The organism is Micromonospora sp. NPDC049275, from assembly GCF_043197115.1.
Lineage (GTDB): Bacteria > Actinomycetota > Actinomycetes > Mycobacteriales > Micromonosporaceae > Micromonospora.
This window is the reverse complement of record NZ_JBICSN010000004.1, coordinates 1-57,047: the sequence shown is the minus strand read 5'-3', so window position 1 is coordinate 57,047 and position 57,047 is coordinate 1. Positions and strand designations below refer to the sequence as shown.

Here is a 57,047-nt window from a genome sequence, read left to right as displayed (position 1 = left end):
ACAACCGTGACTCATGCCCCATAGCTGGGGCAGCTCTACAGCGGACGGGGGATGGTCGGACCTCACCCGCGGAGGCAGCGAGAGGGACCGCGCGGGTGGGGCGCTCAGACGTAGAGCGAGGTGAACGGCGCCCAGGGCAGGTTGCGCAGCACCGAGAACGCCAGCCACGCGCCCAGGAACCCGACGATGACCTTGGAGCTGATCCGCAGCTCCGGCAGCCGCCAGCCGAACGCCTGGTTGGCCGCCCAGGCGACGAAGAGGTACGCCAGGAAGGGCAGCGCGAAGACGAAGAGGAAGTGGTGACGGGCCGCGGCCGGGAGGTCGGCGTGCAGCACGTACCAGAGCGCACGGGTGCCGCCGCAGCCTGGGCAGTCCAGCCCGGTGGTCAGCTTGAGCAGGCAGGTCGGCGCGGCGTCCGGGTCGGCCTCGGTCGGGTTGCTCAGCAGCGCGTAGGCCATGCCGAGGCCCACGCAGCCGACCGCGGCGAGCGGCACCGCCCAGCGCGGCGAACGCTCGTAGAGCCGCAGCACGACCCGGGTGAGCCGGTCGGGCTCGGGCGCCGGGTAGCCGTAACCACCCGCCGGACTCGCCGGCCAACCGGTCGGCGCAACGTCCGCCGCGCCAGCGGGGACCGCGGTGCCGACCGCGGTGCCGACCGCGTCGTCGGGCACCGTGTGGACCGCGCCGGCGGTGGGCTGCGGCTGGTCGACCGGTCCGGGAACGCTCGTCACGCGCTCACGGTACACCGGACACGCCGGCCAACGCGGCGGTGAGCGGACCGGCCAGGTCGCCGGCCGCGGGGGGCGCCACCGCGTCCAGCCCGAGCCAGCCGGCGAGCCGGTACAGCTCGGCGGCGAGGGCGACCGCCGTCTCCCCCGGATCGGCGCCGGGCTCGATCCAGGCGGCCGGCACCAGCAGCACTCCGGCCTTGCGGTCGGCCTTCAGGTCGACCCGGGCGGTGAACCGATCGCCCTGCAGGAACGGCAGCACGTAGTAGCCGTACACCCGCTGCGGCGCCGGGACGTAGATCTCGATCCGGTAGCTGAAGTCGAACAGTCGTTCGGTGCGGGCACGTTCCCAGATCAGCGGGTCGAACGGGCTGACCAGCGTGTTGCCGCGAACCCACCGGGGCAGTCGGGCGGACGCGTGCAGCCAGGCGGGCTGCCGCCAGCCCGCCACGGTGACCGGCACCAGTTCGCCGGCCTCGGCCAGCTCCGCGACGGCCTGCCGGGCGCCGGCCAGTGGCAGCCGGAAGTAGTCGCGCAGCTCCGGCTCGGCGGCCACCCCGAGCGACCGTGCCGCCAGGGCCACCAGAGCGCGGTACGCCTCGGCGTCGGTCGGGGTGGGCGCGGCCAGCACGGCCGGCGGGAGCACCCGCTCGGGCAGGTCGTAGCGGCGGGCGAAGGAGGTGCTGCGCTCGGCGGCGGTCACCTCGCCGGCCCAGAACAGGAACTCCAGCGCCCGCTTCACCGCCGACCAGTTCCACCCCCAGTTGCCGGTCTCCCGGGGGGCGTCGTGCTCGATCTCGGCGGCGGTCAACGGGCCCCGCGCGGCCACCTCGTCCCGGACCCAGGCGACCAGCTCCGGCTGCTCCTGGGCGATGCGCCGCATGCCGCCCCAGGATTCGCTGTGCGCGCGGGCCATCCGCCAGCGCAGCAGCGGGTGCAGCCCCACCGGCACCAGGGACGCCTCGTGACCCCAGTACTCGAACAGCTCGCGGGGACGCCGGTAGGCGGCCTGGTCGAGCAGGGTGGTGGGGTACGGACCGAGCCGGCTGTAGAGCGGCAGGTAGTGCGCGCGCTGCAGCACGTTCACCGAGTCCATCTGGATCAGCCCGACCCGGTCGAGGACCCGGCGCAGGTGTCGACGCGTGGGCACCCCGACCGGCGGCGGGTCGGCGAAGCCCTGGGCGGCGAGCGCCACCCGGCGGGCCTGGGCGAGCGAGAGTGATTCCGGTGCGGCCATCGTCGGCGACGATAAATCATCGGTACGACGTCGGTGCGGGAAGCTGGACTCGGACCGCCACGGGGGCATAGAACGGTGCAATGCTGACCATCCGCCGGGAGGAGCCGGACGACGCCGAGGCGGTCGCCCGGGTGCACGTGCACGGCTGGCAGTCGGGGTACGCCGGTGTCATGCCGGACGAGGTGCTCGGGCGACTCAACGTGGGGGCCTGGGCGCAGCGCCGCCGTGACGTGGGCACCGCCGACCCGGAGCACCCGTTCAGCACCCTGCTCGGTGAGGTGGACGGGCTGGTCGTCGGCTTCACCACGTTCGGGCCGTACCGCCGCAACCAGGACCGCGACGACCTGGACGCGACTGTCGGCGAGGTGCTGGCGCTCTACGTCGAGCCGGCGTTCTGGGGCGACGGGACGGCCACCGCGCTGCTCGCGGCCGCCCGCGCCGGGCTCAGCGAGCGGGGCTGGACCGGCTACCGGCTGTGGGTGCTGGCGGACAACGGGCGGGCCCGCCGGTTCTACGAGCGGGCCGGGCTGTCAGCGGACGGTGAGCAGTCGACCTACCAGGTGCCGCTCGCCGGCGGGCGCGGGCCGGTCGGGCTTGTCGAGCTGCGGTACGCCGGCCGTCTCGACGACTGACCCGCCGGGTGCCAGCCACCGGCGGACCGGCAGGAAGGCCAGCAGGGCCAGGCTGATCCAGACGTACGCGTTGCTGCCGAGGAAGCCGTCGACGCCTGTGAAGTCCTTCTCCCAGAACCAGACGGTTCGGCTGATCAGCAGCACGTACCCGATAGTCGCGGCGGTCAGCAGGACGCGGCGACGACGACCGGCCGGCGCGGCCATCGCGTTGTCGACGAGCAGGATCAGCCCGGGCAGCAGCCAGACCAGGTGATGGACCCAGGTGACCGGGCTGACCAGGCACATCACCGCGCCGGTGAGCGCCAGGCCGGTCGCCTCGTCGCCGGCCGCGACGGCGGCCCGGGACCGCCAGGCCCAGAGCGCCAGGGCGCCGAGCACGAGCAGCAGCCAGAGCAGTGTGCTCGGGTGCTGCGGGTCGAGCCGGGCGACCACCCCGCGCAGTGACTGGTTGGAGACGAACGCCAGCTCGCCGACGCGCCCGGTGTTCCACAGCGCCTCGGTCCAGAATTCCCGGGAGGCGTCCGGGAAGAGCGCGCCGGCCAGCAGCGACACCCCGGCGGCCGCGGCGCTGGCGGTGAGCGCCGCCCGCCACCGCCCGGTGACCAGCAGATAGACGATGAAGATGCCGGGGGTCAGCTTGATCGCGGTGGCCAGGCCGATGCCCACCCCGGCCCACCGGTTGCCGGCCGGCAGCAGCCGCAGCAGGTCCACCGCCACCAGGAAGAGCAGCAGCGTGTTGACCTGGCCGAAGTTCACCGTCTCCCGCATCGGCTCGAACGCGGCGGCCAGGCAGAGCGCGACGGCGAGCGCGAACCAGCGGGTCCAGCCGGCCCGGCGGGCGATCGGGTCGACAAGCCACCAGATCAACACCGTGGTGGTGGCCACGCTGGCGAGCACGCTCACCACGATCGCGGCCGACCACGGCAGGTACGCCATCGGCAGCATGACAAGCGCCGCGAACGGCGGGTACGTGAAGCCGTACTGGGTGCCCGGTTTGAGGTAGTCGTAGATCTCCCCGCCGTCGTGCACCCACCACGTCAACGCGCCGTAGTAGACCTTCAGGTCGAAGAAACCGTGCCGGACGGCAGCGACGGCGAGGAACGCGGTGACCGCCGCGGCGAGCACCACCACCCCGACGACCTGCGCGGTCGTCCTGTTGGCACCCTGCGCCACCGCCGCCTCCCTCGCCCTGCGTAGGCTTCCGTCCCATGGCTCTCGGGTACGTCCGCCCGGCGCGTCCCGAGGACGCCGGCGAGATCGCACGCATCCAGCTCGCGACCTGGCGCGTCGCGTACCGCCGCATTCTGCCTCGGCACGTGCTCGACAACCTGGACGAGGGGTTCCTCGCCCGGCGGTGGAGCGCCGCGGTGCTGGAGCCGCCCTCGGGCGCGCACCGGGTGCTGGTCGCCGTCGAACAGGCCGAGCAATCGTATCTGGTGGGGTTCGCCGCCTCCGGCCCGGCCGACGGCGAGGCGCTCGCCCCGGGTGAGCCGGCCGACGCGCTCGGGCCGGACGTGGCCGCCGTGACCGACCTGCTGGTGGAGCCGCGCTGGGGCCGGCGGGGGCACGGCAGTCGCCTGCTCGCCGCGACCGTCGACCTGTGGCGGGAAGACGGGCTGAGTCGAGCGGTGGCCTGGGCGTTCGACGGTGACGAGGCGACCCGGAAGTTCCTCACCAGCACCGGCTGGGAGCCCGACGGCGCGGCCCGGGCGCTGGACGTCGACGACATGCTGGTGCCCCAGGTACGCCTGCACGTGGCCGTCCCGACCGAGAAGGTACCGGCCGAGTGACCGACAGTGGCGGCCTGGACGCGGAGCCGCCACTGTCGGTCCGGGGTCAGCCCTTGTCCGAGCCGTCGTTGGCGTCGCGGACGAAGTAGCGCTGGAACACCACGAAGATGATCGCCACCGGGATGGTGGCGAGCAGCGCCGCTCCCAGCTTGAGCGGGTACTGGGTGCCGCTGCCGAGCGAGCCGCTGACCAGGTCGGCGAGGCCGCGCGGCAGGGTGAACAGGTCGGGGTCCTGCACCGACACGAGGCTGTGCGGGAACTCGTTCCAGGAGCCCTGGAACGACAGGATGGTGAGGGTGATCAGCGCCGGCTTCGCCATCGGCAGCACCACCGACCAGAAGGTGCGAAAGACGCTCGCCCCGTCGATGCGGGCGGCCTCCTCGACGCTCACCGGGATCGACTCGAAGAACTGCTTCATGATGAACACGCCTGCCGCGTCGGCCAGCAGCGGCACCACCAGGCCGGCGTAGCTGTTGTAGATGCCGAGTTGGTTGAGCACCAGGAATTTCGGGATCAGCAGTACCACGCCGGGCACCGCCATGACCGCGATGACTGCGGCGAACAGTCCGCCGCGACCGGCGAACCGCAGCCGGGCGAGGGCGTAGCCGGCGAGCGAGTCGAAGAACACCCGGCCGAGGGTCACCAGCACTGTCACCAGCAGCGAGTTGCCCAGCCAGAGTGGGAAATTGGTGCCCGCGAAGATCCGCTCGAAGCCCGCCAGGGTGAGCGGGTCCGGGATCGGGGAGAGCGGGTTCGCCGCCGCGTCGGGCTCGGTCTTGAACGAGCTGGAGATCTGGATGACGAACGGGTAGAGGAACACCAACCCGAAGAAGACAAGCGTTGCGTACCCCAGGAAGCGGGTGGCCAGGGTGCGACCCGCGCGCTGGTCGCCGCGCGCGGGCGCGGCCGCCGGGCGGTCGGTGAGCACGGCCATGTCAGGACCTCTCCGGTACGCGTCGACGCCACCAGCCGCGGCGCGGCCGGTCGGTGTCCCGCTCGGCGAGCGCCCGGCGCTGGATCAGGGTGAGCACGATGATGATGAGGAACAGCACGAAGGAGATCGCCGCGCCGGAGCCGTAGTCGAAGTCCCGGAAGGCGGTCCGGTACGACAGGTAGGCCGGGGTGAGGGTGGTCTTGGCCGGGTCGCCCTGGCTCATGACGTACACCTGGTCGAAGACCTGCCAGGAGCCGATCGTGCCGAGGGTGAGCACCAGGAAGGTGGTCGGCCTGATCATCGGCAGGGTGACGTAGCGGAAGCGCTGCCAGCGGGAGGCGCCGTCGAGGGTGCTGGCCTCGTCCAGCGTCACGGGCACGTTCTGCAGGCCGGCGAGGAACATCAGCATGAACGTGCCGGAGGTGGTCCAGACGACAAGCGTGATGATCGAGATCATCGCCACGCTGGGGCCGGACAGCCAGTCCCACCAGGTCAGCCCGAACGGGCCACCGTCGGTGAGCGCCGCCGGGGGTGTGTCGACACCGAGCGCGCCGAAGAGGAGGTGCAGCACGCCACGGGAGTCGGCGAACCACTCCGGTCCGTCGATACCGAGGAGGCTGAGCAGCGCGTTCACCGCGCCGGAGTTGGCGAACAGGAACAGGAACACCACGCTGATCGCGACCGAGCTGGTGACCGAGGGGAAGTAGAACGCGCTGCGGAAGAAGCTCTTGCCCTTGAGCATCCGGTTGTTGACGACGAGCGCCAGCCCGAGCGCCAGCACGGTCTGCGCCGGCACCACTATCGCCACGTAGTAGATGTTGTTGCGGATGCTCGTCATGAAGTCGCGGCGGGCCAGCCCGTCCTCGGTGAACAACTGCGTGTAGTTGTGCGCGCCGACGAACGGGACGTCGCCGGTGAACGGGCTGCCCTGCCCGTTCCAGTCGGTCAGGCTGACCCAGAGCGCCATCAGGATCGGCAGCAGCAGGAACAGCCCCAGGATGACGATCACCGGCGTGACGAAGAGCCAGCCGGCGAGGTTCTCGTTGCCGCGCACGCCACCACGGCGTCGCCGAGGGCTCGCCTCGGGCGCGGTGGGCGCGGCGGTCAGTGTCTCGGTTGTCATATCCCCTCCTCCCCTCTCTCGGGCCGGAGGCGCGGACAGGGGCCCCGCCTGTCGCCGGGCCCCTGTCGGTCGCCTCAGCTGCCGCCGAGCGCCGCCTTGGCGTTCTTGTCGAAGTTCTGCAGCACGGTCTTCGGGTCGCCGTTGGTCAGGCTCTGGAGTCCGGTGTCCAGGTCCTTGAGGACGCTGTCCATCTTCGGGGCGTTCACCGGGCCCTGGGCGTACGCGACGCCGTCGACGAACACCTTGTCCGCCGGGAAGGCGGCCGTGTACTGGTCGCGCACCGACTGCCGGGACGGCATGACGCCGAACGCCTTCGCGAAGGTCATCTGCTGCTCGCCGCTCGTCATCGCCTCGACGAACTTGATCGCCTGATCCTTGTACTTCGACTTCGCCGCGACGCCCCAGCACTGGGTGAAGGAGAGCGTGCCCTGACCCTTCGGGCCGGCCGGCAGTGCCACCACCTTGTACTTCACGTTGGGGAAGTCGTTCTGCAGAGCACCCTTGATCCAGTTGCCCTCGATGGTCATCACGGCCTTGTCCTTGCCGAACGCCTCACCGGACCAGCCCGCGTCGAGCTGCTTCGGGTACTTGGCCAGGCCGGAGGTGAGCAGGGTCTTGACGTACTGGAGGGCGGCCAGGTTCTCCGGGGTGTCGGCGGTCGGCTGCTTGCCGTCCTTGCTCAGCAGCCAGCCGCCGTTCTGCACCAGGAAGGCGCCGATCCGGTCCCGGGTGTCGCCGAGCGCCAGGGCGACCTGCCCCTTCGCCTTGATCTTCTGGGCGGTCGCGGTGAGCTGGTCCCAGGTGGTCGGCACGTCGGCGTCGGCCAGGCCGGCCTTCGCCCACAGGTCCGTGTTGATCTGCAGGGCCAGGGTGGAGAAGTCCTTGGGCGCGCAGTAGAGCTTGCCGTCGTAGGTGAACGTGGTGCGCAGGCTCTCGTAGAAGTCGCCCGAGTTGCTGATCTTGTCGCCGTACGGCTCCAGGGCGCCGACGCTGGCGTAGTCGGCGAACCGGGACGCGTCCACGTAGAAGACGTCCGGCGGCGTGCCGCCGGCCAGGCCTTGGCCGAGCTGCTGGGTGAGGTCCTGCGCCGGGGTGACAGTCGCGGTGTTGCCGGAACTCGTGGCCCACTTCGCGGCTGCGTCCTGCACGGCCTTGGTCTCGGCCTCGCCGGAGGATCCGATCAGGATCTGCAGGTTGGCCGGGCCGCTGGACTGCTTGGCGTCGCCGGACGAGTCGTCGAAGCCGCTGCCGCAGGCCGCCGACCCGAGAAGGGCGACGGCGGCGAGGCCGGCCACCGCGGCCCGGGTAAGGGTTCTGGGTGCCATTTTCTCTCCTGGTGGGGGATGGGACTACGCGGTGTGCCGCAGTGCCAGCGAGGGCTGGAGCAGCACGTGGGTGGGGGTCTCGTGGTTGCCGTCGAGGACCCCGGTGAGCAGGTCCACGCAGCGGGCGGCGGCCTCGCCCAGCGGTTGGCTGACGCTGGCCAGCCCCACCGCGGCGGCGACCGGCGTGTCGTCGAAGCCGATCACCGACACCGGCGGGTCGGTGCCCCGGATCGCCTGGAGCGCTCCGAGGGCGAGCGAGTCGCTGGCACAGAGCACGGCGGTCGGCGCCACGGCGGCGAGCAGGTCACGTGTCAGCCGTTCGCCCTCGGCGATGCCGTCCTCGGTCTCGCGGTGCAGCCCGGTCGGGTCGACACCGGCGTTGCGCAGCGCGTCGTGCCAACCGGCCCGCCTGTCGTCGCCGACACCGGACCCGAGTGGCCATCCGATGAACGCGATCCGTCGGTGCCCGGCTGCCAGCAGGTGGCGGGTGGCCGCGCCGGTGCCGGCCGCGCCGTCCACGTCGACCCAGGGGTGTGCGTCGAGCGCGTCCCACGGGCGGCCGAAGGTCACGAACGGCACGTCCCGGTCGGCGAGCCAGGCGGTACGCGGGTCGCCGTACTTGGTGCCGACGAGCACGAAGGCGTCGAGCTCGTACGTGCCGAGCAGGTCGTCGTAGGTGGCGATCTCCCGCTCGTCGTCGGTGGCGGTGTAGAGCAGCACCCGGTAGCCGGCGGCGTCGGCGGTCTCGGTGAGGCCGTGCAGGAAGCGGTCGAGCACGGAGCCGTTGACGCCGTCGCGGGTCGGTTCGATCCGGGCGGCGATGAGTCGGGACCGACCGGTACGCATCTGTCGGGCCGCCTGGTTGGCCCGGTAACCGAGTGCGGCGATGGCGTCCTCGACCCGCTGGCGGGTCTCCTGCCGCACGATGTGTGGGGCGTTGAGCACGTTGGAAACCGTCTGCCGGCTCACTCGGGCGTGCCGGGCCACCGTCGCAATGGTTACCTTATCGGGCACTTAATCCCTCTCGCCGTCTTGAACGATCCAATTCGGATAGTGCAGGATTAGATCGTTCAAGTTTCTGGAATGTTTCGCACTTTGCACCGCCAGGGGCGCGTTGTCAAGATGACCGCCCCGCACCCCGAGGATCTGGAGCCGCACCGTGATCGAACGCCAGCTGCAACCCCTCCTGCACGAGTTGGTGGGGGTGGTGCTCGCCCCGACCAGTGCGCTGGGGGACGCGACCGGGCAGATCCGCCCGACGGGTGTCCAGGGCGTCTTCCACGCCGACGCCCGGGTGGTCTCCCGGGCCGAGCTGCGGGTCGACGACCAGGAGCTGGAGGGGCTGACCCGCGGCGACGACGGCCCGCACGGCGCACACTTCGTGGGCCTGGCCCGCTGGCTCGGTGACCCCACGCCCGACCCCACCGTCCGCGTCGACCGGCTCCGGCGGGCCACCCGCGACGGCCTCACCGAGGAGCTGCGGATCGTCTCCACCGCCACGGTCGGCGTACGGGCCACAGTCACCGTCGACCTCGGCTGCGACCTGGCACCCATCGAGGTCGTCAAGTCCGGCGGCGCCACCGACGCGCTGGCGGCCACGACCGACCAGGCGGGCACGCTCAGCTGGTCGGGCAGCGGGATCACCGTCACCGTCACCGCGCCGGGCGCCGACGTGCTCGCCGAGGGTGAGCGGGCCACCGCGCCCCGGCTGGCCTGGCCGATCGACCTGCCCGCCGGAGGCGAGACGGTGCTGCGCTGGCAGGTGAGGGTCGAGGACCCGCGCGCCGTGGTGGTCGGACCGACCGGGGAGCCGGAGTGGTCCCGTCCCGAGGTGACGGCGGACGACAGGCGGCTGGTCCGACTGCTCGACCGCAGCCTGGACGACCTGCGCGGCCTGCGACTTGCCGAGACCGGCGCACCCGCGGACGTGTTCCTCGGTGCCGGGGTGCCCTGGTTCCTCACCCTGTTCGGCCGGGACAGCCTCTGGGCGGCCCGGATGATGCTGCCGCTGGGCACCGACCTGGCCGCCGGCACCCTGCGCGTGCTCGCCCGTCGACAGGGCACCCGCGTCGACCCGGCCACCGGGGAATCCCCCGGCAAGATCCTGCACGAGCTGCGCCGGCACGAGGTCGCGCTGCCCGGGAACGGGCTGCGCCTCCCGCCGGCGTACTACGGCACCGTCGACGCCACCATGCTCTGGGTCAACCTGCTGCACGACGCGTGGCGGTGGGGAATGCCCACCGAGCAGATCGAGCCCCTGCTGCCGCACCTGGAGGCCGCACTGGGCTGGCTGGGCGAGCACGCCGACCCGGACGGCGACGGCCTGGTCGAGTACGTCGACACCACCGGCCACGGGCTGTCCAATCAGGGCTGGAAGGACTCCGGCGACGCCGTCCGGTTCCGCGACGGCTCACTGGCCACCGCGCCGATCGTGCTGGCCGAGGTGCAGGGGTACGCCCACGAGGCCGCGGTGAACGGCGCCGCCCTGCTGGACGCCTTCGGCCGCCCCGGCGGCGACCGCTGGCGCGAGCACGCCGCCACGCTGGCCCGCCGGTTCCGGGAGAGCTTCTGGGTCGACGGCCGGTACGGCCCGCAGCCCGCCCTGGCCCTCGACCGGGACAAGCGGCCCGTCGACTCGCTGACCAGCAACATCGGCCACCTGCTCGGCACCGGCCTGCTCGACCGGGACGAGGAGGCCCAGGTCGCACACCTGCTCATCACCGACACGATGGCCGCAGGGTTCGGGCTACGCACCATGTCCAGCGACGACGCCGGCTTCAGCCCGCTGTCGTACCACTGTGGCTCGATCTGGACCCACGACACCGCGATCGTGCTCGGTGGGCTGGCCCGCGCCGGGCACCGCGAGGCCGCGCTCGGCCTGGCCGAGGGGCTGCTCAGCGCGGCCGAGGCGTTCGACTACCGGCTTCCGGAGCTGTACGGCGGCGACGCCCGTTCAGTGGTCAACCGCCCGGTGCCCTACCCGGCCTCCTGCCGGCCGCAGGCGTGGGCGGCGGCGGGCGCGGTGCTCCTACTGCAGGCGGCGACCGGCCTCTACCCGGACGTCCCGGGCGGCACGATCCGGGTGGCACCCCTGGCTGGCCCCGAGCTGGGCGCCCTCACGGTCACCAACCTCCGCGTGGCCGACAACCCGGTGACGGTCGAGGTCGACCGCACCGGCGAAGCCACAGTCACCGGCCTCCCCACCCCGCTGACCCCAACCCCAGCCGTCCCCACCCAACGCAACCCCACCACCCCGTCCCTCCCCCGCTGAACGTGAAGATCTTGGACAGTTTCCGTTCGGCGCGGACGGAAACTGTCCAAGATCTGCGGTGTGCATGAGAGTCAGTCGAGGAGGGGGTCCAGTCCTACCGTCAGGCCGGGACGGTTGCGCACCGCGCGGACGGCCAGCAGGACGCCCGGCATGAACGACACCCGGTCGTACGAGTCGTGCCGGATGGTAAGCGTCTCCCCGGTGCCGCCGAACAGCACCTCCTGATGGGCGACCAGACCGGTGGCGCGCACCGCGTGCACGCGTACCCCGTCGATCTCGGCGCCCCGCGCGCCCGGCACCTCGTCCTTGGTGGCGTCCGGGACCGGGCCGAGGCCTGCCTCGGCGCGGGCCCGGGCGATCTGCCGGGCGGTGTGGGTGGCGGTGCCGCTCGGGGCGTCCAGCTTGCGCGGGTGGTGCTGCTCGATGATCTCGACGGACTCGAAGTGTCGGGCGGCACGCGCGGCGAACTGCATCATCAGCACCGCGCCGATGCCGAAATTCGGGGCGATGACAACGCCCACCTCGGGCTTGTCGGCCAGCCAACCGCGCACCTGCTCCAGCCGCTGCTCGGTGAAGCCGGTCGTGCCGACCACAGCGCTGATGCCCTGCTCGATGCACCACTGGAGGTTGTCCATGACGACGTCCGGCGTGGTGAAGTCGACGACCACCTCGGCGGTGGAGACGGCGGAGCGGCTGTCGCCCTGGTCGATCGACGCCACCAGCTCAAGGTCGTCGGCGGCGTCGACCGCCTTGCAGACCTCGATGCCCATCCGACCCCGGGCACCGAACACGCCAACCCGGGTCTTCCCCTGCTCGTCAGTCACGGGGCACAACCTATCCCAATCGGGATGCGCTCTCCTCGCCGGAACCGGTCCGCTCCACCGGCCGGGACACGCCCCAGCCCGCGCGGACCACGGGCACTCAGGCGGAGAAGTCGCCCTCGCCGAACGGGCCGACGACAGCCAACGACATTGGCCGGCCGAGCAGCTCGGCGGCGAGAGTGTTCACGTCCGCGACGCTCACCTCGTCGACCCGGCGGAGCAGCTCGTCGACCGGCATCAGGTCGCCGTAGAGCAGCTCACCCTTGGCCAGCCTGCTCATCCGGGAACCGGTGTCCTCCAGGCCGAGCACGAACGAGCCCTTGCTCATCCCCTTGCCCCGGGCCACCTCGGCCTCGGTCAACCCGTCGGCGGCCACCCGGGCCAGCTCGGCGCGGGTCAGGGCCAGCACCTCGTCCACCTTGCCGGGCGCGCAGCCGGCGTAGACGGCGAACAGGCCGCTGTCGGCGTACTGGCTGGCGTAGGAGTAGACCGAGTACGCCAGGCCGCGCTGCTCGCGGATCTCCTGGAACAGGCGGCTGGACATGCCGCCGCCGAGGACGTTGTTGAGCACCCCGAGGGCGAAGCGCCTGTCGTCGGTGCGATCGATGCCCGGGCAGCCCAGCAGGACGTGCGCCTGCTCGGTCTCCTTCGGCTCGACAAGGGTGGCGGCCGGCTTGGTGCGTACCGCCGGGGTGGCCGCGCGGTGCGCGGCCGGCGCGGCCGGGTCGCTGTCCAGTGGCGTGCCGCGCACGGCCTGCCGGACCAGCTTGACCACCGCGGCGTGGTCGAGGTTACCGGCGGCGGCGATGACGATCTGCGGCGCGATGTAGCGGTTCCGGTAGAACGTCTGGATCTGCCTGCGGGTCATCGACGTGACGGTCTGCTCGGTGCCGGAGATCAGTCGACCCAGCGGGTGGTCACCGTAGACGGCCCGGGCGAAGAGATCGTGCACCTCGTCACCGGGTTCGTCGTCGTGCATGGCGATCTCCTCCAGGATCACGCCACGCTCGGTCTCCACGTCGGCCGGCTCCAGCAGCGAGTCGGCGACCAGGTCGCACATCACGTCGATCGCCAGCGGCAGGTCCTCGTCCAGCACGCGGGCGTAGTAGCAGGTGTATTCCTTCGTGGTGAAGGCGTTCGTCTCGCCACCCACCGCCTCGATCTGCGAGGAGATCTCCAGCGCGGTGCGCTTGTGGGTGCCCTTGAAGAGCAGGTGCTCCAGGAAGTGCGCGGCACCTGCCTGCGGACGGGTCTCGTCCCGCGAGCCCACCGCCACCCAGACGCCGAAGGACACGCTGCGCATCGCCGGGATCGCCTCGGTGAGCACGCGCAGGCCGCTGGGCAGCACGGTACGTCGTACCGTGCCGCCCAGCGGATCGTCGCTGAGCGTCCGGGTCACCGCGCGGGCGGCGCCGCCGGAGCGGCCCGCCCCGGTGTCCCGAGACGGAGCCACCCCCCGTCGATCCGGTGGAAACGGCGCACTGAAGGCCCGACTCACGTGTTGCTCCCGGTTCGACGAGGGGTGGGTGTAGCAGGTGCTGGTGGTCAGCTGTGCCGGGTCCGGCGGCGCGGACGCTCGCCGCCCTCGCCACCACCCTCGCCGCCGCCGTTGCCACCCTCGCCACCGGTGCCGCGCTCCGGACCACGCCCGCCCCGGTCGCCGCCACGCTCGCGGTCGCCCCGGTCACGCGGACCCCGGTCGCCCCGGTCCCGACCGGACGGACGGTCGCCGCCGGCCGCCTCACCGGCGGCCGGCGCCTCGGCGCCCTCCGGACGGACCTTGTCCAGGTAGATCTTGCCGCGGGCGTCGATGTCCGCGATCTCGACCTCGACCCGGTCACCGACGTTGAGGAAGTCCTCAACGCGCTCGACCCGCTTGCCGTCGCCCACCTTGGAGATGTGCAGCAGACCGTCGCGGCCCGGCAGCAGCGAGATGAACGCGCCGAACGCGGCGGTCTTGACCACCGTGCCCAGGAAGCGCTCGCCCTGCTTGGGCAGCGTCGGGTTGGCGATCCCGTTGATCCGGTCGACGGCCGCCTGGGCCGACGGGCCGTTGGTGGCGCCGACGTAGATCGTGCCGTCGTCCTCGATGGAGATCTCGGCGCCGGTCTCGTCCTGGATCGCGTTGATGGTCTGACCCTTCGGGCCGATCACCATGCCGATCTTGTCCACCGGGATCTTGACCGTGGTGACCCGCGGCGCGTAGTCGGACATCTCGGCCGGAGCCTCGATCGCCGCCTTCATGACACCGAGGATGACCTGTCGGGCCTCGTTGGCCTGCTGCAGCGCGGCAGCCAGCACGTCCGACGGGATGCCGTTGAGCTTGGTGTCGAGCTGCAGCGCGGTGACGAACTCCGGCGTGCCGGCGACCTTGAAGTCCATGTCACCGAACGCGTCCTCGGCACCGAGGATGTCGGTGAGCGTCACGTACTGGGTCTTGCCGTCCACCTCGTCGGAGATGAGCCCCATGGCGATGCCGGCGACCGGCGCCTTCAGCGGCACACCCGCGGAGAGCAGGCCCAGCGTCGAGGCGCAGACCGAACCCATCGAGGTGGAGCCGTTGGAGCCGAGCGCCTCGGAGACCTGCCGGATGGCGTACGGGAACTCCTCGCGCGACGGCAGCACCGGAATCAGCGCCCGCTCGGCGAGCGCGCCGTGGCCGATCTCGCGCCGCTTCGGCGAGCCGACCCGGCCGGTCTCACCAGTCGAGTACGGCGGGAAGTTGTAGTTGTGCATGTAGCGCTTGCGGTTCTCCGGGGACAGCGTGTCCACCATCTGCTCCATGCGGAGCATGTTCAGCGTGGTGACACCCAGGATCTGGGTCTCGCCGCGCTCGAACAGCGCCGAACCGTGCACCCGGGGCAGGACGCCGACCTCGGCGGTCAGCGGCCGGATGTCACGCGGGCCACGGCCGTCCATGCGGACCTGCTCGCGCAGCACGCGGTTGCGCACCTCGGACTTGGTGAGCGACCGGAAGGCTGCGCTGAGCTCCTTCTCGCGACCCTCGAACCGAGCGCCCAACTCCTCGGCGACCCGGGCCTTGACCCGGTCCAGGGCCTCCTCGCGGTCGGCCTTGCCGGCGATGGTGATCGCTTCGGCCACCTCGGTGCGGGCCAGCTCGGAGACGGCGTCGTAGACGTCGTCCTGGTAGTCCAGGAAGACCGGGAACTCGGTGACCGGCTTGGCGGCGACCTCGGCCAGCTCGCTCTGCGCGCGGCACAGCTCACGGATCGCCGGCTTGGCGGCCTCCAGGCCGCTGGCGACGATCTCCTCGGTCGGGGCGGTGGCGCCGGCCGAGATGAGGGTCACGGCGTTCGGGGTGGCCTCGGCCTCGACCATCATGATCGCGACGTCGCCGTCGTCGAGGGTGCGGCCGGCCACGACCATGTCGAAGGTGGCGCGAGCCAGCTCCTCCAGGGTCGGGAACGCGACCCACTGGCCGTCGATGTGGGCGACCCGGGTCGCGCCGATCGGGCCGGAGAACGGCAGACCGGACAGCTTCGTCGACATCGAGGCGGCGTTGATGGCCACCACGTCGTACGGGTGCTGCGGGTCGAGCGCCAGGATCGTCTCGACGACCTGGACCTCGTTGCGCAGGCCCTTGACGAAGGACGGGCGCAGCGGCCGGTCGATCAGGCGACAGGTGAGGATCGCGTCCTCGCTGGGCCGACCCTCACGGCGGAAGAACGAGCCGGGGATGCGGCCCGCGGCGTACATCCGCTCCTCGACGTCGACGGTCAGCGGGAAGAAGTCGAACTGCTCCTTCGGGTGCTTACCGGCGGTCGTGGCGGAGAGAACCACCGTCTCGCCCAGCTGGGCGATGACGGAACCGGCGGCCTGGCGAGCCAGCCGACCGGTGGAGAAGGTGATCTCGCGGGTGCCGAAGGACCCGTTGTCGATCACGGCGGTGCGGGATTCGGTGCCGAGTTTGGTCTCGGTCATGTGCTGTCGTGCTCCTTCGCGTCGTGGGCCCGCGACGTCGGGGAGCTGCTCAGCCGGCCGGTCTTCGATCGAAGCGCCCGGGTGGCCGGCGTACTGCCGGGTTCCCGGGGGCCACTACCGGAGACCGGTACGCTGACCGGCTCCCTCTCGGGTTGGTCGCGCGGCCCGTGTTCTTCAGGTGGGACGCCGATCGGGGGAGCAGCCGTACGGCCGCTCCCCCGTCACGTCACCGGCGCAGGCCGAGCCGCTCGATGAGCGTCCGGTAGCGGGCAATGTCCTTCTTCTGGACGTAGTTGAGCAGCCGACGGCGACGGCCGACCAGCAGCAGCAGCCCACGGCGGCTGTGGTGGTCGTGCTTGTGCACCTTCAGGTGCTCGGTCAGCTCGGCGATCCGCTTGGTGAGGACCGCGACCTGGACCTCCGGCGAACCGGTGTCGCCCTCGGCGGTCGCGTACTCCGCGCGGATGCTGGCCTTGGCTTCCTGGTCGAGCGCCATGTTCTCCCTGTTTCGATGGGTTGATCAAGTAGGTGTCCGTCGTCCCGATGGACCGGGAACGGACCGGTACCTCGCACCCGCGGCGTCGAGCAGGCACGCGAGGCCCCACGCCGGTCACCCGACGTCCCCGCAAGACTACCAGCACCCACGGGTAACACCCGGCCAAGGGCCTGCGCGGCCCATTGGATGATCAGCTCAGGGCGCTCCGGGTGCGTGCGACGTCCTGTTCGATCTGGGCGATCAACGGCTCGATCGAGTCGTAGCGGACCTGACCGCGTAGGTGCGCCACGAAGTCCAGGGCCAGCCGCTCACCGTAGAGGTCGCCGTCGAAGTCCAGCGCGTACGCCTCCACCCGCCGCTCCCGGCCGGAGAAGGTCGGGTTGGTGCCCACCGACACCGCGGACATCAGCGGCTCGGGCTGGCCACGGCGGATCAGCCGGGCGGCGTACACCCCGTCGGCGGGCACCGCCGCGTACCGGTGGCAGAGCAGGTTCGCGGTGGGGAACCCCAGCACCCGGCCACGCTGGTCACCGCGGACCACCACGCCCTCCACCCGGTGCGGGCGGCCCAGCGCGGCCGCCGCGGCGCCCACGTCGCCCGCGTCGACGCAGGAGCGGATGTACGTGGAGGAGAAGACGGTGCCGTCCCCGGCGACCAGCGGGGCGCCCTCCACCCCGAAGCCGAAGGTCTTGCCGAGCCGCTCCAGCAGCGCGACGTCGCCCGCCGCCCGGTGCCCGAAGCGGAAGTTGCCGCCGACCACCACGAGCGCCGCGTGCAGGTGCTCGACCAGGATGTCGTGCACGAACTGCTCGGGTGACAGCCGGGAGAACTCCGGGGTGAACGGCACCACGCAGAGCACGTCCACGCCGAGCGCCTCGATCAGTTCGGCCTTGCGAGCCGGCTCGGTGAGCACGGCCGGGTGCGAACCGGGACGGACCACCTCGGCCGGGTGCGGGTCGAACGTGACCACCACCGACTGCACGCCCAGCTCCCGTGCCCGGGCCACGGCGTGCCCGATGGTCGCCTGGTGCCCCTTGTGCACGCCGTCGAAGACGCCGATGGTGACGACCGAGCGCCCCCAGCCACCGGGCGCCGCGTCGTACCCCCGCCACCGCTGCATGCCGTTCCTCTCCTGCCTGCTGTCCCGCCGGTCGGCGGGTCGACACCGCCGGCGGCGAAGCCGGCGGACCTGCGTCCCGCCGTCAGGCGGGGGCAAGCACGATCTCCGCGCGGGCCCGCCCGTCCCGCTCGCTGACGATAGCGATCAGGCCGCCGGTCGGGCCGAAGACGGCGTACGGCCCGGCGATGCCGGCCGGATCCAGCGGACCGCCGTGGCCGAGCACCTTCGCCTCGTCGGGTGTCGCCTCCCGGCGCGGAAAGAACCGGTCGGCCGCCGTGTCCAGCGGCAGGTTGACCACGGCCGGCGCGCGCTGCTCCAGCTCGTCGAGCGTGGCCGCCTCGGCGAGGGTGAAGCCACCCACCGCGGTGCGGCGCAGCGCGGTGAGGTGCCCACCGACACCGAGGGCCAGGCCCGCGTCCCGGGCGATGGCCCGGATGTACGTCCCCGAGGAGCAGGTGACGTCCACGTCCACGTCCACCACGTCCGGCGCGGTGCGGCGGATCGCCAGCACCTCCAGCCGGGAGATGGTGACCCGCCGGGCCGGAAGCTCGACGCTCTCGCCGTCGCGCACCCGCTTGTACGCGCGCTGCCCGTCGATCTTGATGGCGCTGACCGCGCTCGGCACCTGGTCCACCTCGCCGCTCAACGCGCTCAACGCCGAGCGGATCGCGTCGTCGGTGACCTGACCGGCCGGGGTGCTGGCGATCACGTCGCCCTCGGCGTCGTCGGTGACGGTCGCCTGGCCGAGCCGGATGGTGCCGGTGTAGCTCTTGCCCGCGCCGATGACGTAGGTCAGCAGTCGGGTGGCCCGCCCCACACCGATCACCAGCACTCCGGTGGCCATCGGGTCGAGGGTGCCGCCGTGCCCGACCCGTCGGGTCTTCGCCAGTCGGCGGATCCGCGCCACCACGTCGTGCGACGTCATGCCGCCGGGCTTGTCGACCACGATCAGACCATCGGTGCTCACGTCGCCCAAGCCTGCCAGATGCGGGTGCCGGTCAGCGGACGGCCCCGACCACCGCCCAGCCGCCGTTGCGCAGCCGCAGCAGCAGCGCCACGAGGCGGATCGCCACGAAGAGGGTGAGCCCGGCCCAGATGCCGCCCAACCCCAGGTCGAGCCCGTACGCCAGCCAGATGGCCGGCAGGAAACCGCCGAGCGCCGCCACGATGGTGAGGTTGCGCAGGTAACGCACGTCACCGGCGCCGATCAGCACGCCGTCGAGCGCGAACACCACCCCGGCCAGTGGCTGCATGGCGACGAACCACGGCCAGGCGATCATGGCCTGCTCGCGTACCTGCTCGTCGGAGCTGAACCAGGACGGCACGACGCCGGCGCCGGCGGCGATGAGCAGCGCGAAGGCGACACCGCAGACGCCGCCGAGCAGACCGATCCGGCGGGCCAGCGCGCGGGCGTCCGCCGCGTCGCCGGCCCCGAGCGCCGCACCGACCAGGGACTGCGCGGCGATGGCGAGGGCATCGAGCACCAGTGCCGTGAAGAACCAGAGTTGCAGGGCGATCTGGTGCGCGCCGACGGCGGCGGCGCCGAAGCGGGCCGCGACGGCCGTCGCGGAGAGGAAGCTGGCCTGGAACGCCACGCCCCGGATCAGCAGGTCCCGGCTGAGCACGAGTTGCTGGCGGATCACCCGGGGTCGGGGCCGCAGCGACACCCGTTCGGCGACCAGCGCCGCGGCGAAGAGCACCCCGCAGAGCGTCTGCGCGACGACGTTCGCCACCGCCGAGCCGACCAGGCCGAGCCCGCCGGGATAGACCAGCAGCGGGCAGAGCAGCGCGGACAGCAGGTTGGGGCCGAGCACGAAGAACAACGGTCGGCGAGTGTCCTGCACACCGCGTAGCCAGCCGTTGCCGGCGGCAGCGAGCAGCAGGCCGGGGGCGCCGAGGGCCGCGATGCGCAGCCAGTGCGCGGCGGCGTCGGCCACGTCGCCGCCACCCCCGGCGAGGGTACGCGCGAGCGCGCCGCCGCCGAACTGCATGCCGACCGCGATCAGCAGACCGACGCCGAACGCCAGCCAGGACGACTGGACTCCCTCGGCCACCGCGGCTGCTCGCTCACCCGCTCCGAAGCGACGGGCCGCGCGCCCGGTGGTGCCGTACGCGACCACCGTGCCGACCCAGGCGGTGAGCGTCAGCACCGTCCCGCCGACGGCGAGCGCGGCGAGCGGCACCCGACCGAGGTGGCCGACCACCGCCGTGTCGACAAGCACGTAGAGCGGTTCGGCGGCGAGGACGACGAGGGCCGGTAGGGCGAGGCCGGCGATCCGCCGAGGCGAGGCGGATCGGTGGCTGGTGGTGGCGGTCTGGCTCATCGCCGCCGATCCTGGCACGGCGACGGTAAGGATCGCAATCCCGTCGAGGACTTACTCCACCGGTGGCGTCACCGCTGGGCGGGTCGGCTCACTGCGGGTCGGCTCACTGACGGGTGTCCATCGACGTCTGCAGCGCGCGGCGGGCCTGCTCGCGGGCGTCGTCGGTGACGGTCTCGGGCTTGGGCTTGTTCGGCATGGTGGCGCTCCTTCCAGGGTGCGAGCCACCGGCACGCGGCGGCCCTCACGGGCGGTCGTGCTGAGCGCCCCACGGCGGTCCGGGGTTACCGGAGCAGCCGGTCGGGCAGCGTGAGCCCGGGTCGGTCCGACCCTGGAGGGAGGCAGCGCGAGGTGTGGCACCACCGCCCACGACCTGCGCCACGACGTGGCGCGGGCCACTTCCCAAGTTATCGTTCAGGTCCACATGCTGCTTCCCGTTCCCGCCATTTGGACGGTCGGGCACCCGCCTCAACGGGCCAGGAAGTGCCACCCCAGCCACCACCAGAACCCGAACAGACCGATCCTGCCCACGGGCACCCAACCCACCTCGTAGCGCATCACGTACGCGCAGACCTCGCCCAACGTCGGGATGCGGGAACCCTCCCGGCGGGCCAGCCACTCGACCCCGGCGAACAGGACCAGCGCGGTGAGGAAACCGCCGATCGCGAGTGCCCGCATCATCGCCGTACCAACCCCCAGAACGCGGCCAGCCAGGCGAACCAGGCCGCCGACCGGGTCAGATGATCCTCCAGCAGGGGGTCGGCCAGCCGGGAGAAGGTGGGGAAGTCGTCGCCCACCGCCAGCACGAAGGTCGCACCCTCGAAGACCCCGAAGACCACCACCGGCAGCGCCCACCACGCGGCTCCCGCGCCCAGTCGGCGCGGCGCGGGGCGTCGGGGCACCCGGTTGCTCAGACCGAGCCAGATCAACACGCCGCCGGTGCCCAGCGTGTAGAGATTCGCCTCGGTGGAGAAGGACGCGAACCGGCCACCGACGAGGGACAGGCAGAGGAGAACCGGAACGGAGACGGCGGGCCGGTCCCAGGCTCGGGGGGCCTCCACGGTGAGATCGTGCGGCTGCTCCATCCCGCAATTCTTCCCGTTCTCACCGAGCGCGGGAAGACCGACACTCCCCGGAGCTGACCCTGAACTTCGCGCCGGTCGGCGCCGCAGGTAAGCCGGGCGGCCCGCAGGCGGTCAGGCGTCGCCGGTGAGCAGCGCCCCGGCCAGCTCGCCGCGGATGGCCTCGACGACCTGCTCGGCCGTCCCCCGGCCGGTGAACCCGGCCGCGAACGTGTGGCCGCCCCCGCCCAGCGCCACCGCCACGAGGCTGACGTTCACCGCGCCCTTGCTCCGCATCGACACGGCCCACTCGTCGGAGGCGGTCTGCTTCAACACGCAGCTCACGTCCGCCTCAGCGGTGCAGCGTACCGAGTCGATGAGCGCCTCCAGCACGTACGGGCGCTGGTCGTGGCGGGCCAGGTCGTCGAGGGTGGCGAAGGTCCACACCAGCCCTCGACCGTCGGCGGCGGCCGGCTCCAGCCGGGCACGGCCGAGCACCTCCCCGAAGAGGCGGACCGCGCCGAAGGGTCGGGTGTCGAACACCCGCCGGGAGATGTCGCCGGGCGAGATGCCGGTGGCCAGCAGTCGGGCCGCCAGCTGGTGCACCGCCGGAGTGGTGGCCTCGAACCGGAACGAGCCGGTGTCCGTGGTCAGGGCCACGTACAGGCACTCGGCGATGGCCCGATCCAGTGGTACGCCCAGTCGCGCCAACAACCGCTCGGCCACCACCGACGTGGCGGCGGCCCGCGGGTCGACCAGGTTGACGGTGCCGAAGCCCGGGTTCGAGGCGTGGTGGTCGAGCACCAGGGCGGCAGGCGCCGCCGACAACCGACCGGCCAGTTCACCGAGGCGCGACTCGCTGGCCGCGTCGAAGCAGATCACCAGATCCGGAGCCGGGTCGGCGGCGCTCGCCGGGACCAGCAGCTCCAGGCCGGGCAGCCCGCGGAACGGGTCGGGCACCTCCGGCGGCCCGGGAAAGGTCGCTTGCAGCCGGTGCAGGCCGAACTGGCGCAGGCCCAGAGCGAAGCCGAGCATGCTGCCCAGCGCGTCGCCGTCCGGGTTGACGTGACAGATCAACAGCACCCGGCTGGTCGACGGGAGGGCGCGAATCAGCGCCTCCGCCGCGACCCAGTCCGCCTCGGCCGGGCCGGCGTCGACCGCCGCGGCGAGTTGGGCACCGGCGGCGGCCGTCACCGCGCTGCCCCACCCCTGGGGTTCTCCGTGACGTCGGCGGCCACATCGGCGTCGTCGGTCTCGTCGTCGTCGGTCTCGTCCTCGTCGACCCGGTACGGCTGCGCCTCGCCCGCGTACTCCGCTCGGGCGGCGAGCCGCTGCACCTCGGCGTCGGCGTTGCGGGCGGCGGCGAGCAGATCGTCGATGTGCTTGACCTGGTCCTGCACGTCGTCCAGGACGAAGGCGAGCGTCGGCGAGTGCCGCAGCCCGAGGGCCTTGCCGACAGTGCTGCGCAGCAGGCCCTTGGCGCTCTCCAGAGCCGCCGCGGTGTCCGCCTGGGCCACCGCGTCGCCGAGCACCGTGTAGAAGACCGTCGCTTCCCGCAGATCGGCGGTGATCCGGGCGTCGGTGATGGTGATCATGCCGAGCCGCGGGTCCTTGATCTGGCTCCGCACCACCGACGCGACCAGCTCACGCACCCGTTCCGCGTGCCGGCGTACCTTGGCCGGATCAGACATCTCGCCACCTCCACGGCGTCCCGCTCCCGGCCGACCCGGCGACCCGGGGGCCGCCGGCCGACCGGCCAACATCTCGAACACTACCTGCGCGGCGGCACCGGTCGCCCGGCACCGCCGGCACCCTGGGTCAGTCGTCGTTCCCGCCGTACAGCCGGCGCCGGACCGACAACAACTCGACCTCGGGGCGCGCGGCCACCAGGTGCTCGCAGGAGTCGAGCACCTCACGAACGTGCGCCGCCTCGGCGGCCACCACGGCCACCGCCAGCTCCGCTCGACCGTGCAGGTCGAGCGCACCCACCTCGGCGGCCGAAACCTCGAAGCGGCGCAGCGCCGCCACGATCGGCCGTACATATGATCTCTTGGCTTTGAGCGACCGGGAGTCACCCGGCAGCAGCAGGTCGAAGACCGCGGTTCCGGTAAACATCGCCCCGGACGATACCGCCAACCCACCTCGCATGATCAAGGGGTTTACGCCGGTCGGCGTAAACCCCTTGATCAGCGTGTCACTGCCGGATCAGGCGCGAGCCTTCTCCCGCATCTCGAAGGTCTCGATGACGTCGCCGACCTGGACGTTGTTGTAACCACCCAGGGTCAGACCACACTCGAAGCCCTCGCGGACCTCGGTGGCGTCGTCCTTGAACCGCTTGAGCGAGGTGATCGTGAGGTTGTCCGCCACGACCGCCCCGTCCCGCAGCAGCCGAGCCTTCGCGTTGCGTCGGATGATGCCCGACCGGACGATACAACCGGAGATGTTGCCGATCTTGGACGAGCGGAAGACGTCGCGGATCTCCGCGCTGCCCAGCTCGACCTCCTCGTACTCCGGCTTGAGCAGGCCCTTGAGCGCTGCCTCGATCTCCTCGATGGCCTGGTAGATGATCGTGTAGTACCGAATCTCCACGCCCTCGCGGTCGGCCATCTCGCGGACCTTGTTCGAGGCCCGCACGTTGAAGCCGATGATCGTGACCGGCTCCGACGACGCACTCGCGAGCATGACGTTGCTCTCGGTGATCGCGCCGACGCCCCGGTCGAGGACCTTGAGCTGAACTTCCTCGGGGATGTCGAGGTTGAACAGCGCGTCCTCCAGAGCCTCCACCGAACCGGAGACATCGCCCTTGAGGATGAGGTTGAGCGAGGTCTTCTCGCCCTCCTTGAGCTGCTCCATGAGCGTCTCGAGGGTGGCCCGACCGCGGGAGTTGGCGAAGGACGCCGCCCGCCGCCGTGCCTGCCGCTGCTCGGCGATCTGCCGCACCGTACGGTCGTCCGCCGCGGCGAGGAACGTGTCGCCCGCGCCGGGCGGCGCGGTCAGACCCAGCACCATGACCGGACGCGCCGGACCAGCCTCGGTGAGCTGGTTGCCGTTCTCGTCGAGCATGGCCCGGACCCGGCCGTGCGCCCCACCGGCGACGATCGAGTCGCCCGCCCGCAGGGTGCCCTTCTGCACCAGCACCGTCGCCACCGCACCGCGACCCTTGTCCAGGTGCGCCTCGATGGCCACACCCTGCGCCGGCCCGTCGATCGGAGCGGTCAGCTCCAGCGACGCGTCGGCGGTCAGCAGGACAGCCTCGAGCAGTTCCTCGATGCCGATGCCCGGCTTCGCGGCCACGTTGACGAACATGGTGTCGCCGCCGTACTCCTCGGCGACCAGGCCGTACTCGGTCAGCTGCTGGCGGACCTTGTCCGGGTTGGCCTCCGGCTTGTCGACCTTGTTGACCGCGACCACGATCGGCACGTCAGCCGCCTTGGCGTGGTTCAACGCCTCGATGGTCTGCGGCATCACGCCGTCGTCGGCCGCGACGACCAGGATCACGACGTCCGTCACCTGGGCACCACGAGCACGCATGGCGGTGAACGCCTCGTGACCCGGGGTGTCGATGAACGTGACCGCGCGGTCCTCGCCCTCGTGCGGGACGTGCACCTGGTAGGCACCGATGTGCTGGGTGATGCCACCCGCCTCACCAGCCACGACGTTCGCCTTACGAATGGCGTCGAGCAGCTTGGTCTTACCGTGGTCGACGTGACCCATGACGGTCACGACCGGCGCACGACTGACCAGACGCTCCGCGGCCACCTCCGCGTCGAGGTCGATGTTGAACTGCGCGAGCAGCTCGCGGTCCTCGTCCTCCGGGCTGACGATCTGCACCTCGAAGCCGAGGTGCTCACCCAGCAGCTGCAGGGTGTCGTCAGAGCAGGACTGGGTCGCGGTGACCATCTCGCCCAGGTTGAACATCTCCTGGACCAGCGAACCCGGGTTGGCGTTGATCTTGTCGGCGAAGTCCGACAGCGAGGCGCCACGGGAGAGCCGGACGACCTGACCCTGACCCCGGGGAGCACCCGAGCTCATGGTCGGAGCCGACAGGTTGTCGAACTCCTGTCTGCGCTGCTTCTTGGACTTGCGGCCACGCGTCGGCCGGCCACCCGGACGCCCGAAGGCACCCGCGGCGCCACCGCCACGGCCACGACCACCGGCACCCGGACGACCGCCGCCACCGGAGGGAGCACCCGGACGGAAACCGCCACCGGGAGCACCGCCACCGCCGCCGGGACCGCCACGGTAGCCACCGCCACCGCCGGCACCCGCGCCGCCACCGGGGCCGCCGCGGTAACCGCCGCCACCACCGGCGCCGCCGCCGGGACCACCACGGAAGCCGCCGCCACCGCCACCGGGACGACCTGCGCCACCACCGGGACGGCCTGCGCCACCCGGGCCGGGACGACCGGCAGCCGGACGCTGACTCGGCATGGACGCCGGGCTGGGCCGCGGCGGCATGGAGTTCGGGCTCGGCCGCGGCGGCATGCCCGCCGGGCTGTTGGGCCGGGGGCCACCCGCACCCGCGGCCGGCGGCCGCTGCTGCTGGCCACCCTGGATACCGAACGGGTTGTTACCGGCGCCGCGCGCCGGCGGACGACCGCCCGGTCGGGCACCGGGACCCGGCGCCGGCGTGCTCGGCCGAGCGGCCGGCGAACCGGGACGGGGCGGCATCGCTGCCGGACCCGGCCGAGGACCGGGGCGGTTGCCGTCGGCCGGAGGCTCCCGGCGAACGGGGTTGTCACGCTGCTGCTGACGGGCGGCCTGCGCGGCCTTGACCGCGGCCTCCTGCTCAGCCTTCAGCGCGGCGGCACGCGCCTCCGCGGCCGCCACCTCGATGTCGTGGGCACTCGCCGGCTTGGCGACCGGGGCCGCCGACTGCGGCGCACCGGGCACCGGACCCTTGGGCTTCGGACCGGGTGCCGGCGCGGCCGGCCGCCGAGGCGGCATCGGCTTCGCCGAGACCCGGGGGGCGCCCGGGGTCGGGGTTGGTGTCGGGGTCGGCGTCGAAGCCGCCATCGGCGCGGGCGCCGACGGCGCGGCCGGCGCCGGAGCACCGGAGGACGCGACGAATGCGTTCCGCAGCCGTCGGGCGACGGGCGCCTCGACGGTGCTGGACGCGGACTTGACGAACTCGCCCATTTCCTTCAGCTTGGCGAGAACGGTCTTACTCTCGACCCCGAGCTCTTTTGCAAGCTCGTGTACGCGGGCCTTGCCTGCCACTGCACTCCTCACTCCGAGGTCGTGCGGGCAGCACCCGCAGCGACCTCACTCGTGCACTTGAAGCCTGGTCATTTCAGGGACTTCATCGTGTGCTCATGTCGGTCGTCCTACCCTGCTAGCGACCCTCGCCCGGTCGGGATGACCGGACGTAGTGGTTGGCGCATCGACGTGCTCTGCCAGCACACCGTGGTCGAGGACCTCGGTGATGCGCAACGCTCGCCCGAAGGCTCGGCGCCGCACCGCCAGCGCGAAGCAGGCCGGATCCGGGTGCATGTTCGCTCCCCGACCCGGCAGCCTGCGGCGCGGATCAGGCCGGAGGCTGTGACCAGCCTCGTCTCCGATCGCGACGACCCGCAGCAATTCGCTGGCCGGCGCACGTTGCCGGCAACCCACACAGGTGCGTTCCGGCGTTGTGCGTCGTACCACTGGAGGAAGTCTACCCCTAGCTGCCCGAGATCGCTCCGCCCGGCTCCCGCACAGGCTCTGCCGCGCCGCGCGCGGCCGGTGCGGTCTGCTCCGCGTCGGACCGGATGTCGATCCGCCAACCGGTCAACCGGGCAGCGAGCCGGGCATTCTGCCCCTCGCGCCCGATGGCGAGCGAGAGCTGGAAATCCGGGACGGTCACCCGGGCGGCCCGACCGGCCAGGTCGACCACCTCGACGCGCAGCGCCTTGGCCGGCGACAACGCGTTGCCGACGAAGGTGCCCGGGTCGTCCGACCAGTCGATGATGTCGATCTTTTCACCGTGCAGCTCGCTCATCACGGCCCGCACCCGCTGACCCATCGGGCCGATGCAGGCGCCCTTGGCGTTCACGCCGGGAGTGGTGGAGCGGACGGCGATCTTCGTACGGTGACCTGCCTCACGGGCGATCGCGCCGATCTCCACCGTGCCGTCGGCGATCTCCGGGACCTCCAGCGCGAACAGCTTCTTGACCAGCGCCGGATGCGACCGGGACAGGGTGATCTGCGGCCCGCGCATGCCCTTGGCCACGTGCACCACCACGCAGCGGATCCGCTCGCCGTGCGCGTACCGCTCGCCGGGCACCTGCTCGGACTGCGGCAGCACGCCCTCCAGCTTGCCGAGGTCGACGCTGACGATGCCCTTCTCGGTACGGGTCTCGTGCGCCTGCACCACGCCGGTGACCAGGTCACCCTCGCGGCCCACGTACTCGCCGAAGTGCACCTCGTCGGTGGCCTCCCGCAGACGCTGGAGGATCACCTGCTTGGCGGTCATGGCGGCGATCCGGCCGAAGTCGTGCGGCGTGTCGTCCCACTCGCGCACCAGGGAACCGTCGTCGTCCATCTCCTGCGCGTACACCAGGGCCGCGCCGGACTTGCGGTCGATCTCCACCCGGGCGTGCGGCTCGGCGCCGTCGGTGTGCCGGTAGGCGGTCAGCAACGCGGTCTCGATCGCCGCGAGAATCGTGTCGAACGGGATCTCCCGCTCGCGCTCGAGTGCGCGCAGCGCCGCGAGGTCGATGTTCACCTCTCCTCGTCCTCCACATCATCTTCGTCGTCGATGTCGTCTGAATCGTCGTGCTCGTCGGTGTCGTCCGCGTCGTCGAACTCGTCCGGCTCACCCAGCTCGGCGAGGCGGGTGAACTCGACCTGCACCCGGCCCGGGCCCAGTTGGTCGTACGTCCACAGGGTCTGACCGTCGTCGGTCTCCAGCCGGACGCCCTCGTCGTCGGCCCCGACCACCCGGCCGGTCAGCTGGCGGTCCCCGGAGGGCTGCTCGCCGCGCTGGCCCGGCAGCGCGGCCGCGCCCCGGACGGTGACCTTTACCAACCGGCCCACGTTGCGCCGCCAGTGCCGGGGCAGGGTGAGCGGCCGGTCCACACCCGGTGAGCTGACCTCGAGCTGGTATTCCCCGGCGAGAATGTCGCCGTCGGTCTCCTCGGCGGCGTCCAGGGCGTTGGAGACCGCGCGGGAGACGTCGGCGACGGCGTCCAGGTCGATCCCGCCGTCGCGGTCCACGATCACCCGCACCACGTGCCGGCGGCCGGCACGGGAGACCGACAGGTCCTCCAGGTCGTAGCCCACGCCGTTGACCACCGGCTCGATCACGCCCCGTAGCCGGGTACGCCGTGCCGCGAGATCACCGCCGCCGCCACGCGGACCGGCGCCGTCGCGCGGAGCGCGGGAACTCGCGCCGTCGCGGGGTCGACCCGTCGACCTGGTGGCACGGCCACGCTGCGTCATCTGCGCACCCTTTCCCTGGTCGACCGGGACGCTCGTCCCGCCATGCCGGCACGCCACCGGGGCGGACGCGCCGGTGGCTGCGCAGAGCGTAACGCGCCTGCCCGTCGGCGGGCCGGGCGGCGCACCGACGGCGGTGGCCCCCGGACCGGCGCGGATGGTGTTCACTTGCCCGGTGGGGATCGGCAGAACGACACCGCGTGACCAGGTATCCGGGCATACCCGGCGAAAGCTCCTACGCACCGGAGCGCTGCTGGCGCTCGGCGGTGCGGCGGCGCCGCTGACCGGCTGTGATCTTTTCGACCGCGACGTCGAGCCGGCGCCACCGCCGGACCCGCTGCGCCCGATGCTCGACGAGGCGCTGGGCCTGGCAGCCGCGTACCGGACGAACGCCACCGCCCACCCGGAGCTGGCCGAACGCCTCGGGCCCATCGCCGAGACACACACCGCGCACGCCACCGAACTCGCCCGGGTCATCGGCGTCGCTCTCCCGTCCGCACCCGCCGCCGACCCGAGCGCCACCGCGGCGACCGAGCCGGCCGGCGCGCTCGCCGCCCTGCGCGCGCGGGAAAAGACCGCACAGCGGTCCGCCACCGCCGCCTGCGCCGCCGCGCCCGCCGAGCGGGCGGCGCTGCTCGGGTCGATCGCCGCCGCGCGGGCCACCCATCAGGAGGCACTCAAGTGAGGCAGCCGACCGCCGGGGAGGCGCTCGCCGCCGTCCTCTCCGCCGAGTACGCGGCCATCTACGCCTACGGGCGCATCGGCGTCCGACTCACCGGGGCGGCGCGCGAATCCGCACACCAGGCGGAGGCCGCGCACCGACGCCGGCGCGACGCGTTGGTGGTGCAGCTCAGCACCACGGGAGGCACCGTTCCGCCGGGCCGGGCCGGGTACGCGCTGCCGTTTCCCGTCACCGACCGGGCGAGCGCGTTGCGGCTGGCCGTCGAGGTGGAGGAGCGCACCGCGGCGCACTGGCGGGCCGCGCTGGCATCCACCACCGGCCCCGATCGCGACCAGGCGCTGGCCGCCCTTGTCGAGTACGCCGTGCGGGCCACCCGGTGGCGCAAGACCGCCGGGGTGACACCGCCGACTGTCGCATTTCCCGGCCGCCCGAGCTGAACCGCTCAGCAGCGGTTGCGGAGCGCATACCAGGTATGCATACTCCGTTGCCATGTCCATCCGTCACGGGCTGCTCGCCCTCCTCGAGCGCGGCCAGATGTACGGCTACCAGCTGCGCGCCGCATTCGAGGAGTCGACCGGCTCGACCTGGCCGCTGAACATCGGGCAGGTCTACACCACGCTGTCCCGCCTGGAACGGGACGGTCTGGTGCGCCCGCTGCCGGAGAGCGAGGCCGGCCAGCGCCCGTACGAGATCACCGACGCCGGCCGGGCGGACCTCGCGCTGTGGTTCGCCACCCCGATCAGCCGGGCCGACCGGCCCCGCGACGAGCTGGCGATCAAACTGGCCCTGGCGCTCACCACCCCCGGCGTGGACGTCCGCTCGGTGGTGCAGGCACAGCGCAGCGCGACCATGCGTACGTTGCAGGAGTTGACCCGGTTGAAGTACGGCAGCGATCGCCCGGAGGACCTGCCGTGGCGGCTGGTGCTGGACTCGATGGTGTTCCAGGCCGAGGCCGAGGTGCGGTGGCTCGACCACTGCGAGAGCAGTCTGGTCCGGCATCAGCCCAACGGGCCGATGCCGACCCCGCCCCGGCCGCCCACCGGTGGGGCCTCCGACGTCGCGCGGTGGGCCGACGAGGAGGCGCGACGGTGAGCGGACCGGACGACGCGGTGCTGGAGCTGCGCGCCGTCCACCGCACCCACGGGGCCGGTCCGGCGGTGGTGCACGCGCTGCGCGGTGTCAGCCTGGTCGTCCGGCCGGGCGAGCTGGTCGCCGTGATGGGCCCGTCCGGCTCGGGCAAGTCGACCCTGCTGGCCCTCGCCGGCGGGCTGGACCGCCCGACCCGCGGTGACGTCCGGGTCGAGGGCCAACCGCTCGGGGCGCTGGATCGCCGCGGGCTTGCCCAGCTGCGCCGCCGCCGCATCGGTTACATCTTCCAGCAGCTCAACCTGCTGGGCAGCCTGAGCGCGGTGGAGAACGTGGCGCTCCCGCTGGAGCTCGACGGTGTCGGTGGCCGGCGGGCCCGTGCGGCGGCACTGGCCGCGCTGACCGAGGTGGGCCTGCCGGCGCTGGGCGACCGCTTCCCGGACCAGCTCTCCGGTGGTCAGCAGCAGCGGGTGGCGATCGCCCGCGCGCTTGTCGGCGAGCGGCGGCTGGTGCTCGCCGACGAACCCACCGGCGCGCTGGACTCGCAGACCGGCGAGGCCGTGCTGCACCTGCTGCGCCGCCGGGTCGACGCGGGGGCCGCCGGCATTCTCGTCACCCACGAGGCGCGGTACGCGGGCTGGGCCGATCGGGTGGTGTTCCTTCGCGACGGGGTGCTTGTCGACACGACGGCTCCGCTGGGCAGCGTCGAGCAGCTGCTGTCCGGAAGCGACCGTTGACCCTCCTTCGGACGTTGCGGGCACGCGGCCGCCTGGGCGCCCCGGTGGACCGTCCGAATGCGCCGCCCACCCCGCCCGGCCGGCGCCGGTTCGCCGAACTGGCCGGTTCCTGGCGGGCGGCGCTGCGAATCGCCCGACGGGAGTCGCGCCGGGCGCCGAGGCGTACGGCGCTGGTGCTCGCGATGATCGCCCTGCCGGTGCTGGTGCTGGCCTTCCTGGCCGCGAGCTACGACATGGCCGAGCTGACCCCGCAGGAGCGTGTCGACCGCCGCCTCGGCGTCGCCGACGCGGAGCTGCGGTGGATCGCCGAGACCCCGATCGTCCAGGACGAGTGGGGCGACAGCTGGTATTCCCGGGACGGCAGCCAGTCGGCGGCCGGCCGCCCGGCCACCGCCGACGAGGTGAGCACTCTGCTCGGCCCCGGCAGCCGGGCCACCGAGATCCGCGCCGCAAGCCCGGTGATGCTGCGGGGGCCGGGAGGAGACGAGACCCTCCAGGGGCGGGTTCTCGACCTCAGCGACCCGCTGGCCCGGAGCCTGGTGCGGTTCCGGTCGGGGCGGGCGCCGCGGCAACCCGGCGAGGTCGCGGTGAGCCCGGCAGCGCTGCGCCGCCTGGACGTACGCCTGGGCGAGGCCGTGGCCACCGCCGACGGGACGAGGGCGTACACGGTGGTCGGGGTGGTCGAGTTCCCCGACGACCTCGGCCCGGTGGTGGCGCTGCACCCGGCGGCCGTCGGGCGGGCCGATCCACAGACGGACAGCCGCTGGCTGGTCGACGTGCCCGGCGTCGTCGACGCGGCGATGATGTCGCGGCTCAACGACCACGGGGTGCTGGTCGCGCCCCGCCAGCTGCCCGCGTCAGCGCCGTCCCCGACCCGACTCGGCTACGCCGACCCCAGCGACCTGAGCACCGGGGTGCTGATCGCCGGCCTGGGTTTGCTGGAGGTCGTGCTGCTCGTCGGGCCGGCGTTCGCGGTGGGGGTCCGCCGTCGACGCCGGGACCTGGCGCTTGTCGCGGTGGCCGGCGGGGACCCCGCCCAACTGCGTCGGGTCGTGCTCGCCGACGGTGTCGTGCTGGGCGTGCTCGGGGCCGCCGTCGGCCTCCTGGCCGGTGTCGGCGCGGCGTTCGCCGGTCGTCCACTCGTGGAGCAGTACGTCTTCGGCGCGCGCTTCGGCGGGTACCGCTGCTGGCCCTTGGCCCTGGTCGTGCTCGGCGGGGTCGCGGTGCTGGCCGGGGTGCTGGCCGCGCTGGCGCCGGCCTGGACGGCCGCCCGCCAGGACGTCCTCGCCGGACTCGCCGGGCGACGGACCCCGCCCCCGCCCCGGGCCCGCGCCCTGACCCTCGGGTTGACGCTTGTGGTCGGTGGGGCGGCGCTCGCGGCGTTCGGGGCCAACCGGACGTCGCCGGCGGTGATCCTGACCGGCCTGATCCTCGGCGAGCTGGGCCTGGTCTGTTGCACACCCACGTTGATCGGCGCACTCGCCCGGCTCGGCCGGATCCTGCCGCTGGCGCCCCGGATCGCGCTGCGTGACGCCAGCCGCAACCGGGCCGCCGCGACCCCCGCCATCTGCGCCGTCATGGCGGCGGTGGCCAGCAGCGTCGCGCTCGGCGGATTCCTGGCCAGCGACGGGGCCCGCGACGCCCGCTCCTACCGGCCGGGGCTGCCCGCCGGCCACGTCCTGGTCGCCCCGGGCCAGTCGACCCGGCAGCCCGGCCCCACGCTGGCCCAGGTCGACGACGCCGCGCGGGCACACCTCGGCGCCACCGCGGTCGCCCCGGTGCGGACGGTCGACTGCCCGTCGGCCGTGGGGCCGAGCGGCTACTGCTACGCGGCGCCAGAGTTGCCGCCCGACCGGGTCTGTCCCTGGCAGCCAGGCGACGACCTGTCGGCGGCGCAGCGCCGGCAGGCCCGGGCCGATCCGCGCTGCCAGGGCCGCGATGTGGACTACTACGGGAACTACGTGGAGGCGCTTGTGGACGACGGCAGCGCGCTGCCGCTGCTCACCGGCGCGGACCCGACCGTCACGGCCGATGCCGCGACGGTGCTGCGCTCCGGGGGCGTGGTGGTGACCGACCCGCGTTACCTGCACGACGGCCACGTGACGGTGCAGGTGTACGAGGCGGCGGGCGGGTCCGACGAGCCGACCACCAGCACGATCGAGCTGCCCGGGTACGCGCTGCCTGCGGCGGTCGGCTCGCCGCGCCTGCTGCTGTCCCCGTCCGCCACTCGACGTCTCGCCCTGAAACCTGTCGAGATCGGTTGGGTGGTCGCCACCCCGGCGCCGCCCGACCAGCGCCAGCAGGAGCGGTTCACCGCCGACCTGCGGGCCTTCGGGACGTTCTCCCTCAACGTGGCCCAGAGCACCGCCCCGCGCGACAACTCACCGCTGCTACTGCTGCTCGCCGCGGCGGCCGGCGTGATCACGGTGGGCGCTGCCGGGATCGCCACGGCGCTCGCCGCCGCCGAGGGCCGCGCCGAACTGTCCACCCTCGCGGCGGTCGGCGCGGCCCCTGCCGTACGCCGACTGCTGGCGATCTGTCAGGCCGGGGTGATCGCCGGTCTCGGTTCGGTGCTCGGCATCGTGGCCGGACTCGGTACCGCGGCGATCGTGCTGTTCTCGGCCAACCGGGAGTACGCCACGGCCTGGCCGGTGCAGGAGCCCTTTCCGTACCTGGTGCCGTGGCCGACGCTCGGCGTCCTGGTGCTGGTGCCGGTGGTGGCGATGCTCGGCGCGGGACTGTTCACGCGGGCCCGGCTGCCGATCGAACGTCGCCTGGACTAGGGCCTTGTTTCACAACGGCGGTCGAGCCGTCGCACACGGCGCCGCTGAGCGGCCACCGATCGTCGCGACGATCACGAGTCAACGCCGCCCCGGGGGTGCCGCCGGGGCACGACGGCCGGCAGACTGACCGGCGTGTCAGCGATCGCAACCCTCACCCGTCGGCTCGGCCACCACCGCTGGTTCGGAGCCGCCGCCCGCCTACTGGTCCCCGCCGACCGGATCGTCGGCCGGCTCACCCGGGGCCGGGTGGTCGCGCTCGGTGTGCTCCCGTCCCTCGTGATCACCACGACCGGCCGCCGCTCCGGCAAGCCACGCAGCAATCCCCTGCTCTACGTGCCCGACGGCGACGCGTACGTGGTGATCGGCTCCAACTGGGGGCAGACCCACCAGCCCGGTTGGGCGCTGAACCTCCTCGCCGACCCGGCCGCCGAGGTGGACGTGAAGGGTCGCCGGTTCCCGGTGCGGGCCGAACCGGCCACCGGCGCCGAACGGGACCGGCTGTGGGAGCTTCTCGTGGCCGCGTGGCCGGCGTACCGCACGTACGTCGAGCGGGCCGGCGGCCGGGAGATCCGCATCTTCCGGCTGGTGCCGGCCTGAAGCGGCCAGCCGGCCGGCCCCCGACCGGGTGGCTGGGCCGACGCCGGCGTCACAGCCCGCCCTGCACCCCGATCAGCGAACCGATCAGATAGGTGGCGCCTGCCGCGGCCGCGCCCAGCAGGAGCTGGCGCAGGCCGCTGGTCCACCAGGGGCGGTAGGTGAACCGGGCCACCACGGCGCCGGCGGCGAACAGCCCGAGCCCGCCGACGGCGAGCGCCAGCCAGAGCGCGGTGGCGCCCAGCAGGTACGGCAGCAGCGGAAACAGCGCGCCCACCGAGAAGAACAGGAACGAGGAGATCGCCGCCGCCCAAGGGCTCGGCTGGTCGTCGGGGTCGACACCCAACTCCTCGCGGACGTGCACCCGCAGCGCCTCCTCCGGGTCCCGCCGTACGGCCTCGGCGACCTGGGTGGCGAGGTCGCGGGGCAGGCCACGGGCCACCCAGGCGTCGGCCAACTCGCGGGCCTCCGCCTCGGGGTGCCGTTCCAGCTCGCGCCGCTCCTTGGCCACCTCGGCGGCGACCTGCTCGTTGGCCGAGCGCACGCTCGTGTACTCGCCGAGCCCCATCGAGATCGCACCGGCCACCAGGCCGGCGGATCCGGTCAGCACGATGCTGCGCGGTGACACGCCACCGCCGCCGACACCGGCGATGAGGGCGATGTTGGTGACCAGCCCGTCCATCGCGCCGAAGACGGCCGGGCGCAGCCAGCCGCCGGAGACGTCCGCGTGGTGTGCCTCACGCAGAGCCGCGGGAGTGTCGGTCACGGGAGGGTCAGGATCTCGTGGCCGTCGTCGGTGACGACGATCGTGTGCTCGAACTGGGCGGTCCACTTGCGGTCCTTGGTGACCACCGTCCACCCGTCGTCCCACATGTCGTACTGGTAGGTGCCGAGGGTGATCATCGGCTCGATGGTGAACGTCATCCCCGGCTCCATGATGTCGGTGGGGCGGGGGCTGTCGTAGTGCGGCACGTAGAGGCCGCTGTGGAAGGTCTCGCCGATCCCGTGGCCGGTGAAGTCGCGGACCACGCCGTAACCGAACCGCTTGGCGTACGACTCGATGACCCTGCCCACGACGTTGATCTGGCGGCCCGGGGCGACCGCGCGGATGCCGCGCATCATCGCCTCGTGGGTGCGTTCGACGAGCAGCCGGGCCTCCTCGCTGACCTCGCCGACGCAGAAGGTGGCGTCGGTGTCACCGTGCACACCGCCGATGTACGCGGTCACGTCGACGTTGATGATGTCGCCGTCGGTCAGGACCGTGGAGTCCGGGATGCCGTGACAGATGACCTCGTTGACGCTCGTGCAGCAGGACTTGGGGTAGCCCCGGTAGCCGAGCGTCGACGGGTACGCGTCGTGGTCACACAGGAACTCGTGCACCAACCGGTCGATCTCGTCGGTGGTCACGCCGGGCTTGCAGTGCTCCCCGGCGAGCTGGGTCGCCTGGGCGGCGAGCCGGCTGGCGATCCGCATCTTCTCGATGGTCTCCGGCGTCTGCACGTGGGAGCCGCGCCACTGCTGCGGGCTCTTCTTACCCACGTACTCCGGGCGGGGAATGTGGGCGGGCACCTGTCGCATCGGGGAGAGCGTGCCTGGGGTCAGCGGCGGGCGGACGGTCATGCCGCAAGCCTATCGCCGGAGGCGGTGGTGACTCGCGCCACGGCCGGTCGGGGCCGGTTGTTGCCCAGCCAGGTCGGCTGTGCCATGGTGTCAGCGTGGATCAAGGGGGAGCACCACCTGTCTTCTCCGCCAGCGCGGAGATCGACGGCGAGCACCTCCACGTGGTGGTGACCGGCGAGGTCGACATGGCGACCGCCGACACGATGCTGCAGACCGCCCTGCGCGAGCCCGCCGGGCGAATCACGCTCGACCTGCGGGCGGTGACCTTCTTCGACTCGGCGGCCATCCACGCCCTGGTCCGGCTCGCCCAGGGATTCTCCGGCACGCTCACCGTGCTGCCGTCCCGACAGGTCCGTCGGGTTCTGGAGATCTCCGGTCTGGGCGACCAGAGCTGGCTCGACCCGGTCTGAGACGGACGGCCGCCGACACCTCTGCCGATTGCGGCTCGGTGCGGGCTCAGCCCTGCAACTCCCGGCGCAGCGTCACCTCGGTGCCCTCGTCGGTACGCCGCACCATCAGATCACCCAGGGCCTTGATCAGTGACAGGCCACGCCCCCGGAACCCGGAGCCGGTCGACTCCCGCCACCGCCCCGTGTCGCGGACGGTGGCGATCACCGTCCGGTCCTCGATGGCCACCTCGACGCTGATCACCGCCTCGGCGGGTTGGACGGGGTGCTCGATGGCGTTCGCGGCGGCCTCCGAGACCGCCACGGTCAGGTCGAACAGGTCGGTCTCGCCGACGTCGTGCGCCACCAGGAAGTCCTCCAGGCGCTTGCGCAGCACGCTCAACCGGGTCGGGTCCGCCGGCAGCCGCAGCGCGAAGCGGTTCAGCTCCGCCGCCTCCAGCGCGAGCACCGCCACGTCGTCGCGCCGGGGTCGGCCGGTGACCCGCTCGACCACCGTGTCGATCAGATCCGCCACGTGCTCACCGGGGGTCGCCGCGTCGGCGCGCAACTGCGCCAGCGCGGCGTCGATGCCGAGCTGACGGTCCTCGATCAGCCCGTCGGTGTAGAGCAGCAGCCGGCTGCCCGCGGGCAGCTCTCCCTCGACCGTCCGGTACGTCGCGTCGGGGATGGCGCCGACCGGCGGGCCGAGCGCGCGGTCGTGCAGGAACGCCACGTCGTCTCCTCGAATCAGCAGGGGGGACGGGTGGCCGGCGCTGGCGTAGCGCAGCCGACCGGTACGGGGGCTGAACAGCAGGCAGACCACAGTCGCGAACGAGCGCCCCTCGGTGGACCCGACCAGCCGGTTGAGCCGGCTCAGCGACTCACCCGGGTCGAAACCCTCCAGCAGGTACGCCCGCAGCGCGTTGCGCAGCTGCCCCATCGCCGCGGCGGCCTGAACGCCCTTGCCGACGACGTCGCCGATCACCAGCACCAGGTCGTCGCCTTCGAGCGCGAGCGCGTCGTACCAGTCACCACCGACCTCCACGTCGGCGCTGCCCGGCAGGTAGCGGCTCGCCACGACCGCGCCCGGCAGCTGGGGCAGCGTTCTCGGCAGCAGACTGTGCTGCAACGTGGTGGCGATGCGGTGTTCGGCCTCGTAGAGCTGGGCGTTCTCCAGCCGGACTCCGACCAGGCGGGCGAGCTGGGTGAGCGCGGCCTCGTCGGCCTGCGCGTCGTCGCCGTCGGCCCGCCAGACCTGCAGCTCGCCGAGCTGCTCGCGGGTGGTGCCGGTCAACGCGGCCACGAAGGACGGGTCGGTGGCGGTGACGCCACCGCCGTCGGCCTCGGAGCGGGCACCGGCCGCGGTGACCACGACCCGGGCCGCCTCGGCGAGACTGAGCGCGTGCCGGGCGGCGACCTGCAGCACGTCGGCTGTGGAACGGGCGGTGTTGACCGCCACCGCCGCGTCGGCCAGCGCCCGGAGCCGACGGATGATCTGGCCGCGCAGCTGGCCCAGCTCGACGTTGGCCCGGACCCGGGCGATCAGCTCCTGCCCGGAGAACGGCTTGGTCAGGTAGTCGTCGGCGCCGACGGAGAGGCCGGCGACCGCCTCCGCGGAACCGGCGCGGGCGGAGAGCAGAACGATGGGCACGTCGCGGGTGCGGGGGTCCGTGCGCAGCGCGCCGACCAGGCCGAACCCGTCCAGCCGCGGCATCATCACGTCGGTGAGCACGAGGTCGAAGCCGCCCTCGCGGGCCAGCGTCAGGGCCGCCAGGCCGTCGCTCGCGGTGACCACCTCCCAGGTCGGGGAGAGCAACCGGGTGACGTGCTCACGCAGGTCGACGTTGTCGTCGACGACAAGGATCCGGCCCGCGGGGAACCCGTCCGTCGGCCGGCGGTCGGCCGGCGCGGGCATGTCCTCGTCGCCCCACAGGGCGGTCTCGGCGACGAAGAGCCGGGCCTGCTCGGGTTCGCCCGTGGGCAGGGGGGCGAACGCGGCGACCCGGTCGGCGGGCAGGTGCGCCGAGCCGAACGGAACGGTCACCGTGAAGGTGCTGCCCTCGTCGATCTGGCTTGTCACACCGACGTCACCGCCGTGCATCTCGACCAGTTCCCGGACCAGCGCGAGCCCGATCCCGGTGCCCTCGTGCGTACGGGCGCGCACACCGGCCACCCGGTGGAAACGTTCGAAGACGTGCGGCAACTCCGTCGGCACGATGCCCACGCCGGTATCGATGACCTCCAGTCGGGCGACGCCGTCGTCGGCCCGGACCCGCACCCGGATCTCACCGTCGAAGGTGAACTTCACCGCGTTCGACACCAGGTTGAGGACGATCTTCTCCCACATGTCCCGGTCGACGACTACCGGCGCCGGCAGCGGCGGGCAGTCCACCACCAGTCGCAACCCGGCACGCTCGGTGGCCGAGCGGAAGGTGCTGGCCAGCCGGGCGGTGTAGCCGGCCAGGTCGGTGGGCTGGTAGCGGGCGGCCAGCCGGCCGGATTCCAGCCGGGAGAAGTCGAGCACGGTGTTGACCAGCTTGAGCAGGCGCAACGCGTTGCGGTGCATCACGACGAGCCGGTCGGTGTAGGAGGGGGGCAGCTCCGGGTCGGCCAGCATGTCCTCCAGAGGGCCGAGCACCAGGGTCAGGGGCGTACGGAACTCGTGGCTGACGTTGGCGAAGAAGTTGGTCTTCGCCCGGTCCAGCGCGGCCAGCTCGGCGGCCCGGGCGCGCTCCTGCTCGTACGCCCGCTGGGTGCCCACCGCGCGGGAGATCTGCGCGGCCACCAGGTCGAGGAAGTCGCGGTACTCGTCGCCGAGCGGCAGCAGGCGGGCCACGCCGACGACGAGCGCGCCGACCGTGTCGTTGGCGGCCTTGACGGGCAGCACGAGCGCCACGTCGGCGGCGTCGGCCGGGCGCTGGGCGAGCAGGCGGCTCACCTCGATGGTGGCGGGTGAGCCCTCGGCGACCAGCTCGGCGAACGTGTCGGGCGAGACACCGACAGCCGTCGGGTCGACGCCGCTGGCGCCGGTCAGGGCGAGCCGCCCGGCGGAGTCGGCCAGGTAGACCAGTGCGAACGGCACGTCGGCGGAGTGCCGGGCGAGCACGTCGGCGGCGGTGCGACCCAGCTCGCCCGCGGTGCTCATCTCGGCCAGCTCGGCGCCCAGTTCCGACAACGCCCGCAGCCGGCGTTCACCGACCACCCGCCCGGTGGTCTCGTTGACGATGCAGTAGACGCCGCTGACCGAGCCGTCGGCACCCCGGATGGGGTCGTAGGAGACGTCGAAGTAGGTCTGCTCGACGAAACCGGAACGGTCCAGCAGGAAGGGGTGGTTCTCGCCACGGTAGGAGAGCCCGGTGCGCCGGACCCCGTCGAGCAGCGGGCCGAGGACGTCCCAGGTCTCGGCCCAGTGGTGTCGGGCCGGTTGGCCGAGCACCTGCGGGTGCTTGCTGCCGATGGTCGGCCGGTAGGCGTCGTTGTAGAAGGCGAGCTGGTCGTCGCCCCAGAACATGACGATCTGCGAGCTGGAGGAGAGCATCATGCCGATCGCGCTGGAGAGCGCCACCGGCCAGCCGGACGGCCCGCCCAGCGGTGCGGTGGACCAGTCGAAGGCGCGGAGCCGCTCGCCCAGCTCACCGCCGCCCGCGAAGGCGGCGGCCAGGTGTGGGGGGATCTCGTGGACGTACGCGTTGGGATGCCCCGCGTCCGCGCCCCCCTGGGCCGAGCTCATGCAGCCTCCCCGCTTCGGCCGTACCCCGCAGCCGTTGATCTTCACGCGCCGTGCTCCGACTTGTACCCCGGCGGACCAGCAACGTAACGCATGACGACCCGTGGACGCTGGTTACCTGTGCCGCACTCGTCGCGGACCCGACAGCGCGGCTGTGGACGCGGGCCCGGGCAGCCGCCAAGGAGCGCTCCGACCTGTCAGAAGACCGGCAATCCGTCGATGCTCGCGGCGTTCCTGGTGGCCCGGTAGGTCACCAGATCATCGGCCGTACGACGGGAGTGTGAGGTAAGCAACAGGTCACGCTCCGCGCGGTAGTCCATCAGCGGCACCGCATAACCGCAGGAGTCGCTGACCCGCTCGACCTCGACGGTGATCACGGCCCGTACGGCGTGCACGTCCGGCGGCGCGGGGAACTCGGCGAGCCGGTCGGCGAAGGCCTCCTCGGTCACCGCGACGCTGCTGCCCCGGCCGTGCAGGCGCACGATCTTCGGCGGCCCGTCGAAGGCGCAGAACATCAGCGTGATGCGGCCGTTGTCGCGCAGGTGGGCGATGGTCTCCGCGCCGCTGCCGTGGTAATCCAGATAGGCCACCCGATGCGGGCCGAGGATCACGAAGGTGCCGGTCATACCCTTCGGCGAGACATTGACGTGCCCCTCGGGACCGGACGGCGCGGTGGCCACGAAGAAGACCGGCTGGGCGGCGATGAACGCCCGCAGACGATCATCGATCTCCGGATAGACCTTGCCCATGCGGCCATTCTCCCACCGCACCCGGCGCCCGACGGGAGCGACCTGCGTCACACAGGCGGCGACCCCGCCACGCGTACGCCCTCGGGGCCGGCATCGACCGGCGGTCCGGACGCTCGCCGGCGGGCGGCCGCGACCAGCGCCGCAATCGGGCGCGGATCCGGCTCGTTCTCCGGATGCCACTGCACCCCGAGCACGAACGACCGGCCCGGGTCCTCGATCGCCTCGATCACGCCGTCCGCCGCCCAGCCGGTGACCGCGAGCCGCCCCGGGGTGGCGACCGCCTGATGGTGGTACGAGTTGACCCGATCCACCCCGGCCAGCGTCCGCGCCGCCAGGCTCCCCGGCGCGAACCGCACCCGATGGGTGCCGTAGACCCCCGGCGCCGGACGGTGTGCATCCGTTCCGATCACGTCGGGCAGGTGCTGGTGCAGGGTGCCCCCGTACGCCACGGCGAGCAGCTGCATTCCCCGACAGACACCCAGCACCGGCAGGTCGACGGCGAGCGCCGCCGTCAGCAGGGTCAGCTCACCGGCGTCCCGGTCCGGCCGGTCCTCGGTCCGCGGGTGCGGCCGCTGGCCGTACCGGCCCGGCCCGACGTCGGCGCCCCCAGCCAGCAGAAGCCCGTCGAGGACCGCGAGCACGTCGCCGTCGGAGTCGTCCGGGGGCAGCACGACCGCCCGGCCACCGGCGGCGGTGACCGCCCGCACGTACGCCTCGGGCACCAGCACCGCCCGCACGCCGCGCCAGACTGCCCAGTCGGCGGGCTCGACGTAAGCGCTGATCCCGATCAGCGGCCGCCTCATAGAGGGGTGACGTACGCGCCGGTGATGCCCCCGTCGACCACGAACTGCGCGGCGGTCATGAACGAGGCGTCGTCGCTGGCCAGGAACGCCACCGCGGCGGCGATCTCCTCGGGCTGCCCGAAGCGGCCCATCGGCACGTGCACGAGCCTGCGGGCGGCCCGCTCCGGATCGGCGGCGAACAGCTCCAGCAGCAGCGGGGTGGCCACCGGGCCGGGACACAGCGCGTTGACCCGGATGCCCTCGCGGGCGAACTGCACGCCCAGCTCCCGGGTCATCGCCAGCACGCCGCCCTTGCTCGCCGTGTACGCGATCTGCGACGTCGCCGCGCCCATCAGCGCCACGAACGAGGCGGTGTTGATGATCGACCCCTTGCCCTGGCGGCGCATGTGCGGAATCGCGTACTTGCAGCACAGGTAGACGCTCGTGGTGTTGACGCGCAGCACCCGCTCCCAGGCGTCCAGGCCGGTGTCCAGGATGGAGTCGTCGTCCGGCGGGGAGATGCCCGCGTTGTTGAACGCGATGTCGACCCGGCCGTGCCGCTCGGCCACCCCGTCGAACAGGTCGCGGACCGCCGACTCGTCGGCCACGTCGGTGGCCACGAACTCGCCGCCGCACTCCTCGGCCGCCTTCGTGCCGGCCTGCGCGTCGATGTCCACGCAGACCACCCGGGCCCCCTCGGCGGCGAACCGCCGGACCGTTGCCAATCCGATCCCGCTGCCCGCTCCGGTGACCACTGCCACCCGGTCCTGCAACCGACCCTGCACTGGCGTCACTCCTCTGTCGCGATGAACACGTTCTTGACGTCGGTGAAGGAGTGCAGCGCGTCCGGGCCCAGCTCGCGGCCGAGCCCGGAGCGCTTCATCCCACCGAACGGGGTCCAGTAGCGCACCGAGGAGTGCGAGTTGACGCTGAGGTTGCCCGCGTCGACGGCGCGGGCCATCCGCAGCGCGCGGCCGACGTCGCGGGTCCAGATCGAGCCGGAGAGGCCGTACTCGGTGTCGTTGGCGAGCCGCACCGCGTCGGCCTCGTCGTCGAACGGAAGCACCGACACGACCGGGCCGAAGATCTCCTCCCGCCAGTGCCGGTCCGCCACCGAGTCGGCCAGCAGCACTGTCGGGGCGTGCCAGAAGCCGGGGCCGTCGGGGCACGAGCCGGTGAACGCGACCGTCGCCCCGGACAGGTAGCCGGCGACCCGGTCCCGCTGTGCCGCCGAGATCAGCGGACCCATCTCCGCGGTGTCCCGGGACGGGTCCTCCACACGTACCGCGCGAACGGCGGGTTCGAGCAGTTCCAGGAACCTGTCGTACACCTGGCGTTGGACCAGGATCCGCGACCGTGCGCAGCAGTCCTGGCCGGCGTTGTCGAAGACCGCGCCGGGTGCGGTGGCGGCGGCGCGTTCCAGGTCGGCGTCGGCGAACACGATGTTGGCGCTCTTGCCGCCCAGCTCCAGGGTGAGGCGCTTCACCTGGGCGGCGCAGCCGGCCGCGATGCGCGTGCCGACCTCGGTGGAGCCGGTGAAGCAGATCTTGCGGACCGCCGGGTGGCTGACGAACCGCTCCCCCACCACCGCGCCCTCGCCCGGAAGCACTGTGAACACGCCGTCGGGCAGACCGGCCTCGCGGGCCAGCTCGGCCAGGCGCAGCGCGGTGAGCGGGGTCAGCTCGGCGGGCTTGAGCACCACCGTGTTGCCGGCGGCGAGGGCCGGAGCGAAACCCCAGGCGGCGATCGGCATCGGGAAGTTCCACGGCACGATCACGCCTACCACGCCGAGCGGCTCATGGAAGGTGACGTCCAGGCCGCCGGGCACCGGGATCTGCCGCCCGGTCAGCCGCTCCGGCGCTCCGGCGTAGTAGTCCAGCACGTCGCGGACGTTGCCGGCCTCCCAGCGGGCGTTGCCGATGGTGTGACCGGAGTTGCGTACCTCCAGCGCTGCCAACTCGTCGAGATGCGCGTCGACCACGGCGGCGAACCGCCGCAGCAGCCGGCCCCGGTCCCCGGGCGCCACGGCCCGCCACGACTCGTTGGCGGAGGCGGCCCGGGATACCGCCACGTCGACATCGGCCACCGAGGCACCCGGCACGTCCCGGAACCCCTCCCCGGACGCCGGGTCCACGACGAGAGTCACGCCCACCACCCCAGCCCGTCAGAGGCGTTCGAAGCCACGGGTCAGCTCCCAGTCCGTCACCGCGGCGTCGAAGGCCGCCAACTCCACCCTCGCCTGGTTGGCGTAGTGGGCCACCACCTCGTCGCCGAACGCCTCCCGGGCCACCGTGGAACCCTCCCAGAGGGCCAGGGCGTCGCGCAGCGTGCCGGGCACGCGCTCGGCCTCCGGGTCGTCGTACGCGTTGCCCGTGCACTCGCCGCCCAACTCCAACCCCTTGTCGATGCCGTGCAGCGCGCCCGCGACCAGCCCGGCGATCGCCAGGTACGGGTTGACGTCGGCACCGGGCACCCGGTTCTCCACCCGCATGCCCTGCCCGTGGCCCACCACCCGCAGTGCGCAGGTGCGGTTGTCCACCCCCCAGCGCAGCGCCGTCGGGGCGAATGAGCCCGGCTGGTAGCGCTTGTACGAGTTGATGTTCGGCGCGAAGAGCAGGCTGAACTCGCGCATGGTGGCGAGCAGCCCGGCGAGCACCCGCTGCCCGGTCTCCGACAGGTGCGCCGGCCCGTCGCCGAGCATCGCCGAGCGACCGTCGCGGCCCCGCAGCGAGAAGTGGATGTGGCAGGAGTTGCCCTCCCGCTCGTTCGGCTTGGCCATGAAGGTGATCGCCATGCCCTCCTGGGCGGCGATCTCCTTGGCCCCGTTCTTGTAGATCACGTGGTGGTCGGCGCAGGCGACGGCCTCGTCGTAGCGGAAGGCGATCTCGTGCTGGCCGAGGTTGCACTCACCCTTGGCGCTCTCCGGCGTGAGCCCCGCGCCGGCCATCTCGGTGCGGATCCGGCGCAGCAGCGGCTCCACCCGGGCGGTGCCGAGCAGCGAGTAGTCCACGTTGTACTGATTCGCCGGGGTGAGGTCGCGGTAGCCGCGCCGCCAGGCGTCCTCGTACGAGTCGCGGAACAGCACGAACTCCAACTCGGTGCCCGCGTACGCGGTCAGCCCGTGCTCGGCCAGCCGGTCCAGTTGCCGGCGCAGGATCTGGCGGGGTGAGGCGACCACGTCGCCGGAGCCGTCCAGCCAGGTCAGGTCGGCCAGCAGCAGCGCCGAGCCAGGCTGCCAGGGCACCCGGCGCAGCGTGGCGAAGTCCGGGACCATCGCGAAGTCGCCGTAGCCGCGCTCCCAGCTCGACATCGCGTACCCGTCGACGGTGTTCATGTCGACGTCCACGGCGAGCAGGTAGTTGCAGCCCTCGCTGCCGTTGGAGACCACCTGGTCGAGGAAGAACGGGGCGTGGAACCGTTTGCCCTGCAGGCGGCCCTGCATGTCGACAAGGGCCAGCACGACGGTGTCGATCTCGCCGTCGTTGATGGCGACCCGCAGTTGTTCCAGCGTGAGCGGAGCTTTCGTCATTCGCGGGCCTCCATCACCAAGGTCTACTGGCAAACCGGATCACCGTCAATGCCCCCGATGGAGACGGCGGCAAACCCGGCGGGACGGGCGCGGCGCCCGCCCCACCGGGTCGGCGTCAGGCCGGACCGTCGACAGGTGCCGGGTCGGCCGCCGGCGCGGGTTCCTCGACGGTACGGACGGGGCCGGCGAACCACTTCCGTGCCGAGGCGTACCACCAGAGCGCGACCACCAGCAGCACCCCGCCCACGGCGAGCGGCGCGTAGTTCACCGCCGACCAGGTGAAGTCGTCGCTGCCGGGCACCCCGGCCGGCACGATCGGCAGGACGAAGTACACGGCGATGACCGCGATCTCGATGACCGCGATCCAGCCGAGCAGCCGGTACTTCCGGCCCAGCGTCCACGGGCCGGGCACGAACCGGTCGCCGAGGCGCAGCCGCAGCGCGATCGGGATGAGGAAGGACAGGTAGAGGCCGATGACCGCGACGGAGACCACCGCGTAGAAGGCGACCGGGATGCCCGCCGAACTCTCGTAGAGCGCCGGCAGGGTCAGCACCAGCCCGGCGATCGTGGTGCCGATGATCGCGTTGACCGGGGTGCCGTTGCGGTTCACCCGCGACCAGAGCCGCCAACCCGGCACGGCGCGATCCCGGCTGAAGGCGTACGCCATCCGGCTCATCGAGGTGATGCAGCTCATCCCGCAGAAGAACTGCCCGATCGTGGAGATGATGATGACGACCTTGAAGAAGACCGGGGTCAGCGCGGACTCGAAGATGGCGCCGGAGAAACCGCCGGCGGCGTTTACCGCCTCGACGTCGGTGGCCGCGAACAGGAACGCCAGCAGCAGGATCCAGCCGCCGATCGCCGAGTAGAAGATCGACTGCCAGAGCCCGCGCGCGGCGGCCTGCGAGGCGCCCCGGGTCTCCTCGGAGACGTGCGCGCAGGCGTCGAAGCCGGTGATCGTGTACTGGGTGAGCAGGAAACCCAGCGGCAGCACGTAGAACCAGAACGTCAGTCCGCCGCTGTCCCCGTCGCCGAAGCCCGAGTTGTTGAACCGCTCGGTGAACACGAACTGGAAGCTCTGGTGATCGTCCGGCACGAACACCAGGATGGCCACCACGACGGCCGCGCCGGCCACGTGCCACCAGACCGAGACGTTCTGGAGTACGTCGATGATCCGGTGCCCGAAGATGTTGATGAGCCCGTGCAGCGCCAGAATGATCACGAAGAGCACGAACGCCTGGCGCAGCGTCCCGGCCCAGCCGTCGAAGAGCGCCGACAGGGTGAGGTTGAGAAATGTCGCGCAGCCGTAGTCGACCGAGGCGGTGACCGCGACCAGGCCGATCAGGTTCAACCAGCCGGTGAACCAGCCGTGCACCGGACGGCCCATCGTCGCCGCCCACCAGTAGATCCCACCCGCTGTGGGGTACGCCGACACCAGCTCCGCCATGCAGAACCCGATGATCAGGATGAACAGTGAGATCAGCGGCCAGCCCCAGGAGATGGCGACCGGCCCGCCGTTGTTCCACGCCTGGCCGAAGGTGGTGAAGCAGCCGGCCAGGATCGAGATGATGGAGAACGAGATGGCGAAGTTGGAGAAGCCGCTCCACTTGCGGCGCAGCTCCTGCTTGTAGCCGAGTTCGGCGAGTCGTCGGGCGTCGTCGTCGATCGGTTGCTCTGCGGTCGGCACGGGCGTCGTGGCCACTGCACACCTCCCTGAGGTGGTTCCGCTGGCGAGTGCGCAAAGTGTCGTCCCGCTCGATCAGGGCGGTCAATACGTCGGAGGCTCCCGGGGCGCAAATCCCATTGCCGCACCATGCCCTGCGAACGCATGCTGTACCCCGTGGCCAGGCCCGATCGCGACGGGCCGACGCCGGGCACTCGGACCGCCCGGCACTGCGGCGGCGCGGGGCACCTCTCTCTCACGTACGGCGCACCCTGCCGTACCCGAAAAATGCCCCGCGCCGCCCACTCTCACCTCAGCGGACGCCGCGACACCGTCGACAGCCGCCCCGCAGCGGCAGCTCCCGGTGGTTAGGCTCTCAGGCGTTTCCGGAACTTGCCCGCCTGCTTGGAACGTCGTCAATGATCACGAAACCGTGAGGGACATGGCCAGCAACGGGATCGTCGTACTCTCGGGCCCTCCGTGCTCGGGCAAGACCACGGCTCGAAAGGTTCTGGCTGAGGAGCGGAGTTCCTTGGGACATGGCCGGGTCCACCTGGAGGTCGACACCCTGTTCGATCTCCTCTTCCCCGACTCCGATCGAAGTCGTGACGACCGCATGCGCGCGTACACCGGAGCACATCTCCTCACCCGAATGCTTGTCGATGGCGGGGAGTCGGTAGTCCTCGAATGCACCTACGCTCGCCGCGACCAGCGCGCCAGTCTGCTGGAAGCGATGACCGGCTCCTCCGCGCCGCTCTGGGTGGTCGAGTTCTTCGTGACCCCCGACGAGGCCGTGAAGCGATTCCGGAAGCGCCAGCAAGCCACGGATCTCGACGAAGCGCTCGTCCGTGAGCGCGCTGAGGCGTTCCCTTACTTCGACGGGGCTCTCCGCATGGAGTCGTCCTCGGGAACGCCTGCGGAACAGGCAGAGAGCATCATCAGGTGGCTGCGACAGGGCCCTCAACCGGTGGACCAGGACGCGTGGGCTCGGGCGGGGAGAGGCTGGAACTGAGGGCCGCACCCCCATCGGTAGGAGCGGACGCACGTTGAGCAGGCTCGCGAGCGCCTCCAGGTCACCGATGTGGCGTTGTTCATGACCCGGGATGCCGCCACATCGGCGACCTCGCGCGCAGGTCAAGTCAGGAGCAGGCCGCCGACCCATAGCGCGGCGATGACCAGGCCAGCGAGGAATTCCACGAGCATGGACAGACCGGCGGCCTTGACTGCCTGCACGGTGGACGGCCAAGCGAGGCGGTTGCTGCCCAGCCGTAGCCGCTCCGCCGCCCACACCCCGGCGACGAAGCCGAGCACCAGCCCGATCACCGGCACCACGAAGAACCCCACGATCCCGAGCACCGCGCCGGCGAGCAGCGTAGATGTCGGCACTCCGGTCCGTTTCAGGTTCCGCCCGGGCCAGGCGTACTTGATCACCGTCCCGCCGGCGGCGACAAGCGTCGCGGCGGCGAACACCGCCCAACCGCCAGGGCCCGCACCACCGAAGATCGCCCAGACCAGCACCCCGCCCCAGCACAGCGGCAACGCCGGCAGGCCGGGCACCACCACACCGGCCAGCCCGGCCAGGATGGCAAGCGCGGCCACCAGAGTCACCACCGACTGCGGGTCGTTCAGGCTCACCGCGCCACCTTCCGTTGCCACCATCCGGGCCGGGCGGCCCGGACGCATCTCCCGCTCACCCCGCCACCCCGCCCCGCAGCCGGGCGGTGATCTCCTCGGCCGGCGCGGGTGCGCCGAAGTACCGCCCCTGCCCGGTGTCGCAGCGCAACGCCCGCAGCCGCTCGGCCTGCACCGGGGTCTCCACCGCCTCGGCGGTGACCCACAGCTCCAGCGCGTGCGCCAACCGGACCAACGCGTCGACGATCCGCTCGTCGCGGTGGTCGGCCACGGAGTCCGTCCCGTCGGCGCGGATGCCCTCGACGAACGGGCCGGCCAGCTTCAGGCAGTGGATCGGCAGCCGCCGCAGGTACGCGAGGTTGGAGTACCCGGTGCCGAAGTCGTCGACCGCCAGCCGGACGCCCAGCGCGGCGAGTCGGTGCAGGCTGCGCAGCGGCTCCCCCGCGCTGCCCATCACGGCGCTCTCGGTCAGCTCCAGTTGCAGCAGCTCCGCCGGCAGGCCGCTGGTGGCCAGCGCGTCCGCCACCGTCGCGACGATCGTCGGCTCGTCGGCCTGCCGGGCGGCCAGGTTGACGCTTACCACCAGCCGGGCGTCGGGGAACTCCCGCCGCCAGCGTTCGGCGTCGTGGCAGGCCCGCCGCAGCACCCACTCGCCGAGCCGGACGATCAGGCCGGTCTCCTCGGCGAGGCCGATGAACCGGTCCGGGCCGATCAGGCCCAGCTCCGGGTGCTCCCAGCGGACCAGCGCCTCGACCGCGAGCATCGTGCCCTCCAGCAGCGACACGATCGGCTGGTAGTGCAGCACGAACTCGCCCCGGTCGAGCGCGGCCGGCAGCCCGGCGACCAGCGCCGACCGGGCGAGGTCCCGGGCGCTGCGCTCCGGGTCGTACACCGCCCACCGGCCACGGCCCGCCGCCTTGGCCCAGTAGAGGGTCGTGTCGGCGGCCTTCATCAGTTCCGACGCGGTGGTCTCCGCGGCCGGACAGTCCACGATGCCCACGCTTGCGGACACCGCCAACTGCTGGTCGCCGAGGTGCACCGGCGCCGCGACGGCGGCCAGCGCCGCCTCCGCCACGGCCACCGCGTCGTCGACGTCGTCGCCGCCGTCGACGAGGATGACGAACTCGTCGCCGCCCATCCGGGCGACCAGGTGGCCGTGGTCGGCCACGCACTCGGCGAGCCGCCGGCCGATCGCCACCAACAGCCGGTCGCCGAGGTCGTGGCCGAGGCTGTCGTTGATCGCCTTGAAGCCGTCCAGGTCGAGGAAGCACACCCCCACCCGCTGACCGGGCCCGGCGGTGTCGAAGACCCGGCCCAGCGTCTCGAAGAACAACGTCCGGTTGGGCAGCCCGGTCAGCGGGTCGTGCAGAGCCTGGAAGCGCAGCCGCTGCTGGAGTTCGTACCGCTCGGTGATGTCCTCGATCATGGCGACGGTGAACCGGGGTCGTCCGTCGTCGTACCGGATCAACGAGACGGCCAGGTCCGTCCAGACGACGCTGCCGTCCTTGCGGTGGTAGCGCTTCTCCACCCGGGTCGAGTCCTGCTTGCCCTCGATCAGCTCCTGGTACAGCTCCCACATGCCGGCGGCGTCGTCGGCGTGGAACAGCGCCGCCACGTTCATCTCGCACAGCTCCGCGATCGAGTAGCCGAGCATGTCGGCGAACGCCGCGTTGACGTCGATGATCTGACCGTCCACCCCGGCGATGCCGATCCCGATCGCCGCGCCCGTGAAGACCGCCCGGAACCGCGCCTCACTGTCGCGCAGCGCCTGCTCGACCTCGTCGCGCGCCTGCCAGGCCGAGCGGGCGATGCGCTCCTGCTGGCTGAAGGTGCGGTCGCGCAGCGCACGGGCGAACCCGGCGGCCAACCCGCCCTGCACCGCCGCGATCCGCTCGGCCACGTCGGCCGGCCGGTCGCCGGCCGCCAGGACCCGAGCGGGGAACTCGTCGCCGAGCGCGCGCAGCGACCACTCCAGCGCCCGAGGGTCGGTCAGGTGCGCCTCCACCAGCGCCCGTCCGACCTCCTCGGCGGGACGGGCGCTGAACGGCTCGGCTCGTACCGCCTGGGCCAGCCGGACGGTGTGCAGCAGCAACAGCCGCTCCGTCTCGGCCGCGCTGAGCGGCACGAACCCGATGCGGCGTACGGCGCGGGCCCAGTCGGCGGCGTAGACCTGGGCGCCGCCCCGGCGGACGTCGACCCCGGTGGGGTCCGGGACGGCGGCCACCGCGATCAGCCGGCGGGCTGGTCGTACCGGGCCACGCCCCCGAAAGCGCCGAACCGCTCGGGGTGCTCATCCACGTCGGCAGGCGAGTCGGGACGCCACAGCGGCATGTGCACCACGCCCGGTTCGAGAACGGTCCAGTCACCGAAGAAGCCGGTGACCTGCGCGCGGGAGCGCAGGGTGATCTCGGTGGCGGTCCGGGCGGAGAGGCGCTGGGCGTCCAGCATCTCCTGCGGCTGGTCCTCGAAGGTCGAGTGCGAGATGACCAGGAAGCTGCCCGGCGCGGCGGCGGCCCGCAGCGTGGACAGGATCTCCTCGGGACCGTCGGTGTCCGGGATGAAGTGCACGACCCCGGCCAGCAGGATGCCCATCGGCCGACCGAAGTCGATCAGCCCGAGCCGCTGGGTCTCCCGCAGGATCCGCTCCGGTTCGCGCAGGTCTGCGTGGATCACCCCGGTCAGGTCGTTGCCGGCGAGCAGCTCCCGGCTGTGCGCGACGGCCACCGGGTCGATGTCGACGTAGACCACCCGCGCCTTCGGGTTCGCCGCCTGGGCCACCTCGTGCACGTTGCCCACCGTCGGGATGCCGGAGCCGATGTCGAGGAACTGGTCGATGCCGGCGTCGAGCAGCACCCGGACGGCCCGGCGCAGGAACTCCCGGCCGGAGCGCATGGTGGCGGCGAGATTCGGGGTCATGCTGGCGATCTGCTCGGCCAACTGCCTGTCGACCTCGAAGTTGTGCGCCCCGCCCAGGAAGTAGTCGTACACCCGGGCCGCGCTCGGCCTGGTCAGATCAATCTCGGTCGGCAGTGCGTCCGGCATCGGTGTGCTCCCCAGTTCGTCGCCGTCGCGCGAGGCGGCACCGGCGTCGACGGGCGCGCACGACCGCCGGCCGACCCCGCGGGTCGTGTGGTGTGGACCACTCTAGGCCGCCGACTCCCACGGACGGGAGATTCCTTCATGCAACTTTCCGCGCTCAGGCGGCCGACTCCAGCAGCAGCGAGATGCCCTGCCCGACGCCGATGCACATGGTGGCGAGAGCCCGACGACCGCCGCGGCGGCGCAACTCCAGGGCGGCGGTCAGCGCCAGCCGCGCGCCGCTGGCGCCCAGCGGGTGCCCGAGCGCGATCGCGCCACCGTTCGGGTTGACGTGTTCGGCGTCGACAGGCAACCCCAGCTCGCGCAGCACCGCCACGGACTGCGCGGCGAACGCCTCGTTCAGCTCGATCACGTCCACCGCGCCCAGCTCGACGCCGATCCGGTCGAGCAGCTTGCGGGTGGCCGGCACCGGGCCGATACCCATGATCCGCGGCGGTACGCCGGCCGTCGCCGCGCCACGGACGCGGGCCAGCGGGGTGAGGCCGTACCGCCGCACCGCCGCCTCGCTGGCCACCAGCAACGCGACCGCGCCGTCGTTGACGCCCGAGGAGTTGCCGGCGGTCACCGTGCCGCCGTCGCGGAACGGGGTGGGCAGCGCGGCCAGCTTCGCAAGCGACGTCTCCCGAGGGTGCTCGTCGACCTCGACCAGTCGGGTCTCCCGCCGGCCGGCCGGCACGGACACGGCCACGATCTCCTCGGCGAACCGGCCGTCGGCCTGCGCCTTGGCGGCGCGCTGCTGCGAGCGGTACGCGAAGGCGTCTTGCTCGGCCCGGTCGACGCCGTACTCGGCGGCGACGTTCTCCGCCGTCTCCGGCATCGAGTCGACCCCCCACCCGTCGCGCATGAGCGGGTTGACCAGCCGCCAGCCGAGGGTCGTGTCGTACATCTCGGCAGCGCGGGAGTACGCCGAGGTCGCCTTCGGCACGACGAACGGCGCCCGGCTCATGCTCTCCACCCCACCGGCGACCACCAGGTCCGCCTCGCCGGCCACGATGGAGCGGGCGGCGGTGGCGAGGGCGTCCAGGCCGGAGCCGCAGAGCCTGTTGACGGTGCTGCCCGGCACCTCCTCGGGCAGGCCGGCGAGCAGCGCCGCCATCCGTGCCACGTTGCGGTTGTCCTCGCCGGCCTGGTTGGCGCAGCCGAGCACGACGTCGTCGACGCGGGCCCAGTCCACCGACGGGTGCCGGGCGACCAACTCGCGGATCACGTGCGCGGCCAGGTCGTCGGGACGGACGCCGGCCAACGCGCCGGCGTACCGGCCGATGGGGGTACGGACACCGGCCACCAGGTATGCCACGGTCATCGCGAGTCCTTCGGGGGTGGGAAGGGCGGGGGTGGGGGGCGTCCACCGGGTCGCGGAGGACTCCCCGGCGGCCAGGATATCCGCGCGCGCAGCGGATAGGTTGGCGGCATGTCCCGGGCCCAGTTCAGCGCAGAGACCAGCCGTGGTGGCGCGTTCGTCCGCCAGCCCAACCGGTTCACCGGTCGGGTCACCGCCGATTCGACCTCCCCGCCGGGTGGCGGCCCGGACGAGCAGGGCCGCTGGCCGCTGGAGGCCGGCCGGTACCGGCTGATCTGGTGCCGCGCCTGCCCGTGGGCGCACCGGGCGAGGATCGTGCGTGGCCTGCTCGGGCTGGACGACGCGATCTCGCTGGGCACCGTCGACCCGATCCGGGACGAGCGGGGCTGGGCGTTCGCCCTCGACCCGGACGGCTTCGACCCGGTCCTCGGTGTCAGCTTCCTCTCCGAGGCGTACCTGGCCACCGATGAGGACTACACCGGCCGGGTGACCGTGCCGGCGCTCGTCGACTCGCTCACCGGCCGGGTGGTCACCAACGACTACCCGCAGCTCACCCTCGACTTCTCCACGCAGTGGCGGTCCCTGCACGCGCCCGGCGCACCGGACCTGTACCCGGTCGCGCTGCGCCCGGAGATGGACGCGTTGATGGCCGAGATCCACCGCGACGTCAACAACGGCGTCTACCAGTGCGGGTTCGCCACCTCCCAGGAGGCGTACGACGAGGCGTTCCGGGCGCTCTTCGCCCGACTGGACGCGCTGTCCGACCGGCTGGCCGGGCAGCGGTACCTGCTGGGCGACACGATCACCGAGGCCGACGTGCGGCTGTTCACCACGCTTGTCCGCTTCGACGCCGCGTACCACGGGCACTTCAAGTGCAACCGCAGCAAGCTGACCGAGATGCCGGTGCTCTGGGCGTACGCCCGGGACCTGTTCCAGACCCCGGGCTTCGGCGAGACGGTGGACTTCGACCACATCAAGCGGCACTACTACGGCACCCACCGGCAGATCAACCCGTCCGGCATCGTGCCGCTGGGGCCCGACGAGTCCGGTTGGACGACGCCGCACGGGCGTGGCTGACCGGGGGCGGGCGGGTACCGCGACGGCACCCGCGGCCGGCGGGGACGTCGCCCGCCGGGTCGCCGGTTCCGCCGCGGCCGGCTGCGCGGTGGCCGGCGCGGTCGCGGTGACGGTCGCGGTCGTCGCCGGTCCCGGTCCGGGTCTCACCGGGTACGTGAGCGAGGCGGGCATCGCCGGCAGCGCGCACGCCGTGGCGTACCGCATCGGGGTTCTCGCCCTGGCCGGCGCGTTGCTGCTGATCGCCGCGGCGCTGCCCCCCGGCGTGCGGGTGGCGCCGGCGCTGCTCGCCACCGGCGCGGTGCTCACCGCGGTGTCCGGTGCGGTGACCTGCTCGGCAGGCTGCCCACTGCCGCCGTTCGAGCGGACCACGGTGGCGGACCTGGTGCACGGGGGCGCGAGCATCGCGGCGACGGCGGCGGTGGTCCTCGCCATGGTCGCGCTGGCCGTGTCCGGGCCGGCCGGGGCGATGGTCCGCCGGTTGGCGGCCGGTACGGCCACGCTCGCCCTGCCGCTGTGCGCGACGGTCGGGGTGGCCATGCTCGTGGTCGGCCGGGGCGCCCTGGTAGGCGTCGTGGAGCGGTTGGTCCTCGGGCTCGCGGTGCTGTGGGGCGTGGCCACCGGAACGGCACTGGCCCTGGCCAGCCGCCACCGAGGGCTGTAAGGGGCATCACGGCCAGCGAGCCTTGCAGATCACGCTGATCGGCGTATCGTCGTCGAACGATGACCAATGTCTGGGGCCTCACCGTCCGCCTGTATGTCGATCTTCGACTGCAGGCCAGCGGCATCTGTCCGGCGTAGCCGCCTCCACACGCCTACCCCGACCGGACCAGACAATTGGACATCTCATGCCCTTCGGCCTGCGCAAAATTCCGTTCTCCGTGCAGATCCTCCTCGGCCTCGTGCTCGGCGTCGCGCTCGGTTTCGTTGCCCGCAGCAACGACCTGAGCTGGCTGACCAGCACCCTGCACACCATCGGCTCCCTCTTCGTCCAGCTGCTCAAGCTGGCCGTGCCGCCCCTGGTCTTCACCGCCATCGTGGTAAGCGTGGTCAGCCTGCGCGGCGTGGCCAACGCCGCCCGGCTCGCCCTGAAGACCCTGATGTGGTTCGGCATCACCGCGCTGATCGCCGTGAGCATCGGCATCGGCCTCGGCCTGCTCGTCGACCCGGGCAAGGGCGTGACCCTCGACCTGGGCGGCGCGGCCCCGCCGAAGAACACCGGCTCCTGGACCGACTTCCTCACCGGCATCGTGCCCACCAACCCGGTCGGCGCGTTCGTCGAGGGCAACGTCCTGCAGATCGTCTTCCTCGCCGTGGTCATCGGTGCCGCCGCCCTGCTGGTCGGCGAGGCCGCCGAGCCCTTCGTGGCGCTCAACCGCTCGCTGCTGGAAATCGTGCAGAAGGCCCTGTGGTGGGTCATCCGGCTCGCCCCGATCGGCACCCTCGGCCTCATCGGCAACGCCGTTGCCTCGTACGGCTGGGACCTGCTGGCCCCCCTCGCGAAGTTCACCACAGCCGTCTACGTCGGCTGCGCCATCGTGCTGTTCGTGGTCTACCCGCTGGTGCTGGTCCTCGCCGGCCGGCTCAACCCGCTGCGCTTCTTCGCCGGCGCCTGGCCGGCCATCCAGCTGGGCTTCGTGTCCCGCTCCTCGGTGGGCACCATGCCGGTGACCCAGCGCTCCGTCGAGCGGCTCGGCGTCCCCCGCGAGTACGCCTCGTTCGCGGTGCCCTTCGGCGCCACCACGAAGATGGACGGCTGCGCCGCGATCTACCCGGCCCTCGCCGCGATCTTCGTGGCGCAGGTGTTCGGCGTGCACCTCGGCATCGGCGACTACCTGCTGATCGCCTTCGTCTCGGTGGTCGGCTCGGCGGCCACCGCCGGTCTGACCGGCGCGATCGTCATGCTCACCCTGACCCTCAGCACGCTGGGTCTGCCGCTGGCCGGCGCCGGTCTGCTACTCGCCATCGACCCGATCCTGGACATGATCCGCACCGCCACCAACGTGGCCGGGCAGGCCCTCGTGCCGACAGTGGTGGCCGCCCGGGAGGGCACCCTCGACCGGGCCGCGTACGAGTCCGCGGGCCGGCGGGACCTGACCGAGCCGGAGCCGGTCGCCGAGACCCGGCCCGAGCTGAGCCCCGTCCCCGCCTGACCAGTTCACCTGCACGGCGACGGGCCCCTCTCCCGGGGTCCGTCGCCGTTTCGGAGAGGATGACCCCATGAGCTCCCTGTTCACCCCCCTGGCCCTGCGCGGGGTCACCCTGCCCAACCGGATCGCCATGGCGCCGATGTGCCAGTACTCGGCCGGCCCCGACGGCCTGCCCACCGACTGGCACCTCACCCACCTCGGCACCCGCGCGGTCGGCGGGGCCGGGCTGGTGCTGACCGAGGCGACGGCCGTACTCCCCGAGGGTCGGATCTCACCGCAGGACACCGGGCTGTGGTCCGACGCCCACGTGGACGCCTGGCGACCGGTGACCGCGTTCGTCGCCGCCCACGGCGCCGTACCGGCCGTCCAGCTCGCGCACGCCGGTTTCAAGGCCTCCACCTACCGGCCGTGGGCCTCGGCGCGCGGCGGAGTGCCGGACGCCGAGGGCGGCTGGACGCCTGTCGCCCCCGGGTCGGAGCCGTTCACCCCCGGCTACCGGACGCCCACCGCCCTCGACGCGGCGGGCATCGCCGGCGTGGTCGACGCGTTCGCCACCGCCGCCGAGCGGGCCCTCGCCGCCGGCTTCGCCGCCGTGGAGATCCACGCCGCGCACGGCTACCTGCTCAACGAGTTCCTGTCGCCGCTCACCAACCAGCGCACCGACGCCTACGGCGGCGACCGGCCCGCCCGGATGCGGCTCACCCTGGAGGTCGCCCGCGCGGTGCGCGCCGCGGTCGGCGAGAGCGTGCCCGTGCTCACCCGGATCTCCGCGACCGACTGGGCCGAGGGCGGCTGGACGGTCGAGGACAGCGTCGTGCTCGCCGGCGAGCTGGCCGGCGTCGGCGTCGACCTGGTCGACGCCTCCTCCGGCGGGGTCAGCACCGACCAGCGCATCCCGCTCGGCCCCGGCTACCAGGTGCCGCTGGCCGCCCAGATCCGCCGCGAGGCGGGCGTGCCGACCGGAGCGGTCGGCCTGATCGTCGAGCCGGAGCACGCCGAGCAGATCGTCGCCAGCGGCGAGGCCGACCTGGTGCTGCTCGGCCGGGAACTGCTGCGCGACCCGTACTGGCCGCGTCGCGCCGCCGCGAAGCTCGGCGTCGCGTACAGCGGGCCCGCCCAGTACGCCCGCGCCTGGTGATCCACGCCGGTGGGGGGGGGGGCCGGCGCCCCCCCCCCCCCCCCCCGCGCCCCCCCCCCCCCCCCCCCCCCCCGCCCCACCCCCCCCCCCCCGCCC

At 72.5% G+C, this 57,047-nt stretch carries 51 protein-coding genes; 15 read left to right on the top strand and 36 right to left on the bottom strand.

The features are described 5' to 3' along the window. Positions 1-104: 104 nt before the first annotated feature. Together ACGFIE_RS15035 and ACGFIE_RS15030 are read right to left on the bottom strand one after the other, a co-directional pair. A complete protein-coding gene (locus tag ACGFIE_RS15035) occupies positions 105-746 on the bottom strand; it encodes a DUF2752 domain-containing protein (RefSeq protein ID WP_393294752.1) in 642 nt (213 codons plus the stop codon). After that, entirely contained in the window at positions 736-1,965 is a 1,230-nt protein-coding gene (locus tag ACGFIE_RS15030; protein ID WP_393294750.1) for a winged helix-turn-helix domain-containing protein, read from the bottom strand. Before ACGFIE_RS15030 ends, ACGFIE_RS15035 begins: the two co-directional genes overlap by 11 nt. 80 nt (positions 1,966-2,045) lie before the next feature. Between ACGFIE_RS15030 and ACGFIE_RS15025 the strand changes: the two genes are divergently transcribed. Beyond that, positions 2,046-2,597, top strand: coding sequence for a GNAT family N-acetyltransferase (locus ACGFIE_RS15025; protein ID WP_363688963.1), 552 nt, complete (start codon positions 2,046-2,048; stop codon positions 2,595-2,597). Here ACGFIE_RS15025 and ACGFIE_RS15020 read toward each other — a convergent pair. Beyond that, positions 2,496-3,770, bottom strand: a complete 1,275-nt coding sequence (locus tag ACGFIE_RS15020; protein ID WP_393294747.1) for a glycosyltransferase 87 family protein — start codon at positions 3,768-3,770, stop codon at positions 2,496-2,498. The two genes, ACGFIE_RS15025 and ACGFIE_RS15020, sit on opposite strands and share 102 nt — an antisense overlap. 35 nt (positions 3,771-3,805) lie before the next feature. Here ACGFIE_RS15020 and ACGFIE_RS15015 point away from each other — a divergent pair, with 35 nt between their 5' ends. Next, a complete protein-coding gene (locus ACGFIE_RS15015; RefSeq protein ID WP_393294745.1) occupies positions 3,806-4,387 on the top strand; it encodes a GNAT family N-acetyltransferase in 582 nt (193 codons plus the stop codon). 46 nt (positions 4,388-4,433) lie between these two features. Here the strand turns inward: ACGFIE_RS15015 and ACGFIE_RS15010 are convergent, their stop codons facing one another. The 4 genes from ACGFIE_RS15010 to ACGFIE_RS14995 form a co-directional block, all read right to left on the bottom strand. After that, entirely contained in the window at positions 4,434-5,321 is an 888-nt protein-coding gene (locus tag ACGFIE_RS15010; protein WP_393294743.1) for a carbohydrate ABC transporter permease, read from the bottom strand. A 1-nt stretch (position 5,322) separates the two neighbouring features. After that, on the bottom strand, positions 5,323-6,444 hold the full coding sequence (locus ACGFIE_RS15005; protein ID WP_393294741.1) for a carbohydrate ABC transporter permease: 1,122 nt from the start codon (positions 6,442-6,444) through the stop codon (positions 5,323-5,325). Positions 6,445-6,518: 74 nt separating this feature from the next. Next, complete coding sequence (locus ACGFIE_RS15000; protein WP_393294739.1) at positions 6,519-7,769, bottom strand: extracellular solute-binding protein; 1,251 nt, start codon at positions 7,767-7,769, stop codon at positions 6,519-6,521. 24 nt (positions 7,770-7,793) lie between these two features. Next, positions 7,794-8,756, bottom strand: coding sequence for a LacI family DNA-binding transcriptional regulator (locus ACGFIE_RS14995; RefSeq protein WP_393294737.1), 963 nt, complete (start codon positions 8,754-8,756; stop codon positions 7,794-7,796). Positions 8,757-8,928: 172 nt separating this feature from the next. On the opposite strand from ACGFIE_RS14995, the gene ACGFIE_RS14990 reads away from it, so the two are divergent. After that, positions 8,929-11,040 (top strand): glycogen debranching N-terminal domain-containing protein, encoded by a 2,112-nt coding sequence (locus ACGFIE_RS14990; RefSeq protein ID WP_393294735.1) that lies wholly within the window; start codon positions 8,929-8,931, stop codon positions 11,038-11,040. Between the two features lie 71 nt (positions 11,041-11,111). Here the strand turns inward: ACGFIE_RS14990 and dapB are convergent, their stop codons facing one another. The 16 genes from dapB to rimP all read right to left on the bottom strand — a co-directional run bounded on the left by dapB (position 11,112) and on the right by rimP (position 28,223). Next, positions 11,112-11,864: a 4-hydroxy-tetrahydrodipicolinate reductase gene (dapB, locus tag ACGFIE_RS14985; RefSeq protein WP_393294733.1), complete on the bottom strand. Its 753-nt coding sequence runs from the start codon at positions 11,862-11,864 to the stop codon at positions 11,112-11,114. Positions 11,865-11,961: 97 nt separating this feature from the next. Further along, positions 11,962-13,359 carry a M16 family metallopeptidase gene (locus tag ACGFIE_RS14980; RefSeq protein WP_393294731.1) on the bottom strand — a complete coding sequence of 466 codons (1,398 nt, stop codon included), beginning with the start codon at positions 13,357-13,359 and terminating at the stop codon, positions 11,962-11,964. A gap of 47 nt (positions 13,360-13,406) precedes the next feature. Further along, complete coding sequence (locus tag ACGFIE_RS14975; protein WP_393294729.1) at positions 13,407-15,803, bottom strand: polyribonucleotide nucleotidyltransferase; 2,397 nt, start codon at positions 15,801-15,803, stop codon at positions 13,407-13,409. A 226-nt stretch (positions 15,804-16,029) separates the two neighbouring features. Then, a complete protein-coding gene (rpsO, locus tag ACGFIE_RS14970; protein ID WP_007456699.1) occupies positions 16,030-16,299 on the bottom strand; it encodes a 30S ribosomal protein S15 in 270 nt (89 codons plus the stop codon). A gap of 190 nt (positions 16,300-16,489) precedes the next feature. Next, positions 16,490-17,419: a bifunctional riboflavin kinase/FAD synthetase gene (locus ACGFIE_RS14965; protein ID WP_393294727.1), complete on the bottom strand. Its 930-nt coding sequence runs from the start codon at positions 17,417-17,419 to the stop codon at positions 16,490-16,492. An 82-nt stretch (positions 17,420-17,501) separates the two neighbouring features. Beyond that, complete coding sequence (gene truB / locus ACGFIE_RS14960; protein ID WP_393294725.1) at positions 17,502-18,386, bottom strand: tRNA pseudouridine(55) synthase TruB; 885 nt, start codon at positions 18,384-18,386, stop codon at positions 17,502-17,504. Positions 18,387-18,417: 31 nt separating this feature from the next. Next, entirely contained in the window at positions 18,418-19,743 is a 1,326-nt protein-coding gene (locus tag ACGFIE_RS14955) for an MATE family efflux transporter (RefSeq protein WP_393294723.1), read from the bottom strand. A 465-nt stretch (positions 19,744-20,208) separates the two neighbouring features. Next, a complete protein-coding gene (locus ACGFIE_RS14950; protein ID WP_393295630.1) occupies positions 20,209-20,418 on the bottom strand; it encodes a DUF6186 family protein in 210 nt (69 codons plus the stop codon). Beyond that, a complete protein-coding gene (locus ACGFIE_RS14945) occupies positions 20,418-20,825 on the bottom strand; it encodes a hypothetical protein (protein ID WP_363688933.1) in 408 nt (135 codons plus the stop codon). Before ACGFIE_RS14945 ends, ACGFIE_RS14950 begins: the two co-directional genes overlap by 1 nt. Before the next feature lie 111 nt (positions 20,826-20,936). After that, positions 20,937-21,995, bottom strand: coding sequence for a bifunctional oligoribonuclease/PAP phosphatase NrnA (locus ACGFIE_RS14940; protein ID WP_393294721.1), 1,059 nt, complete (start codon positions 21,993-21,995; stop codon positions 20,937-20,939). Beyond that, positions 21,992-22,492, bottom strand: a complete 501-nt coding sequence (gene rbfA, locus ACGFIE_RS14935) for a 30S ribosome-binding factor RbfA (RefSeq protein WP_393294719.1) — start codon at positions 22,490-22,492, stop codon at positions 21,992-21,994. Before rbfA ends, ACGFIE_RS14940 begins: the two co-directional genes overlap by 4 nt. A 127-nt stretch (positions 22,493-22,619) precedes the next feature. Continuing rightward, positions 22,620-22,916, bottom strand: a complete 297-nt coding sequence (locus ACGFIE_RS14930; protein WP_393294717.1) for a DUF503 domain-containing protein — start codon at positions 22,914-22,916, stop codon at positions 22,620-22,622. Between the two features lie 90 nt (positions 22,917-23,006). Next, positions 23,007-26,021 (bottom strand): translation initiation factor IF-2, encoded by a 3,015-nt coding sequence (infB, locus tag ACGFIE_RS14925; RefSeq protein WP_393294715.1) that lies wholly within the window; start codon positions 26,019-26,021, stop codon positions 23,007-23,009. A 93-nt stretch (positions 26,022-26,114) separates the two neighbouring features. After that, positions 26,115-26,447 (bottom strand): YlxR family protein, encoded by a 333-nt coding sequence (locus ACGFIE_RS14920; protein WP_393294713.1) that lies wholly within the window; start codon positions 26,445-26,447, stop codon positions 26,115-26,117. Between the two features lie 16 nt (positions 26,448-26,463). Beyond that, positions 26,464-27,507, bottom strand: a complete 1,044-nt coding sequence (nusA, locus tag ACGFIE_RS14915) for a transcription termination factor NusA (protein ID WP_393294711.1) — start codon at positions 27,505-27,507, stop codon at positions 26,464-26,466. Beyond that, the gene (rimP, locus tag ACGFIE_RS14910; protein WP_393294709.1) at positions 27,504-28,223 is read right to left on the bottom strand and encodes a ribosome maturation factor RimP; all 720 of its coding nucleotides are present in this window, start codon (positions 28,221-28,223) and stop codon (positions 27,504-27,506) included. The genes nusA and rimP overlap by 4 nt, the downstream gene beginning before the upstream one ends. Before the next feature lie 154 nt (positions 28,224-28,377). Between rimP and ACGFIE_RS14905 the strand changes: the two genes are divergently transcribed. The 6 genes from ACGFIE_RS14905 (at position 28,378) to ACGFIE_RS14880 (ending at position 34,105) form a co-directional block, all read left to right on the top strand. Continuing rightward, positions 28,378-28,905 (top strand): hypothetical protein, encoded by a 528-nt coding sequence (locus ACGFIE_RS14905; protein WP_393295627.1) that lies wholly within the window; start codon positions 28,378-28,380, stop codon positions 28,903-28,905. Then, entirely contained in the window at positions 28,902-29,339 is a 438-nt protein-coding gene (locus ACGFIE_RS14900; protein ID WP_363688915.1) for a ferritin-like domain-containing protein, read from the top strand. The genes ACGFIE_RS14905 and ACGFIE_RS14900 overlap by 4 nt, the downstream gene beginning before the upstream one ends. Before the next feature lie 52 nt (positions 29,340-29,391). Next, positions 29,392-29,994 carry a PadR family transcriptional regulator gene (locus ACGFIE_RS14895; protein WP_363688913.1) on the top strand — a complete coding sequence of 201 codons (603 nt, stop codon included), beginning with the start codon at positions 29,392-29,394 and terminating at the stop codon, positions 29,992-29,994. Continuing rightward, positions 29,991-30,725 (top strand): ABC transporter ATP-binding protein, encoded by a 735-nt coding sequence (locus ACGFIE_RS14890; RefSeq protein ID WP_363688911.1) that lies wholly within the window; start codon positions 29,991-29,993, stop codon positions 30,723-30,725. The genes ACGFIE_RS14895 and ACGFIE_RS14890 overlap by 4 nt, the downstream gene beginning before the upstream one ends. Positions 30,726-30,769: 44 nt before the next feature. Next, positions 30,770-33,508, top strand: a complete 2,739-nt coding sequence (locus ACGFIE_RS14885) for an FtsX-like permease family protein (protein ID WP_393294706.1) — start codon at positions 30,770-30,772, stop codon at positions 33,506-33,508. A 132-nt stretch (positions 33,509-33,640) separates the two neighbouring features. After that, the gene (locus ACGFIE_RS14880; RefSeq protein ID WP_393294704.1) at positions 33,641-34,105 is read left to right on the top strand and encodes a nitroreductase/quinone reductase family protein; all 465 of its coding nucleotides are present in this window, start codon (positions 33,641-33,643) and stop codon (positions 34,103-34,105) included. 49 nt (positions 34,106-34,154) lie between these two features. Here the strand turns inward: ACGFIE_RS14880 and ACGFIE_RS14875 are convergent, their stop codons facing one another. Both ACGFIE_RS14875 and map read right to left on the bottom strand, forming a co-directional pair. Further along, a complete protein-coding gene (locus tag ACGFIE_RS14875; RefSeq protein WP_393294702.1) occupies positions 34,155-34,868 on the bottom strand; it encodes a VIT1/CCC1 transporter family protein in 714 nt (237 codons plus the stop codon). Next, a complete protein-coding gene (map, locus tag ACGFIE_RS14870; protein ID WP_358099176.1) occupies positions 34,865-35,722 on the bottom strand; it encodes a type I methionyl aminopeptidase in 858 nt (285 codons plus the stop codon). Before map ends, ACGFIE_RS14875 begins: the two co-directional genes overlap by 4 nt. A gap of 95 nt (positions 35,723-35,817) precedes the next feature. Here map and ACGFIE_RS14865 point away from each other — a divergent pair, with 95 nt between their 5' ends. Then, positions 35,818-36,132, top strand: a complete 315-nt coding sequence (locus ACGFIE_RS14865) for an STAS domain-containing protein (RefSeq protein WP_393294700.1) — start codon at positions 35,818-35,820, stop codon at positions 36,130-36,132. Positions 36,133-36,178: 46 nt separating this feature from the next. Here ACGFIE_RS14865 and ACGFIE_RS14860 read toward each other — a convergent pair whose 3' ends face one another. From ACGFIE_RS14860 to ACGFIE_RS14830, 7 genes are all read right to left on the bottom strand, one after another. Continuing rightward, positions 36,179-39,838, bottom strand: coding sequence for a SpoIIE family protein phosphatase (locus ACGFIE_RS14860; RefSeq protein ID WP_393294698.1), 3,660 nt, complete (start codon positions 39,836-39,838; stop codon positions 36,179-36,181). 194 nt (positions 39,839-40,032) lie between these two features. Further along, the gene (locus ACGFIE_RS14855; RefSeq protein WP_393294696.1) at positions 40,033-40,584 is read right to left on the bottom strand and encodes a pyridoxamine 5'-phosphate oxidase family protein; all 552 of its coding nucleotides are present in this window, start codon (positions 40,582-40,584) and stop codon (positions 40,033-40,035) included. Positions 40,585-40,631: 47 nt separating this feature from the next. Further along, entirely contained in the window at positions 40,632-41,387 is a 756-nt protein-coding gene (locus tag ACGFIE_RS14850; protein ID WP_393294694.1) for a gamma-glutamyl-gamma-aminobutyrate hydrolase family protein, read from the bottom strand. Then, positions 41,384-42,151, bottom strand: coding sequence for a 3-oxoacyl-ACP reductase (locus ACGFIE_RS14845; protein ID WP_363688893.1), 768 nt, complete (start codon positions 42,149-42,151; stop codon positions 41,384-41,386). The genes ACGFIE_RS14850 and ACGFIE_RS14845 overlap by 4 nt, the downstream gene beginning before the upstream one ends. A 5-nt stretch (positions 42,152-42,156) precedes the next feature. Then, on the bottom strand, positions 42,157-43,512 hold the full coding sequence (locus ACGFIE_RS14840; RefSeq protein WP_393294692.1) for an aldehyde dehydrogenase family protein: 1,356 nt from the start codon (positions 43,510-43,512) through the stop codon (positions 42,157-42,159). Between the two features lie 18 nt (positions 43,513-43,530). Next, positions 43,531-44,895, bottom strand: coding sequence for a glutamine synthetase family protein (locus tag ACGFIE_RS14835; RefSeq protein ID WP_393294690.1), 1,365 nt, complete (start codon positions 44,893-44,895; stop codon positions 43,531-43,533). 115 nt (positions 44,896-45,010) lie between these two features. Then, complete coding sequence (locus ACGFIE_RS14830) at positions 45,011-46,597, bottom strand: amino acid permease (protein WP_393294688.1); 1,587 nt, start codon at positions 46,595-46,597, stop codon at positions 45,011-45,013. A gap of 403 nt (positions 46,598-47,000) precedes the next feature. On the opposite strand from ACGFIE_RS14830, the gene ACGFIE_RS14825 reads away from it, so the two are divergent. After that, positions 47,001-47,570 carry an AAA family ATPase gene (locus ACGFIE_RS14825; protein ID WP_393294686.1) on the top strand — a complete coding sequence of 190 codons (570 nt, stop codon included), beginning with the start codon at positions 47,001-47,003 and terminating at the stop codon, positions 47,568-47,570. Positions 47,571-47,692: 122 nt separating this feature from the next. Here ACGFIE_RS14825 and ACGFIE_RS14820 read toward each other — a convergent pair whose 3' ends face one another. The 4 genes from ACGFIE_RS14820 to pcaF all read right to left on the bottom strand — a co-directional run bounded on the left by ACGFIE_RS14820 (position 47,693) and on the right by pcaF (position 52,592). Further along, positions 47,693-48,193 carry a DUF456 domain-containing protein gene (locus ACGFIE_RS14820; protein WP_393294684.1) on the bottom strand — a complete coding sequence of 167 codons (501 nt, stop codon included), beginning with the start codon at positions 48,191-48,193 and terminating at the stop codon, positions 47,693-47,695. A 55-nt stretch (positions 48,194-48,248) separates the two neighbouring features. Further along, positions 48,249-50,414 carry a putative bifunctional diguanylate cyclase/phosphodiesterase gene (locus ACGFIE_RS14815; RefSeq protein ID WP_393294682.1) on the bottom strand — a complete coding sequence of 722 codons (2,166 nt, stop codon included), beginning with the start codon at positions 50,412-50,414 and terminating at the stop codon, positions 48,249-48,251. Positions 50,415-50,419: 5 nt separating this feature from the next. Next, positions 50,420-51,232 carry an SAM-dependent methyltransferase gene (locus ACGFIE_RS14810; RefSeq protein ID WP_393294680.1) on the bottom strand — a complete coding sequence of 271 codons (813 nt, stop codon included), beginning with the start codon at positions 51,230-51,232 and terminating at the stop codon, positions 50,420-50,422. Between the two features lie 154 nt (positions 51,233-51,386). Next, on the bottom strand, positions 51,387-52,592 hold the full coding sequence (pcaF, locus tag ACGFIE_RS14805) for a 3-oxoadipyl-CoA thiolase (RefSeq protein WP_393294678.1): 1,206 nt from the start codon (positions 52,590-52,592) through the stop codon (positions 51,387-51,389). 108 nt (positions 52,593-52,700) lie between these two features. Here pcaF and ACGFIE_RS14800 point away from each other — a divergent pair, with 108 nt between their 5' ends. The 4 genes from ACGFIE_RS14800 (at position 52,701) to ACGFIE_RS14785 (ending at position 56,951) form a co-directional block, all read left to right on the top strand. Next, a complete protein-coding gene (locus ACGFIE_RS14800; RefSeq protein ID WP_393294676.1) occupies positions 52,701-53,666 on the top strand; it encodes a glutathione S-transferase family protein in 966 nt (321 codons plus the stop codon). Further along, positions 53,659-54,327 (top strand): DUF998 domain-containing protein, encoded by a 669-nt coding sequence (locus ACGFIE_RS14795; protein WP_393294674.1) that lies wholly within the window; start codon positions 53,659-53,661, stop codon positions 54,325-54,327. The genes ACGFIE_RS14800 and ACGFIE_RS14795 overlap by 8 nt, the downstream gene beginning before the upstream one ends. Before the next feature lie 196 nt (positions 54,328-54,523). After that, positions 54,524-55,816, top strand: a complete 1,293-nt coding sequence (locus ACGFIE_RS14790) for a dicarboxylate/amino acid:cation symporter (RefSeq protein WP_393295624.1) — start codon at positions 54,524-54,526, stop codon at positions 55,814-55,816. Positions 55,817-55,883: 67 nt separating this feature from the next. After that, entirely contained in the window at positions 55,884-56,951 is a 1,068-nt protein-coding gene (locus ACGFIE_RS14785) for an NADH:flavin oxidoreductase/NADH oxidase (RefSeq protein WP_393294673.1), read from the top strand. The last annotated feature ends 96 nt before the right edge of the window (positions 56,952-57,047 follow it).

What these genes read in the sequence shown, in the direction of transcription:
- ACGFIE_RS15000 (WP_393294739.1), bottom strand. Translation starts at nt 7,769, where the DNA reads ATGGCACCCAGAACCCTTACCCGGGCCGCGGTGGCCGGCCTCGCCGCC.
- ACGFIE_RS14860 (WP_393294698.1), bottom strand. Translation starts at nt 39,838, where the DNA reads ATGAGCTCGGCCCAGGGGGGCGCGGACGCGGGGCATCCCAACGCGTAC.
- ACGFIE_RS14835 (WP_393294690.1), bottom strand. Translation starts at nt 44,895, where the DNA reads ATGACGAAAGCTCCGCTCACGCTGGAACAACTGCGGGTCGCCATCAAC.
- ACGFIE_RS14945 (WP_363688933.1), bottom strand. Translation starts at nt 20,825, where the DNA reads ATGGAGCAGCCGCACGATCTCACCGTGGAGGCCCCCCGAGCCTGGGAC.
- ACGFIE_RS15025 (WP_363688963.1), top strand. Translation starts at nt 2,046, where the DNA reads ATGCTGACCATCCGCCGGGAGGAGCCGGACGACGCCGAGGCGGTCGCC.
- ACGFIE_RS14965 (WP_393294727.1), bottom strand. Translation starts at nt 17,419, where the DNA reads ATGCAGCGGTGGCGGGGGTACGACGCGGCGCCCGGTGGCTGGGGGCGC.
- ACGFIE_RS15010 (WP_393294743.1), bottom strand. Translation starts at nt 5,321, where the DNA reads ATGGCCGTGCTCACCGACCGCCCGGCGGCCGCGCCCGCGCGCGGCGAC.
- ACGFIE_RS14785 (WP_393294673.1), top strand. Translation starts at nt 55,884, where the DNA reads ATGAGCTCCCTGTTCACCCCCCTGGCCCTGCGCGGGGTCACCCTGCCC.
- ACGFIE_RS14800 (WP_393294676.1), top strand. Translation starts at nt 52,701, where the DNA reads ATGTCCCGGGCCCAGTTCAGCGCAGAGACCAGCCGTGGTGGCGCGTTC.
- ACGFIE_RS15005 (WP_393294741.1), bottom strand. Translation starts at nt 6,444, where the DNA reads ATGACAACCGAGACACTGACCGCCGCGCCCACCGCGCCCGAGGCGAGC.
- rpsO (WP_007456699.1), bottom strand. Translation starts at nt 16,299, where the DNA reads ATGGCGCTCGACCAGGAAGCCAAGGCCAGCATCCGCGCGGAGTACGCG.
- ACGFIE_RS14855 (WP_393294696.1), bottom strand. Translation starts at nt 40,584, where the DNA reads ATGGGCAAGGTCTATCCGGAGATCGATGATCGTCTGCGGGCGTTCATC.
- ACGFIE_RS14810 (WP_393294680.1), bottom strand. Translation starts at nt 51,232, where the DNA reads ATGCCGGACGCACTGCCGACCGAGATTGATCTGACCAGGCCGAGCGCG.
- ACGFIE_RS14975 (WP_393294729.1), bottom strand. Translation starts at nt 15,803, where the DNA reads ATGACCGAGACCAAACTCGGCACCGAATCCCGCACCGCCGTGATCGAC.
- rimP (WP_393294709.1), bottom strand. Translation starts at nt 28,223, where the DNA reads ATGACGCAGCGTGGCCGTGCCACCAGGTCGACGGGTCGACCCCGCGAC.
- pcaF (WP_393294678.1), bottom strand. Translation starts at nt 52,592, where the DNA reads ATGACCGTGGCATACCTGGTGGCCGGTGTCCGTACCCCCATCGGCCGG.
- ACGFIE_RS14825 (WP_393294686.1), top strand. Translation starts at nt 47,001, where the DNA reads ATGGCCAGCAACGGGATCGTCGTACTCTCGGGCCCTCCGTGCTCGGGC.
- ACGFIE_RS15015 (WP_393294745.1), top strand. Translation starts at nt 3,806, where the DNA reads ATGGCTCTCGGGTACGTCCGCCCGGCGCGTCCCGAGGACGCCGGCGAG.
- ACGFIE_RS14895 (WP_363688913.1), top strand. Translation starts at nt 29,392, where the DNA reads ATGTCCATCCGTCACGGGCTGCTCGCCCTCCTCGAGCGCGGCCAGATG.
- map (WP_358099176.1), bottom strand. Translation starts at nt 35,722, where the DNA reads ATGACCGTCCGCCCGCCGCTGACCCCAGGCACGCTCTCCCCGATGCGA.
- ACGFIE_RS15030 (WP_393294750.1), bottom strand. Translation starts at nt 1,965, where the DNA reads ATGGCCGCACCGGAATCACTCTCGCTCGCCCAGGCCCGCCGGGTGGCG.
- ACGFIE_RS14905 (WP_393295627.1), top strand. Translation starts at nt 28,378, where the DNA reads ATGGTGTTCACTTGCCCGGTGGGGATCGGCAGAACGACACCGCGTGAC.
- ACGFIE_RS14950 (WP_393295630.1), bottom strand. Translation starts at nt 20,418, where the DNA reads ATGCGGGCACTCGCGATCGGCGGTTTCCTCACCGCGCTGGTCCTGTTC.
- ACGFIE_RS14955 (WP_393294723.1), bottom strand. Translation starts at nt 19,743, where the DNA reads ATGAGCCAGACCGCCACCACCAGCCACCGATCCGCCTCGCCTCGGCGG.
- ACGFIE_RS14930 (WP_393294717.1), bottom strand. Translation starts at nt 22,916, where the DNA reads ATGTTTACCGGAACCGCGGTCTTCGACCTGCTGCTGCCGGGTGACTCC.
- ACGFIE_RS14850 (WP_393294694.1), bottom strand. Translation starts at nt 41,387, where the DNA reads ATGAGGCGGCCGCTGATCGGGATCAGCGCTTACGTCGAGCCCGCCGAC.
- rbfA (WP_393294719.1), bottom strand. Translation starts at nt 22,492, where the DNA reads ATGTCTGATCCGGCCAAGGTACGCCGGCACGCGGAACGGGTGCGTGAG.